48 protein-coding genes are annotated in these 53,552 nt (G+C 43.9%); 4 read left to right on the top strand and 44 right to left on the bottom strand.

The annotated features are described in order from the left end of the window. Positions 1 to 406: 406 nt before the first annotated feature. From ADH92_RS07715 to yghU, 12 genes are all read right to left on the bottom strand, one after another. The gene (locus ADH92_RS07715) at positions 407 to 1,087 is read right to left on the bottom strand and encodes a YoaK family protein (RefSeq protein ID WP_049498023.1); all 681 of its coding nucleotides are present in this window, start codon (positions 1,085 to 1,087) and stop codon (positions 407 to 409) included. Positions 1,088 to 1,279: 192 nt separating this feature from the next. Further along, the gene (gene udk / locus ADH92_RS07710; RefSeq protein ID WP_003002524.1) at positions 1,280 to 1,918 is read right to left on the bottom strand and encodes a uridine kinase; all 639 of its coding nucleotides are present in this window, start codon (positions 1,916 to 1,918) and stop codon (positions 1,280 to 1,282) included. A gap of 141 nt (positions 1,919 to 2,059) precedes the next feature. Beyond that, complete coding sequence (locus ADH92_RS07705) at positions 2,060 to 3,151, bottom strand: DUF1720 domain-containing protein (protein ID WP_049498022.1); 1,092 nt, start codon at positions 3,149 to 3,151, stop codon at positions 2,060 to 2,062. Positions 3,152 to 3,263: 112 nt separating this feature from the next. After that, a complete protein-coding gene (locus ADH92_RS07700; RefSeq protein WP_049498021.1) occupies positions 3,264 to 4,343 on the bottom strand; it encodes a hypothetical protein in 1,080 nt (359 codons plus the stop codon). Between the two features lie 122 nt (positions 4,344 to 4,465). Beyond that, a complete protein-coding gene (gene rfbB, locus ADH92_RS07695) occupies positions 4,466 to 5,512 on the bottom strand; it encodes a dTDP-glucose 4,6-dehydratase (RefSeq protein ID WP_003002700.1) in 1,047 nt (348 codons plus the stop codon). A gap of 269 nt (positions 5,513 to 5,781) precedes the next feature. After that, a complete protein-coding gene (locus tag ADH92_RS07690) occupies positions 5,782 to 6,375 on the bottom strand; it encodes a dTDP-4-dehydrorhamnose 3,5-epimerase family protein (protein WP_023918495.1) in 594 nt (197 codons plus the stop codon). Further along, positions 6,375 to 7,244, bottom strand: coding sequence for a glucose-1-phosphate thymidylyltransferase RfbA (gene rfbA, locus ADH92_RS07685; protein ID WP_003002772.1), 870 nt, complete (start codon positions 7,242 to 7,244; stop codon positions 6,375 to 6,377). Before rfbA ends, ADH92_RS07690 begins: the two co-directional genes overlap by 1 nt. Before the next feature lie 92 nt (positions 7,245 to 7,336). Further along, positions 7,337 to 8,161, bottom strand: a complete 825-nt coding sequence (locus tag ADH92_RS07680; RefSeq protein WP_049498024.1) for a ZIP family metal transporter — start codon at positions 8,159 to 8,161, stop codon at positions 7,337 to 7,339. A 252-nt stretch (positions 8,162 to 8,413) separates the two neighbouring features. Continuing rightward, positions 8,414 to 9,505, bottom strand: coding sequence for an NAD(P)/FAD-dependent oxidoreductase (locus ADH92_RS07675; protein ID WP_049498020.1), 1,092 nt, complete (start codon positions 9,503 to 9,505; stop codon positions 8,414 to 8,416). Positions 9,506 to 9,511: 6 nt separating this feature from the next. Continuing rightward, the gene (locus ADH92_RS07670; protein ID WP_049498019.1) at positions 9,512 to 10,309 is read right to left on the bottom strand and encodes a Nif3-like dinuclear metal center hexameric protein; all 798 of its coding nucleotides are present in this window, start codon (positions 10,307 to 10,309) and stop codon (positions 9,512 to 9,514) included. Then, complete coding sequence (locus ADH92_RS07665) at positions 10,296 to 10,985, bottom strand: tRNA (adenine(22)-N(1))-methyltransferase (RefSeq protein ID WP_049498018.1); 690 nt, start codon at positions 10,983 to 10,985, stop codon at positions 10,296 to 10,298. Before ADH92_RS07665 ends, ADH92_RS07670 begins: the two co-directional genes overlap by 14 nt. Positions 10,986 to 11,307: 322 nt before the next feature. Continuing rightward, the gene (gene yghU / locus ADH92_RS07660; protein WP_049498017.1) at positions 11,308 to 12,096 is read right to left on the bottom strand and encodes a glutathione-dependent disulfide-bond oxidoreductase; all 789 of its coding nucleotides are present in this window, start codon (positions 12,094 to 12,096) and stop codon (positions 11,308 to 11,310) included. A gap of 136 nt (positions 12,097 to 12,232) precedes the next feature. On the opposite strand from yghU, the gene add reads away from it, so the two are divergent. After that, positions 12,233 to 13,252, top strand: a complete 1,020-nt coding sequence (add, locus tag ADH92_RS07655; protein ID WP_049498016.1) for an adenosine deaminase — start codon at positions 12,233 to 12,235, stop codon at positions 13,250 to 13,252. Positions 13,253 to 13,293: 41 nt separating this feature from the next. Here add and ADH92_RS07650 read toward each other — a convergent pair whose 3' ends face one another. The 6 genes from ADH92_RS07650 to recJ form a co-directional block, all read right to left on the bottom strand. Next, a complete protein-coding gene (locus ADH92_RS07650) occupies positions 13,294 to 14,481 on the bottom strand; it encodes a glycerophosphodiester phosphodiesterase family protein (RefSeq protein WP_049498015.1) in 1,188 nt (395 codons plus the stop codon). 18 nt (positions 14,482 to 14,499) lie between these two features. Continuing rightward, entirely contained in the window at positions 14,500 to 15,183 is a 684-nt protein-coding gene (locus ADH92_RS07645; RefSeq protein WP_049498014.1) for a DnaD domain-containing protein, read from the bottom strand. Positions 15,184 to 15,192: 9 nt separating this feature from the next. After that, positions 15,193 to 16,137, bottom strand: a complete 945-nt coding sequence (gene metA / locus ADH92_RS07640; RefSeq protein WP_049498013.1) for a homoserine O-acetyltransferase MetA — start codon at positions 16,135 to 16,137, stop codon at positions 15,193 to 15,195. A gap of 101 nt (positions 16,138 to 16,238) precedes the next feature. Continuing rightward, positions 16,239 to 16,751 carry an adenine phosphoribosyltransferase gene (locus ADH92_RS07635; protein WP_003002788.1) on the bottom strand — a complete coding sequence of 171 codons (513 nt, stop codon included), beginning with the start codon at positions 16,749 to 16,751 and terminating at the stop codon, positions 16,239 to 16,241. Between the two features lie 159 nt (positions 16,752 to 16,910). Beyond that, positions 16,911 to 17,504: a TipC family immunity protein gene (locus tag ADH92_RS07630; RefSeq protein WP_049498012.1), complete on the bottom strand. Its 594-nt coding sequence runs from the start codon at positions 17,502 to 17,504 to the stop codon at positions 16,911 to 16,913. Beyond that, positions 17,501 to 19,726 carry a single-stranded-DNA-specific exonuclease RecJ gene (gene recJ / locus ADH92_RS07625; protein WP_049498011.1) on the bottom strand — a complete coding sequence of 742 codons (2,226 nt, stop codon included), beginning with the start codon at positions 19,724 to 19,726 and terminating at the stop codon, positions 17,501 to 17,503. Before recJ ends, ADH92_RS07630 begins: the two co-directional genes overlap by 4 nt. A gap of 194 nt (positions 19,727 to 19,920) precedes the next feature. Here recJ and ADH92_RS07620 point away from each other — a divergent pair, with 194 nt between their 5' ends. After that, a complete protein-coding gene (locus ADH92_RS07620) occupies positions 19,921 to 22,716 on the top strand; it encodes a Spy0128 family protein (protein WP_049498010.1) in 2,796 nt (931 codons plus the stop codon). Positions 22,717 to 22,767: 51 nt separating this feature from the next. Here the strand turns inward: ADH92_RS07620 and ADH92_RS07615 are convergent, their stop codons facing one another. From ADH92_RS07615 to miaA, 7 genes are read right to left on the bottom strand one after another with little or no spacing between them, the layout of a single operon-like run. Continuing rightward, positions 22,768 to 23,172, bottom strand: coding sequence for a GNAT family N-acetyltransferase (locus tag ADH92_RS07615; RefSeq protein ID WP_049498009.1), 405 nt, complete (start codon positions 23,170 to 23,172; stop codon positions 22,768 to 22,770). Between the two features lies 1 nt (position 23,173). Then, the gene (locus tag ADH92_RS07610; RefSeq protein WP_049498008.1) at positions 23,174 to 23,884 is read right to left on the bottom strand and encodes a class I SAM-dependent methyltransferase; all 711 of its coding nucleotides are present in this window, start codon (positions 23,882 to 23,884) and stop codon (positions 23,174 to 23,176) included. Between the two features lie 10 nt (positions 23,885 to 23,894). After that, complete coding sequence (locus tag ADH92_RS07605) at positions 23,895 to 24,650, bottom strand: SDR family NAD(P)-dependent oxidoreductase (protein WP_049498007.1); 756 nt, start codon at positions 24,648 to 24,650, stop codon at positions 23,895 to 23,897. Position 24,651: 1 nt separating this feature from the next. Beyond that, positions 24,652 to 25,581: a ribonuclease Z gene (gene rnz, locus ADH92_RS07600; RefSeq protein WP_014713571.1), complete on the bottom strand. Its 930-nt coding sequence runs from the start codon at positions 25,579 to 25,581 to the stop codon at positions 24,652 to 24,654. Between the two features lie 3 nt (positions 25,582 to 25,584). After that, entirely contained in the window at positions 25,585 to 26,214 is a 630-nt protein-coding gene (locus ADH92_RS07595) for a cystathionine beta-lyase (RefSeq protein ID WP_049498006.1), read from the bottom strand. Continuing rightward, positions 26,198 to 27,445, bottom strand: a complete 1,248-nt coding sequence (gene hflX, locus ADH92_RS07590; protein WP_049498005.1) for a GTPase HflX — start codon at positions 27,443 to 27,445, stop codon at positions 26,198 to 26,200. Before hflX ends, ADH92_RS07595 begins: the two co-directional genes overlap by 17 nt. After that, the gene (gene miaA / locus ADH92_RS07585) at positions 27,438 to 28,325 is read right to left on the bottom strand and encodes a tRNA (adenosine(37)-N6)-dimethylallyltransferase MiaA (RefSeq protein WP_049498004.1); all 888 of its coding nucleotides are present in this window, start codon (positions 28,323 to 28,325) and stop codon (positions 27,438 to 27,440) included. Before miaA ends, hflX begins: the two co-directional genes overlap by 8 nt. An 83-nt stretch (positions 28,326 to 28,408) precedes the next feature. Between miaA and ADH92_RS10395 the strand changes: the two genes are divergently transcribed. Then, positions 28,409 to 28,579 (top strand): DUF3042 family protein, encoded by a 171-nt coding sequence (locus ADH92_RS10395; RefSeq protein ID WP_003014881.1) that lies wholly within the window; start codon positions 28,409 to 28,411, stop codon positions 28,577 to 28,579. 339 nt (positions 28,580 to 28,918) lie between these two features. Here the strand turns inward: ADH92_RS10395 and ADH92_RS07580 are convergent, their stop codons facing one another. Genes ADH92_RS07580 through rexB form a run of 3 tightly spaced genes read right to left on the bottom strand, consistent with a single transcriptional unit; the run spans position 28,919 to position 36,168 of the window. After that, on the bottom strand, positions 28,919 to 29,236 hold the full coding sequence (locus tag ADH92_RS07580; protein ID WP_049498003.1) for a DUF4298 domain-containing protein: 318 nt from the start codon (positions 29,234 to 29,236) through the stop codon (positions 28,919 to 28,921). Positions 29,237 to 29,239: 3 nt separating this feature from the next. Next, positions 29,240 to 32,905, bottom strand: a complete 3,666-nt coding sequence (gene addA / locus ADH92_RS07575) for a helicase-exonuclease AddAB subunit AddA (protein WP_049498002.1) — start codon at positions 32,903 to 32,905, stop codon at positions 29,240 to 29,242. Beyond that, a complete protein-coding gene (rexB, locus tag ADH92_RS07570; protein ID WP_049498001.1) occupies positions 32,902 to 36,168 on the bottom strand; it encodes an ATP-dependent nuclease subunit B in 3,267 nt (1,088 codons plus the stop codon). The genes addA and rexB overlap by 4 nt, the downstream gene beginning before the upstream one ends. A 159-nt stretch (positions 36,169 to 36,327) precedes the next feature. Between rexB and ADH92_RS07565 the strand changes: the two genes are divergently transcribed. Continuing rightward, complete coding sequence (locus tag ADH92_RS07565; RefSeq protein ID WP_049498000.1) at positions 36,328 to 36,810, top strand: glutathione peroxidase; 483 nt, start codon at positions 36,328 to 36,330, stop codon at positions 36,808 to 36,810. 272 nt (positions 36,811 to 37,082) lie between these two features. On the opposite strand, the gene ADH92_RS07560 is transcribed toward ADH92_RS07565, so the two are convergent. From ADH92_RS07560 to ADH92_RS07480, 16 genes are all read right to left on the bottom strand, one after another. After that, entirely contained in the window at positions 37,083 to 38,951 is a 1,869-nt protein-coding gene (locus ADH92_RS07560; protein ID WP_049497999.1) for an ABC transporter ATP-binding protein, read from the bottom strand. Beyond that, positions 38,941 to 40,686, bottom strand: coding sequence for an ABC transporter ATP-binding protein (locus ADH92_RS07555; RefSeq protein ID WP_049472343.1), 1,746 nt, complete (start codon positions 40,684 to 40,686; stop codon positions 38,941 to 38,943). Before ADH92_RS07555 ends, ADH92_RS07560 begins: the two co-directional genes overlap by 11 nt. 395 nt (positions 40,687 to 41,081) lie before the next feature. Continuing rightward, entirely contained in the window at positions 41,082 to 42,845 is a 1,764-nt protein-coding gene (locus tag ADH92_RS07545; protein ID WP_049497998.1) for a glycerophosphoryl diester phosphodiesterase membrane domain-containing protein, read from the bottom strand. A gap of 102 nt (positions 42,846 to 42,947) precedes the next feature. Continuing rightward, positions 42,948 to 44,093 (bottom strand): FtsX-like permease family protein, encoded by a 1,146-nt coding sequence (locus ADH92_RS07540; RefSeq protein WP_049497997.1) that lies wholly within the window; start codon positions 44,091 to 44,093, stop codon positions 42,948 to 42,950. Positions 44,094 to 44,096: 3 nt separating this feature from the next. Beyond that, a complete protein-coding gene (locus tag ADH92_RS07535; RefSeq protein WP_049497996.1) occupies positions 44,097 to 44,777 on the bottom strand; it encodes an ABC transporter ATP-binding protein in 681 nt (226 codons plus the stop codon). Next, positions 44,774 to 45,349 (bottom strand): TetR/AcrR family transcriptional regulator, encoded by a 576-nt coding sequence (locus tag ADH92_RS07530; RefSeq protein WP_049497995.1) that lies wholly within the window; start codon positions 45,347 to 45,349, stop codon positions 44,774 to 44,776. The genes ADH92_RS07535 and ADH92_RS07530 overlap by 4 nt, the downstream gene beginning before the upstream one ends. 149 nt (positions 45,350 to 45,498) lie before the next feature. Further along, positions 45,499 to 46,422 carry an aldo/keto reductase gene (locus tag ADH92_RS07525; RefSeq protein ID WP_049497994.1) on the bottom strand — a complete coding sequence of 308 codons (924 nt, stop codon included), beginning with the start codon at positions 46,420 to 46,422 and terminating at the stop codon, positions 45,499 to 45,501. Positions 46,423 to 46,533: 111 nt separating this feature from the next. Continuing rightward, the gene (locus tag ADH92_RS07520) at positions 46,534 to 47,145 is read right to left on the bottom strand and encodes a hypothetical protein (protein ID WP_049497993.1); all 612 of its coding nucleotides are present in this window, start codon (positions 47,143 to 47,145) and stop codon (positions 46,534 to 46,536) included. Further along, positions 47,142 to 47,774: a hypothetical protein gene (locus ADH92_RS07515; RefSeq protein ID WP_049497992.1), complete on the bottom strand. Its 633-nt coding sequence runs from the start codon at positions 47,772 to 47,774 to the stop codon at positions 47,142 to 47,144. The genes ADH92_RS07520 and ADH92_RS07515 overlap by 4 nt, the downstream gene beginning before the upstream one ends. Next, on the bottom strand, positions 47,771 to 48,397 hold the full coding sequence (locus ADH92_RS07510) for a hypothetical protein (RefSeq protein WP_049497991.1): 627 nt from the start codon (positions 48,395 to 48,397) through the stop codon (positions 47,771 to 47,773). The genes ADH92_RS07515 and ADH92_RS07510 overlap by 4 nt, the downstream gene beginning before the upstream one ends. Before the next feature lie 9 nt (positions 48,398 to 48,406). Next, entirely contained in the window at positions 48,407 to 50,038 is a 1,632-nt protein-coding gene (locus tag ADH92_RS07505) for a virulence protein (RefSeq protein ID WP_049497990.1), read from the bottom strand. Then, positions 50,029 to 50,376: a hypothetical protein gene (locus tag ADH92_RS07500; protein WP_049497989.1), complete on the bottom strand. Its 348-nt coding sequence runs from the start codon at positions 50,374 to 50,376 to the stop codon at positions 50,029 to 50,031. The genes ADH92_RS07505 and ADH92_RS07500 overlap by 10 nt, the downstream gene beginning before the upstream one ends. A 2-nt stretch (positions 50,377 to 50,378) precedes the next feature. Beyond that, entirely contained in the window at positions 50,379 to 50,657 is a 279-nt protein-coding gene (locus ADH92_RS07495; protein WP_049497988.1) for a hypothetical protein, read from the bottom strand. A gap of 150 nt (positions 50,658 to 50,807) precedes the next feature. Further along, complete coding sequence (locus tag ADH92_RS07490) at positions 50,808 to 52,022, bottom strand: ABC transporter permease (RefSeq protein WP_049497987.1); 1,215 nt, start codon at positions 52,020 to 52,022, stop codon at positions 50,808 to 50,810. Next, the gene (locus ADH92_RS07485) at positions 52,019 to 52,912 is read right to left on the bottom strand and encodes an ABC transporter ATP-binding protein (protein WP_021153540.1); all 894 of its coding nucleotides are present in this window, start codon (positions 52,910 to 52,912) and stop codon (positions 52,019 to 52,021) included. The genes ADH92_RS07490 and ADH92_RS07485 overlap by 4 nt, the downstream gene beginning before the upstream one ends. 11 nt (positions 52,913 to 52,923) lie before the next feature. Then, the coding region (locus ADH92_RS07480; RefSeq protein WP_049497986.1) for a DUF3169 family protein at positions 52,924 to 53,552 on the bottom strand (629 nt) is incomplete at its 5' end.

The raw sequence follows: 53,552 nt of genomic DNA, 5'->3' as shown, positions 1-53,552 counted from the left end.
GTAATTCGTTAGAATTCGATTTCGTCGTCCCACCTCCGCACAGTTGAGTAGGACTGTAAAAGCTGATGAAATCAGCGTAGTAGAGCCCACTCAACCACTGCGTCTTGCTCGACAATCCAAAAACAATTGAGAGGCTAGGACTTTTGTCCCAGCCTCTGGAATATAGATAAAGTTATCTTAGAAACTTTCCTTAGGTGAGGACGGACGTCAGCGAACTTCAAAGAAGTTCCATGACTAATTATTGAGCCTAAGGTCTCAATAATTCCGAGTGCTAGAAACAATTTTGTTTCTAGCACTTTTCTCACGGCGGAAAGTTTCAATATATTCTTGATTCATTTTAAAAATGAAATCTCAGTTTTATTTCTTTGCAGAATCATTTAACTCATTCTTCTAAAAATTATTTTATCTATTCATGTCGCCGATTGAAGTGAAAGACTTCAAAATACTGAATGGCACGATAGATTAAAAAGATAGTCAAGATAATGGATACCAGCCAGATGGTCTCTAATCCATAAAACTGGATCAAGTAGGTTGAAAAAATGGCCCCAAAGACAAAGCTCCCGATCAAACAGGTCATAAAGATGGCTTCCCAAAGGAATTTCTTCTGCTTTTCTCTGGCAAAATTCCCATAAGCCACCATGGTTTTCTTGAGATTTCCCGTCATGAAGGAATGATTATATGCGTAGCCATCCACTTCTCCAAAAGAGGTCGCTACGATTCCTAAACTCAAGCCAAAAAAAGGCACGATGAAGACATTTTTTACCGATGCTGGCAAAAATCCCGTCACCAAGGTCGTGAGGATAAAGGGCACCAAGGTACTGAGGCGCCAGACTGAATTGTCAATCAAACGCCGCAAAACCGTCATCAAAAAGATTCCCAGCATAAAAGACAGCATGGTTGCCAACTTTACTTCTACATCCGAGATCTGATGGCCAATCAAGCCGACCGATAGAAAGACCACATTCCCCGTCTGGCCTGCCGCCAAGGTCCCACCCCGACAGATAAAGGTATAAGCGTCTGAAAAACCAGCACACATGGTCAATAAACAAGCGAACGCCTTGGTCCGCGAATGAAACTCCCTTTTCATTTCCACTCTCCCTAGGAAAAAGAGGGAGTGGTACAGAACGTTACATAACGTTTCCCGTACCACCCCCGCAAAGTTGATTGAGAACTCTTTCGAGTCTTTTAGCGAATGAAGAGTCTCACCAACTACTGCGACATTCAATTATTCAATTAATGTGAAAGGATTGGAGAGCGATTGCCCTCTTGCTCCCTATCTTTATTTTCCTTCACGCGCTTCGTTGAGGATTTTTTCAATCTTGGTTGTGATCAAGTCAATCGCAACTGTGTTGGTCACGCCCTCAGGAATGATCACGTCCGCATAACGCTTGGTTGGCTCGATGAACTGGTGGTACATCGGTTTTACTACACCAAGGTATTGCTCAATGACACTATCCAGACTCCGGCCACGCTCTTCCATATCTCGCTTGATCCGGCGAATGATCCGCACATCATCATCCGTATCAACGAAAATCTTGATGTCCATCAAGTCCCGAAGACGCTTGTCTTCAAGAACTAAGATTCCTTCCACGATGAAAACATCTTGTGGTTCCTGACGATAGGTCTTGCTGCTGCGCGTATGTTCAGCATAGTCATAAGTTGGAATATCTACCGGACGACCCTCCAAGAGTTCATTGATCTGCGCAATCATCAAGTCCGTATCAAAGGCAAAAGGATGGTCATAGTTAGTCTTGATCCGCTCCTCAAAGGTCAAATGACTTTGGTCCTTGTAATAAGAATCATGCTCAATCATGGCAATCTTTTCATTCGGAAAATTGGCCAAAATGGCACGAGACACACTGGTTTTTCCACCACCAGAGCCACCAGTAACACCAATAATAATAGGTCTATTTTGCATTTTCTACTCCATTACCTGTAGTCGTCTGAGAAACAATAGACATCTCAGACACATCTTATCCATTTTACCATATTTTTGCCTAGACATGAATAGTTTTTCAGTAAGAAGTTTTGAAACAAAAAGGACCTTGCGGTCCTTTCATTATTTCACTTTTTCTAATTTTGCGGCAAATTCATTCCCACCACGTAAGACGAGTATATTTTTTCCACCGTTGACAGGTACGAAACAATAATTTGAATTAGCTTGTATATAGACTTCCTTAGCGCTCTTCACTTGATAGCCTTCTGATTTCACCGCTTCTTGAATTACGTCAAATGTGTGTTCAATCTCTTCTTTAGAAGTCGTGTCTCCATCATACTTTTCTTGATCAGCTAGAGAATAGAATGCGTAAGCCTTGTTATCGTAATACTTATCACTTATAATTCCATGATCTGAAATCTGAACAGTTGTATTATCTCCTTCTGTCACATTCTTCCATTTTCCAACCATGGCCTTTGGTGTTTCAACCTTGTGATAGACCAAATTATCTTCAAAGTTTCCTTTGTATGACTTATAAGTTTTCAAGTCGAATAAATCATTTCTTAAAATAATATTGCTTCCGTCTTTTTGGAGCAAGTTATAGCGTGTGTTCCCACCAGACTTAATAACAACAATTTCTGTCGTCTTCAGGTTAAATTTCTTATCGACATCCGCAAGTGAATGCAAGTCTGTTGCATTTAACAAAGAAAGTGCTGTATTAAATTCTTTTTTCGCTTCATTCCCCTTGAGAACCTTTTTGATGGTCTCACCACCATTGACTTTTTGTTTCTTTCCACTTAGTTCATAAGTAACCGGACTAGAATCCGTATTTCTCAACCAAACCCCATCTAGACTTGGTCCACCTGAAAAGAAAAAGAACCAAGCAAGAGCAATCACTGCGACAAGTCCCGCAACTGCGACCCCAATCTTTGTTTGTTTATTGAAAGAAAATGTCAATTTTTTCGGTCTTGGCACAGGTTGCAAGGTTTTCGCAGATGGTTGTGGTTGGACAAAACCCGTCTGCTCTTGTGAAAGAGGCGCACTAGGTGCAACAGGTGCTTCCTGAGAAGGAGCCTGCGCTTCAGTTGATGGAGCTGGTGCTTCTTTTCGCTCTACGACAAACTCCCCTTTTTCACGCGCTTCTTGAAATTCTTGCATACTTGGCTTGCGACCATTAACCGCTTCAAAGTATTCAACCCAATCTTTTTGATTCATCATATCCCCCTTATTGATTCATTATAAAAACTAACCATATTATACCACAAATCCATGGTTTATTTTGTGATTTTCAGAAAATAAATGAAAAGGACCTTTCGGCCCTTCTGATTTATTTCACTTTTTCCAATTTTTCAACTAAATGATAGTCTTCTGTGAAAACAAGGACTGTCTTCCCTCCATTTACAGGGACATAATAAAAATCAGATCCTAGTTGCTTGTACACGTCTTTCATACTAGTTAGCTGGTAATCTTGAGAATCGACCGCATCTTGAAGATCTTCATAGGCCTCTTTCACTTTGTCAGCTGTCTTTTCTTGATCAAACTTAGTTGAAGGCATCTTTTGGAGCTCTTCTAGGCTATAAAAAGCCGTTCCTTCGCTACTATCAAATTCGCTATAAGTAAGAATACCACGAGCATTTAATTCAAGATAATTGGTTTCATCATCATAAGAACGCTCAATTTTCCATTTCCCAACTAGCACTTTGGGAATTTCTGTCTTGTGAAAAATAGCATTCTTCTTAAAGCTCTCTGAATGATCACTATAGGTAACCAAATCCATCAAGTCATTGGCTAAAATCACATTGCTCCCATTGCTTTGGAGTAGATTATAAACAAGCCCATGCTCGTCTTTAATGATGATAACTTCCCTTGTGTGGAGGTCAAATTTTCTATCAACATCTGCTAAGGTTTTCAGCTTGTAGTAGTTTAACTGGTTCAAAGCCTTCTGAAACTCTTGTTTTGCTTCATTTCCTTTATAAACTTTCTCAATCTTATACTTACCATACGATCGTGGCTCTTCTTGATTTAACTCATAAACTACTGCTGTTGAATCAGCAGGCCCAACCCAAATTCCTTCCAAACTTGGAGTCGGTTGGAAGAAAAAGAAGTAAGCCAGTACAAAGATAGCTAGTATTCCCATACCTGATAAAGCCCATTTTGTCTGCTTATTCCATTTCACACTAAAGCGTTTGATAGCTGGAGTCTCAGGCCTTGACTCCACTTGTGACGGCATTTGAGCCTGCTCACTTTTCTCTCGTAAGGCTACCGCTGATGGAACTGGTGCTTCAGGAACGGTCTCTTTTCGTTCCACTACAAACTCACCATTCGCTCGTGCATTTTGAAACTCTTGCAGACTCGGCTTCCGGTTATGGAGTGCTTCAAAATAGTCAACCCAATCTTTTTGATTCATCTATTCCTCCTAATCGATGATTGTTTTCAAACTGATCCTATTATACCATACATGAAAGGGCAATCACTGTTTTTCAGAAAAAAAGAAAAAGTCCAAGCGATGTTCCACTTGGACCTTCTTCATTATTTCAAAACTTTTTGTGTTTTCGCGTAGTTGGCTTCTACAGCTTCTTTTTCAGCCTTCCACCAGTCTTGGTGGTCTGTGTACCACTTGATGGTATCTTCCAAACCTGCTTCGAAGTTTGTGAATTGTGGTTCCCAACCCAATTCTTCACGCAATTTGGTTGAATCGATGGCGTAACGCAAATCGTGACCAGCACGGTCTGTTACACGGTCGTAGGCGTCTTTTGGTTGACCCATTTTTTCAAGGATGAGCTCAAGCACTTCCTTGTTGTTCTTTTCACCATCGGCACCGATCAAGTAAGTTTCACCGATACGGCCTTTGGTGAGGATAGCCCAAACACCAGTTGAGTGGTCGTTGGTGTGGATCCAGTCACGGACGTTCTTCCCTTCACCATAAAGTTTTGGCTTGATGCCAGACAAGATATTGGTGATTTGACGTGGGATGAATTTTTCGATGTGTTGGTATGGCCCGTAGTTGTTTGAACAGTTAGAAATCGTTGCTTTAACACCAAAGGAACGAACCCAAGCCTTCACGATCAAGTCTGAAGCAGCCTTGGTTGATGAATAAGGTGATGATGGGTTGTATTTGGTTTCAGCAGTGAATTTTTCACCAGGACCTTCTCCATGTCCAGGAAGATCTTCGCGCAATGGAAGGTCTCCATAGACTTCGTCTGTTGACACGTGGTGGAAACGAATGTCGTATTTACGAGCTGCTTCCAAGAGTGTGTAAGTTCCAACAAAGTTTGTATAGATAAATGGAGATGGGTCTTTGAGGGAGTTGTCATTGTGGCTTTCAGCCGCATAGTGAACAATAGCATCAGCCTTGGCAGCCAATTTGTCAACTAATTCAGCATCAGCGATGTCTCCCACCACCAACTCAACACGATCTCCAAGGATTTCTTCGATGTTGGCACGGTTACCAGCATAAGTAAGTTTGTCCAAGACTGTCACATGGACATCTGGATGGTTGTTGTAGACATAGTGTACGAAGTTTGAACCGATGAAACCAGCTCCACCAGTTACGATGATATGTTTGTATTCTGACATTTTTTCTCCAAATAGTTTTTAGTTTTGATTGTTCCTTAAATCAATCTTTTTTTAGCTTTCCTTAGGTGAGTACGGACGTCAGCGAACTTCTTCGAAGTTCCATGACTAAGTTTTGAGCCTAGTGTCTCAAAACTTCCGAGCACCTGAAACAAAAGTGGTTCAGTTGCTTTTCTCACGGCGGAAAGCTAAGTACATAGCTCGCTTCGCTCGTTTATAGCAAAGCTAAAAACTATATAATGATGTTCTTGATTGTTTTAAGAGCTTCATTCTTACAAATCTTCTGCTTTTAGGGGTTTGACGTCTTTGAGCAATGGGTGGTTCTTGTCTGCTTCTGAGACTTCAGCTTCCTCCAAATTTTCCCATTGGATGTCTAGGCTTGGGTCTGCGTAGTTGACAAAAGCATATTTTGGTTTGAGTTCCAATGCCCAGTAGTCATTGACTAAGTAAGTATATGCAACTTTGTCTGTCAAAACTTGGAACCCATTGGCAACACCACGAGGAACAAAGATGCCTTTTGAAGCATCGATCACGGTTTGGTAGGTATTCCCAAAGCTATCGCCTTCACGAAGGTCTACCCAAGTTCCAAGAACCTTTCCTTCATCTGCTACAGAGATGTACTTGTCCCAAGGCTCTGCATGCAGACCACGTAAGACATTCTTACGAGAGAATGAAATATTGTTTTGCAACTTACCTTCTGCAAAGAAGCTTTCAGGGAATCCAAGGGGAAGCATTTTCTCTTTTTGGAAGTTTTCTTTAAACCAACCACGGTTATCCCCGCGCACTGGAATATCAAACTCCATCAAGCCTGGGATGGCTTCAATTTTGCGGGCTGCTAATTCTTTATCAAAAAATTGTTCCGTCATTATGCTTCTCCAATCAAACGGAGCAAGTATTGTCCGTATTCGTTTTTCTTCAATGATTGCGCTAATTCATGGACTTGTTCTTTGGTGATATAACCCATGCGATAGGCAATTTCCTCAAGGTTAGCCACTTGGACATTTTGCAAGCGTTGAACAGTTTCGATATATTGAGATGCTTGCAAGAGGCTTTCGTGAGTTCCCGTATCCAACCAGGCAAAACCACGGCCCATGAGCTCAACAGAGAGATCTCCACGCTCCAAATAAGCCTTGTTGACATCGGTGATTTCAAGCTCGCCACGAGGACTTGGTTTGATGTTTTTGGCAATTTCTACCACATCATTGTCATAGAAGTAAAGTCCTGTCACTGCAAAGTTCGATTTTGGATGTTCTGGTTTTTCTTCGATAGAGATAGCATTCATATCCGCGTCAAACTCTACCACACCAAAGCGTTCCGGATCTTTGACTTGGTAACCAAAGACAGTCGCTCCTTTTTCTTTCGCTTCTGCCCGTTGCAACATCTTGGTTAAGCCGTTTCCGTGGAAGATATTGTCCCCAAGGATGAGGGCAACATGATCGTCACCGATAAAGTCTTCTCCGATGATGAAGGCTTGCGCCAAGCCATCTGGACTTGGTTGCTCTGCATAAGAGAGAGAAATTCCTAGCTCAGAGCCATCTCCAAGAAGCTCTTCAAAACGAGGAAGGTCTTGAGGAGTCGAGATGATCAGGATATCTTTGATCCCAGCCAACATAAGGGTTGACAGCGGATAGTAGATCATTGGTTTGTCATAAATGGGCATCAACTGCTTAGAAGCCGCACGTGTCAATGGATACAAGCGAGTTCCTGAGCCCCCTGCTAAAATAATACCTTTCATAATGTTAGGCCTTTCTACGTAGTCATTACCCTTATTTTATCATGTTTATATAAAAAAGTCACCTTGCATTTGTGTTACAAGGTGATGACAGGTTATCCCAAAGCGACATCTAGGATCATCATAATGACAAAGCCAACCATGAGGCCCAGGGTCGCAACATCTGTGTTGCCATTGGTCTGGGAGTCTGGGATCAACTCTTCAACCACCACGAAGATCATCGCACCTGCCGCAAAAGAGAGGGCGTAAGGCAAGATAGCCGTCATGGATAAGACCGCTACTGCCCCTAGCAGAGCTCCGATGGGCTCAACGATGGCTGACATGGATCCCCAATAAAAGGCATTGAGACGAGATTTTCCATCCGTCCGGATTGGGATCGAAAGTGCAGCCCCTTCTGGGATATTTTGCAAACCAATCCCGATAGCCAAACCAACCGCCCCGATAAAGGCTTCTGGACTTGGATTGCTAGCCAGAGCTCCAAAGGCCACACCGACTGCTAAGCCTTCTGGGAAATTGTGGATGGTAATGGCGAGAAAGAGGAGGGTTGTCTTAGACAACTTCTTCTCCCTCGGCGTATGGATACTCTCAGCCTCTTCAATCTCCTTCGTCATATGAAGGTGAGGGACGATGGCGTCAATCAAGCGGAGGAAAAATTCTCCAGCTAGAAAACCAATGGCCGCCGGCAACCAAGCCAGGCTCCCATAGGAGGTTTCCGCATACTCAATCGAGGGTTGCAAGAGGGACCAAAATGACGCCGCAATCATGACTCCTGCCGCAAAGCCCATCATGATGTCCAGTAATTTGCGACTAATATGCTTGAAGAAAAAGACGATGGCGGACCCGACAATGGTACAGCCCCATGTAAACAATCCTGCGAGAAAGGCCTGTAAGACCACGGATTGCGATTGAAACCAATTCATAACAATTCCCATTTTCTTGATGATTCACTTCTTCTATTCTACTATTTTTGGCCAAATTACGGAAGGTCTTTCGAAAAAAAGAGAGTGGGACAGAAATCGGTAATTCGTTAGAATTCGATTTCGTCGTCCCACGTCCGCACAGTTGAGTAAGGCTGTAAAAGCTGATGAATTCAGCGTAGTAGAGCCCACTCAACCACTGCGTCTTGCTCGACAATCCAAAGAAAATTGAGAGGCTAGGACTTTTGTCCCAGCCTACTTCTTCACATATTGTTCAACTGAATAATCTGCTGGATCTAAGCGCAGGTTTCCTCCTACCACGAGTTGGGCTAGGTGCCACCCAATGAGGGGACCAGTTGTGAGGCCAGACGAACCAAGTCCACTGGCGACATAGAGGCCTGCTTGATCAGGAACAGCTCCCCAAAATGGTGAAAAGTCACTGGTGTAGGCACGGGTTCCCACGCGCTCCCCGATAACTTCGGCTTGAGCGAGTTCTGGATAGTAAGACATGGCTTCTGTTTCCATCTGATTAAGCAGAACTTGATCCACTGTCAGGTCAAAGCCCATCTCATTTTCATGGGTAGCTCCCATACTGATCTTGCCCTGCTGAAATGGAATGATATCCAGCTCTCCTTCAGGCATGACCACAGGATAATCAGCAGTATCTAGGTCTAGCTGATAATCCCGCAGTTGCCCCTTTTGCGGACGGACATCAACTTGGTAGCCAAGTGGCTCAAGGATTTGCCCCAACCAGGCTCCTGTTGCTAGGATAACTTGGTCATAGCTTTCTCCTGCAATCTGATAGCCATCATCTGAGACTGAGAGAGCAACCTCTTTCTTGATCACTCTTGCCCCACTGGCTTTAAGAAGCGTTTCCGTTAGAAGGGCTCCCTCCACATGAGCACCACCTGATGCATAGACCAGCTTCTCAAAACCTTGCAGCCCTGGGAATTGCTGGGCCACTTCTACCTTGATCAAGATCGCCAAGTCTCCAATCAAGGGAGATTCTTCCCTACGACTCAGCGCCAACTGATAGAGTTCGTCTAATTTTTCTTCCTTTTTCTTGAGGAGATAGACGCCGGTCTGCTGGTAAAAATCTGTTTTAATTCCGTCCTTGGCCAGATCTTCTACCAATTCTTGGTAAAAATCTGCTCCCAGACGAGCCAGGCGATACCAAGCCTTATTCCGCCGTTTAGAAAACCAAGGGCTAATAATGCCTGCTGCCGCCTTAGTCGCTTGGCCGACTCCATGGTCATAGACGGTCACATCCACTTGTGCTTCTTTGGATAAATAATAGGCTGCAGTGGACCCTACGATCCCTGCACCGATAATGGCAACTTTCATCATGCCCCCTTAGATATGGTAAAAAGGATTGGTGCTGGCTTGACTGCCAATCACTTCAATCTCCCAGGCTTCCTCAGACTTCCACTGATTGAGCTTTTCTACTAATTTTGACACAAAGAGAACCTCGATATGGTGACCTGGATCCAAGGCCAAGAGCCCATCGCTCAGCATGTCCTGAGCCGTGTGGTAGTAGATATCTCCGGTGATATAGACCTCTGCTCCTTTGGCGAGAGCATCCTTGTAAAAGGACTGGCCACTTCCTCCACAGATGGCGACATGCTTGATAACCCGATCCAAATCCGCCTGATCATAACAGACCAAGCGCAAAGCATCCAAGCCAAATGTTTCTTTGACCTTGTCAGCCAACTGACCAAAGGTTTGAGTAGCTACCCGACCGATCCGGCCGATTCCCAGTCCTTCCCCTGTCATACTGAGGGGCTCTGTATCTTCAATGTCCAAGAGCTGGCAGAACCAATCGTTGAGACCATCTGGGACAATGTCAATATTAGTATGGCTGACGTAGACTGCGATATCATGCTTGATCAAATCGATATAAATCTGATTTTGGGCCCGATCAGCTACCAAATCCTTGATGGGACGGAAAATAGGCGCGTGCTTGACGATGATCAAGTCCACCCCATGAGCGATTGCTTCTGCCACCGTCTGCTCCCGAATATCTAGGGCTACCATGACCTTCTTGATGTCTTTTTGTAGCGTGCCGACTTGTAGGCCACGGACATCTCCCTCCATAGACAATTCCTGAGGACAATAGGATTCATAGCGTTTGATGACTTCACTTGCTAACATGTAGAACCTCCTTGATGTGAGCGATGCGCTCTTCTAACGATTCTCTGGCAGATTGATTCTCAACTGGGACCTGCTCCAAGGCGAAGGCTAATTTCTCCACTTCCTTGGACCACTTTTGGACAAAGGCTGGAGCTTGTTCCCGCATCAAATGGGGACCAAAGCGTAGTTCCTTGGCTGTCAACTCTTGAGAACCGTGTTCCACCACAAGGATCTCATAAAACTTCTCATTTTCTTCCAAGATAGCTTCATCAATAATGTGGAAATCGTGGTCGACTAACCAAGCCCGCAGTTCATCCTCTCGATTATTGGACTGCAGAACCAAGCGAGAGACATTGGCTAATTTCTCAAGACCTGCCGCTAAGATATCTGCAATCAAGCGTCCGCCCATGCCAGCAATGGTGATACAGGAAATGCCGTCTGCTGGTTCAAAGGCAGCCAAGCCATTGGCCAGACGGACTTCAATCTTGTCCTCTAAGCCATTATCGGCGACATTTTGCAGGGCAGACTGATAGGGTCCCTCTACCACTTCACCAGCAATAGCGGCCTCAATCTTACCTTCTTGTAAGAGGGCGATTGGCAGATAAGCATGGTCACTTCCCACGTCCAACAGACGCGCTCCAGCTGGGACGAAGCTAGCCACCAAGTCCAAGCGATTTGATAATTTTGTAAATTCCATGTGCTACTTTCTAAACTTTTATTCCACCCTTTAGTATACCATGTTTGCACCATTAAAAAAAGGCGCGACGGCGCCTTATCAAATTGTTGCTAAATTGTTCTAGCTAGCTATATAAGTCGAGAAATCTCTTATTTTTGGAGCCAAAAAAATACGTATTGAGTTTTCTGCAGTGAGAAAAGTGCATGAAACTTTTTGTTTCATGCACTCGGGAGTTTTGAAACCTTAGGTTCAAAACTAAGTCATGGAACTTCTACGAAGTTCGCTGACGTCCGAACTCACCTAAAGAAAATCTCAATACAATTGAATTATCTATACTTAGACTTTAGTCAATTTCCTTATAGTCTACTTCCAAGCCACGTTTCACAGCTGGGCGATTGGCGATTTTCTCTGTCCAAGCCTGCAGATGCTTGTATTCCTTCACATTTAGGAATATCCCTGCACGGTCCCAGATCTTGTCTTGGGCTAGACGGCCATACCAAGACCAGATGGCAATATCTGCAATGGTGTAGTCATCCCCTGCGATATAAGGTTTAGTGGCAAGCTCCTTATCCAATAAGTCCAATTGACGTTTGGCTTCCATGGCAAAGCGGTTGATGGCATACTCGATTTTCTCCGGCGCATAGTGGAAGAAATGACCAAAACCTCCCCCTAAGAAAGGTGCAGCACCCGTCTGCCAGAAGAGCCAGTTGAGCACTTCTGTCCGTTTAGCCGGATCAATCGGGATTAATTTGCCAAATTTCTCTGCTAGATACAGGAGGATATTGGCCGATTCAAAGACACGAATGGCTTGATCGCCTGATTGATCCAACATAGCTGGAATTTTCGAGTTTGGATTGATGGCTACAAAGTCACTACCAAACTGATCTCCCTCGCCAATCTTGATCCGATAAGCGTCATAGCCTGCATCCACTCCCAGCTCTTTCAGTTCTTCAAGCATAATGGTAGCCTTGATCCCATTGGGTGTTGGAAGGGTATAGAGTTGGAAAGGCTGGTCGCCTTTTGGAAGGGTCTGCTCAAAGCGGGCACCTGCTGTTGGTTGGTTCAAGCCACCCCAGGCTCCTCCCATTTGGCTCGGTGCTTCCCATACTTCTGGTAATTGATAGTCTGACATCTTTCTTCTCCTTTATTTCGCTACTCCTAGCATATCAAATATTGGGCTCCCTTTCAAAGATCTGCTACGCGAAGGCTACTTGACTTTTTTTGTCAAAATGATAGTATAGAAAAAATACAATTTTAAGGAGAAAACCATGTCCACGATCGATTTTCATAGTTTGGCAAAGACAGAACTTCACTGTCACTTAGACGGTTCCTTGTCGCTTCCAATCATTCGCCAGCTGGCAGCCATGGCCAATATTGACCTACCTGCTAGCGATGAGGAACTCAAGCACCATGTCATCGCACCTACCCACTGTGAGAATCTTTTGGACTATTTGGAGGCCTTTGACTACATTCGACCTCTTCTTCAGACCAAGGAAGCTTTGACCCTTGCTGCTTACGATGTGGCCAAGCAAGCTGCTCTCGAAAATGTCGTCTACATCGAGGTCCGCTTTGCACCAGAATTGTCCATGGACCAAGGCCTCACCGTCCCAGAAACCATCGATGCTGTCTGCGATGGTCTACGCCAAGCCCAGGAGGAATTTGGCATTGTTGCAAAAGCCTTGGTCTGTGGCATGCGCCAGTCCGATCAAGAAGTCACCTCTCGCATTCTTGCAGAAGCCAACCAAGTTAGTGATCAAGATTTTGTTGGTTTTGACTTTGCCGGGGATGAGCACAACTACTCTCCAGAAGATATTCGACCTTTAATCGAGCAAGTCAAGAGTTACCATCGGCCCATGACGCTTCACGCAGGTGAGTGTCATTGCCCACACTTTGTAGCCCAATCGATTGCTTTTGGCATCAAACGCAATGGCCACGTGACAGCTCTATCTCATGAACCAGCCTTACTCCAGTCTTTTGTTGAAAATGAAGTCACCGGTGAACTCTGCTTGACCAGCAACCTACAAACAAAAGCAGCACCGACTATAGAAGATTTTCCTTATTTGAAGATGAAGGCAGCCGGAGCTCGGATCAGTATCAATACCGATAACCGGACTGTATCTGATACCGACCTCACCAAGGAATATGCCCTCTACCATCAGCACTTCCAAACCAAGGAAACTGACTTTTACCAACACAATGTCGATGCCATCCAGGCTTCCTTTGCTAGCGATGAGGAAAAACAAGCACTCCTTACCAAACTAGAAAAAGCCTACGCGGACTATCTATAAATGAAAAAACTAGCGCCTGATGAAAGGGCTAGTTTTCTGTTTTATTTCGGTACGGATTCATACACGGCCATATCCTGTGGAGTCAATAAGCCAGTGTAAAAGCCATCAACATTGATCGCAGCATACTTAGTTAGGCTCTCATAGGTTTGAATGGTATGAACATAGACCCGTTTTCCAAGTTTATGTACCTGTTCGATAAACTTAGGAGTTAAGCGAGAATCGTCGATAGGGACGGTCACCGCCTCGATTTCCTTGTGCTTGGCGATAAAATCCAGCACTTCTTCTCCACTATCTGGTGAGGCGTAGAGCGTATAGATCACGTGCTTGAAAGGATAAATAGATTCGATTTCTCCGAACATCTCTTGATGATAAATTTGTGGAATCACACGATCCAATAGTTCTTTGTCTCGCTTGTTTGCTTCTGAAACAAGTTCTTTAAATTGTGTAATCCTATCTTCCTTAGGGATTTCCATCGATTTGGTATCTGTCACCAACACCATATCTCGATTAATTATCATTTGATCAAACACATCCCCTATTAACATGGTCGTAAAGCGACTTGGTGTTTCTGGGGAACCATAACCCTGAAATTTCTTCCATTCCTTAGAAGAAGGTGCGACATCATCTTTGTTTCCAAAATGGTGCCAATCATGAACTGCAGCTAATTTCTTGTCACTAGTCAAATTAAAATCCATTTCAAACAAGCGATGGCAGAGATTGTAATTTTGCCGTAAAGCCTCTAAGGAATTGGTATACTTCGTATTGTACTCCTTCTCCCGGACCGTCCCTCCAGCGTGGGCTATTAGTCTTGGAGAAACCCTTAGCCAATCTTTCTTATTAACCTTGGTGTACTGCACGAAACCATATTGGTTAGACAGCTGGCCATTGGTCAAACGTTCAAGTGTTTCCTTATCCACATAGGTTTTCTTCCAGAAAGTTGTCTCTTGATGGGCTTTAAAGCGATAATGATTTTTATCAAATACCTTTGTTTTTGCGTTCCACTGGATGTCAATGATTACATTGGCATCTTTTTTACGAAATCCTGTCTTCGTTTTGGTATAGCCAGCCTCTAGTAGAGTCTCTTCTACTGGGTACAGGCCCGAAGTTAATAGGTTGGTCCGTACGTAGTAAAAGCTGATCATGCCAAACAATAAAAACAATCCGACCACTAACATAGTCGGATAGAGCCATCTAAATCGTCTGCGTCTGTTTTTATCTCCCCATTTCAATTGATCAATCGTCTCCTCTTAATCCTTCCACAAATCCATGGCCTTCAAGAAATCGTCTGAAACCGTCACATTGCGTGGGTTGGCTTGCTCGCGTTCTTGTAGCTTCGCCTCTACTTGGGCCAGGCTGTTGATGCCTTCACTGCGCCAGTTGCGTAAAATGGCTTGGATATATTTCCAGTGAGGCTTGCCGTTAAAGACAGCTTCTCGTAATGCTGCCTTGATCACATCTGGATCTGTCTGATCTTCGCGCACGGTCTTGGTCAAATCTTCAATCTCAAAAGGTGTCAAGAGTCGTCCCAGTTCTTGTTGGAAGGTTTCCACCAAGTCCTTGATGACATTTCCCTTCGCAGGCGCGCTTTGTGCCTTCCCTTGTGTTTGGGCTTCTAAAATCTCATCCAAGCGCTCCAGGGCAATAGTCGCATCAAAGATAGCTTCAATCTCGCCATTAAGCTCAATGGTCCGGTATTGAAGGAGTCCCTTGGTAGTCAAATTGGACATAATCCGATTGACCTCTGTCACCGTTTTTCCCAGATGACTAGCAATCTGATTGGGAGTTAAGGCATCTTGGCCAGTCGTATTTTGAAGGAAGAAAAACTGCCAAACCAAGTAGTCATCTGCTTGGTCAAACAACTCATGATAATGAAAAAGCAAGGCACTCGGAAGAACCAAGTTGCCATACTTAAATGCTTGTGAATATGTCATAATTCCTCTTTATAGGTAACCATAAAATGAAATATCTTTTTCCAATTCTTCCAAGCGGTAAGGTGTTTCTTGATAAACCGCATAGTTGATCCAATTACTAAAGAAGGTCGTTGCAGCTAGATTCCAACGAATGCGAGGCTCTGTATTAGCGTCATCCCCATCAAAATAATTCTTGGGAACATCCGGATCCAAGCCTGCCTTGACATCTCGGTGATATTCTTTTGCCAGCGTATCGCGATCATATTCCAGATGGCCAAAGCTATACACCTCACGCATATCTGGACTAGCAATGATGGAAAGCCCAACTTCATTTCCTTGCGCGATCACTTGAAGATTGCTCTTTTCAAGGACTTCCTTCAAAGGAATATCTGTATAGCGGGAATGAGGGGCAAGGAAGCGATCGTCAAAGCCTCTCATGAGCAGACTATCGGGACGCACCACTGCTTGGTCATAGATACCCGATAGCTTGTCACAGAGCTCTACTTTTTGAATCCCGTAACGGTGGTACAGTCCAGCCTGGGCTCCCCAACAAAGGTGCAAGGTAGAAAAGACATGCCGCTTGGACCATTCAAAGACCTGGGTTAATTCTTCCCAGTAGTCCACTTCCTCAAAGTCCATCTTTTCGACAGGAGCCCCGGTCACAATCAAGCCATCATAGTAATTCTCCTTGATATCCTCAAAGGTCTTGTAGAAGCTCTCCAAATGCTCTGCCGCTGTATTCTTGGATTCATGGCTCGCCATGTAGAGGAAATCTACATTGATCTGCAAGGGCGTGTTGGCAAGGAGCCGTAAGAGCTGGGTTTCTGTCGCAACCTTGGTCGGCATCAGATTAAGAATGAGAACATTCATCGGCCGAATATCTTGGTGAGTCGCCCGAACATCATCCATGACAAAAATATTTTCTGAACGAAGGATATCGACTGCTGGTAATTTTTTATCTAGAGTAATTGGCATAAAAAGCTCCCATCTTACAAGTTCTTAACTAACATTATATGATAGGAGCTTATAGTTTTCAATTATGGTTTTTCTGTAGCCAGTTATAGTATTAGACTATATTAGTAATGCATCAAGACTTTGTAGTCGTAATCGCCGATCGCTTCGCGACCTTTCAAGTCGTCCAACTCGATCAAGAAGGCACAACCTGCAACAACTCCACCGAGTTTTTCGATCATTTCGATGGTTGCTTTCACCGTACCGCCAGTCGCCAAAAGGTCATCAACGATGAGGACACGTTGACCTGGTTTGATAGCATCAGCGTGCATGGTCAAGGTATCAACACCATATTCTTTTTCGTAGTCAGCAGAGATGACTTCACGTGGCAATTTTCCAGGTTTACGAACAGGCGCAAATCCAATTCCCAACTCAAAAGCGACCGGACATCCAACGATGAAACCACGCGCTTCAGGACCAACGATCATGTCGATTTTCTTATCCGTTGCGTATTGAACGATTTCACGAATCGCATAACTATAAGCATTGCCATCTGCCATCAAAGGGCTGATATCACGGAAGGTAATTCCTTCTTGCGGATAGTTTTCAATGCTTGCAATGTAATCTTTTAAATTCATAGTTAACTTTCTTTCATAAAAAATTTTTTACATTCCATTATATCATGAATTCCACTAACTTGCATCATTTTTTGCCAAATCATTTTCCCAAGCTCCCGCGTCAAAAGCAAAAATCCCACATCCGAAAAATGATGTGGGATTGAGTTCCAAAAAAACTTACTATTCTTCTATCAATTTATTGTACTCGATTTTCATATCTCCCAAGTTTTTCAGGGAATATCGGGAGCTTCCATTTTTGAACCAGGTACCAAGGATGTATTGTTCAGCGACTTTCTTACTTTGGTCTCGAAGCCAAGCACGGTCTTTGCCATAGGTGGCAAGTTTCTCAAGGAGTTGCTGGCCCTCGTAGGTAGTATCTTCTTTAGAAAGGTAGACCTCTTTCTGGAAAAACAGCTTTTTTGACGAATCGTATTTAAATATAAATCCGAGTGTCACACCTTTTTCCAATTTAAAATCATACATATAGGTCCAGTTGGAAGTTCCCCTAAACATCATGACGGATAGGTCTTCCTGACCACCAACGATTTTATCTGAATAGGGATACATTTGAAATCCTTCATCTTCCTTCCAGATGTGATCACTTCCGATCGTTTCTGTATAGGGCTTAAACATCACATAGCGCATCCATCCACCATTTTCGGCATAGTTGATTTCTTCCATGGGATTCTTGAGACTCAGGTAGAGTCCCAACCAATAAAGAGCAAAAAGTAGGAAGGGGCTGAGCCATAGAAAATATTTTAGCTGTCTTTTCATGAGGCCTGACCTGTCAGATAGTCATAGATTTCACGAACTGTTCCAAGGGCCATCAACTCCTGCTCTTTCACGGTTTGTTTGAGGTTTTGGTAGATGCTGCTTTCTGCGATTTCGCGTTTTTCTGCTTCTTTATTAACCTTCATGATGCCATTTTCAATGGTCACGAAGCCCAACTCTTGGAAGATCTGGATCATTTTGACCAAGAGGATCTGCTGGATCTTGAGATAGGCCGCTAGGTCTTTGAGTTTGTAGCGGACATCAAATTCCGGGTACTGGTAGATGGTCTTATAGAGCTTGGCATACTGGTCCCTGCTGCCGTATCCTGTCAGATAGTAGGCTTTGGCGATCTCATTTTTGAAATAAACGGCCTGGAAATCATGCTCTTGGAAGATTTGCCGTAGTTGCTCTAAATCCTCAGGGATATTTCCAACTACCACAGCGTGTGCCCCTGTTAGATCTGGCAGTTCTTGGGTAAAATCAAGAATGGGAACACCTGCGGGGAGGCTAGCATTTTTAGAGCGGATATTAAAGAGCTGCACACCATCCACACGCGCATCAACCAGCATGAGCTGGAGGGTCGTTTGACCATTCCATTGGTTGACCGACAACTGCACAGCTAGCTCTAGGTCTTGCGCTTGCGCAAACTCTGACTCTAAGCTTCCCAAGCCAAAGGCAACCACCTCAAAGGTCGCATCTTCTTGAGAAATTTTGAGTTTCAAGTGGATATTGCCAGCTCCCATCGAGCGTGCCCCTTCTACCTTAAAGTTACGGACTAGAAAGACTGGCTTTTTATTGTCCATGCCAAAAGGACTCAAGCGCTCAAAGCTTTTCAAGGTCTCAAGCGTCAGTTCTGTTAGATGCAATTCCTCGTCGATGGCTAAGCTAGACTTGCTGCTGAGATCAATATCTTGTTCTGCAATGTAATCCGTAAGAGCCTGTGACAAGGCAGGAAGTTGGTTCACATCTAAGGTCATCCCTGCTGCACCGGCATGCCCTCCAAAGGCGACAAAGAGCGACCGGTGGGGATCGAGGGCGTCAAAGATATTGACCGACTCAGGACTCCGAGCGCTTCCTTTAGCCCGTCCATCTTCGATACTTAAAACAACGACCGGCTGATGAAGCTCTTCCAACAAACGACCAGCGACAATACCAAGGACCCCTGGATTCCAGCCTTCTTTGGCCAAGACCTGGGCGGACAAGCTCGGATCGACCATGGTTTTAGCTTCGTCATAGATGCTTTGGACAATTTCTTTACGTTCTTCATTCTTCTGATGAATCATGAGGGCAATCTCATGCGCCTCTTCATCGTCAAATCCAGTCAGGAGTTCAATGGCTGGATTGGGATCATCGAGGCGGCCAAGAGCATTGAGACGAGGAGCAATCTGAAAACCAACCGTTTCTTCATTGACATCCTCCGGACGAATCCCTGCTATCTCCAAGAGTTCCTGCAAGCCCATGCGCTGGGTATGTTGGAGAACACCCAGACCGTATTTGACCAGGATCCGATTCTCATCTGTTAGGCTGACCATGTCAGCAATGGTCCCAATTGCTACCAGGTCTAAGAGATCGACTGGTACTTCCTCTAGGAGGGCACAGGCCAACTTAAAGGCCACACCACATCCTGCTAGATAATGGAAGGGATAATCCGCATCAGGATGCTCCGGATGAATGATCGCATATGCATCCGGTAAAACCTCTGGCATAGAGTGGTGGTCCGTCACGATGACATCGACTCCCATCGCTTGGGCAATGGCAATGGCTTGATTGCCCGCTACCCCATTGTCCACCGTGACAATCAGGGAAATGCCCTGCTGCTCAATAAAGTATTTGTAGACACTCTCATTGGGACCATAGCCGTCTGTGAAGCGGTTAGGTAGGTAGACTTGCACCTCTGCCCCCATCTGCTCCAAGGTTTCCTTCATAATAGAGGCCGAGGTCATCCCATCCGCATCATAGTCTCCGTAGATCAGGATCTGCTCATAATCTTCGATGGCCCGTCGGATGCGCTCCACTGCCTTGTCCATATCATGGAGCAAATAAGGGTCGTGTAGCTTCTCAAGCTTGGGCTCTAAAAAGTCTTCTAAATCCTCTTTGGTCTGAATGCCACGCTCATACAGCAAGGTTGCTACGGATGCTTCCAGGCCTGCTTTTTTGGCAAGGACTAAAAAGGCCTCATCTGCATTTGGCGAAGCTAACTGCCAATCGTATTTTGAAGTGATCATCTAGCTTTTGGTCTCCTCTTTTTCTTATCTGAATATTATATCATGAAAGCCGAAAATGGCGGGAAATAAACGATTTTTTTGGTATAAAATCATTATGACAAAACAGTATAATAAAATAGTGCTTTTTCTTTGACTTTATTACTATATATTAGTACAATGGACTTGTTTGGTAATACTAAAAATTAGGAGGAATTATGAAAAAACCAATTTTAGTTGTTTTTTCATTGCTAGCTGCTGTGCTTTTTCTGTTTGTAGCAGGAAGTAAAGTAACACAAGCAAAAGAATTAACAACCCAAGTAAAGATAACCCAAGCAAAATTGGACGGAGATCAAATCTCTTACCACTGGGAAATCGGAACTGGCGTAGAAATAGGTGATACCTTTAAAATTTCTATGCCAGAAGACGTCAAATTCGCTTCTTCTGCCTTCAATTCAATGAAGAATGAGAAGGGAGAAGAGATCGCAACTGGTAAAGTCTCAGACGACGGAAAGACCCTAACCATCACCTTTGTTAAAGGTGGAAATAAAGGGGCTGAAGGAAATGTCTCCTTCTATTACAAATGGGATAAAGACAATACGACCGGAAAAGATCAAGAACGAACGATTAAAATCGGTACCGAATCTGTTATCGTTAAACGTTCTGGACAAGGCCCAGTTCCATTATTGCTCCCAATTAAAAAGTACAATTCTGGTGCTACTGATAATACTAATTTACAACATGCACAGAAGATCTGGGGACCAACAGGAATTCCTGACTGGAGAGATACTTTAACAGTAACGGATGAACAAGCAGATGGTTTTTTAACTTGGCATATCTCAGTAAATAATGCTGTCGATAAACAAGCACCTGCATCAAGTATCGTCTTTACTGACCAAATGCCTAACCTTCCAGCACTTGATTTTAGTCGTATTAAATCTACTAAAGGACAAGATGTTGCTCAATACTTCAAGGGAGGAACTTACCTTCCTGCTTCATTTGACCTAAAGGTAAATGGAAAAACTTTTGTTGCCAATGGAATCCCAATGGCTGGCCTTGGGTTAGAACCATATATTGAGTGGACTGAACACGGATTTAAACTTGATCTAACTAAGATTAGTGACCAATTTAAAAATGCATCAACAGATGAAATTACTCTTTCTTACCAAACACTGTTGCAACATGCTGATCAAATTAAGAGTGTTACTAATGTAGCTAGCCTTAAAAGTGATCAACACCAAGAAAGTGTTTCAAAAGAAAACACTTGGGTGAATAAAGCCGCCTCAGCCGATGCTAAAGTTTTCAATAGCGAACCAACTATTAGCCCGGTTTCAGCAAATCTTGTTGTTAAAAAAGCTTTCGAAGTAGCTGGTGATCAGGAACATAAACAAGTTCCAATCACAGAAGGTCAATTTGAGTTTGTCTTGAAAGATGAAAATAATACGGTAGTTGAAACTGCTAAAAATAAAGCAGATGGCACTGTCAACTTCAAGTCTCTAACCTTCAATAAGGAAGGTAGCTATACATACACTATCACTGAAAACAAGGGTACGGATGCTACTATCAACTATAGTACACAAAGTATCACGGCTACTGTCGATGTGAAAAAAGAAAACGACAAACTCGTCGCTACTGTCACTTACTCAGGTGGAGATGCTGAGAAAGGTGATACGTTTACAAATACGAAAACACCTCCAACTCCTGTTCCTCCAACAGTGAAACCAACGTCAGCTCAATTCAAGGCTAAAAAAGTATTGGCGATCAATGGTTCGAGCGATCGTACATTGAAAGCAAATGAGTTTACTTTCCTTCTCAAGGATCAAGCTGGTACGCTCATTGATACCAAGACAAATGGTGAGAATGGGGATATTCTCTTCAATCCAGTAAGCTTTAATGAAGCTGGTACGTTCACGTACACAATTGTTGAACAAAAACCAGCTACACCAGAATCAGCTATTACTTATGATGAAACTGTTCACACTGTAACAGTAACTGTTACAAAAGACGAAAATGGACAATTGAATGCGGATGTGCAATACGACGGTAAAAAGGATACTCCTACTTTCACCAACACGTACACACCTCCGACACCTCCAACTCCAAGTGAAAAACAAATTACCACAAGCAAGATTTTAGAAGGTCGTGACCTTCAAGGTGGTGAATTTAGCTTTAACCTCTTGGACGAAAATGGAACTGTTCTTCAAACAAAACAAAATGCTGCAGATGGTACAGTGACATTTGATGCGATCGCCTACACGGAAGCGATGATTGGTACTCATAAATATACCATTAAAGAAGTCGTACCAGCTGATAAGGCAAACATCCAGTACGACGAAGGTCAAGTGGATGTCACAGTTACTGTCACAAAAGATGAAGCGTCAAATGCTATCCAAGCAGTCGTTGCTTATGGAGATAAGAAAACCTTTATCAACAAGGTGATTCCACCAACTCCACCAACAATTGATATTCCTGAACTGAAACTCTACACCCTTAAGGTTCGTAAAGTGGATGAAAAGGGTAATTACCTAGCCGGTGCAGTATTTGGACTCTTTGAAGCAGATGGTGTGACACCTGTTGCCAACCCATATGGACAAGGCCAAGCGCAAGCAATTTCTGGTCAAGATGGACTTGCAAGCTTTGTTGGATTTGAAGCTAAAGAGTATGTCATTAAAGAGCTCTCAGCTCCAAGTGGTTACCAACTTTCAAATGAAGTCATCAAGGTTTCTGCAAGCGACTTTGCTTCAGCTAGCAATCTTGAAGTTGATAAAGGAAACGTGGTGAATAAACTTCTTCCACCACCACCATCAACAGATAAACCGAAAACATCAACACCTCCATCATCCAATGGAGATAAGCCTAGTGAAAAACCTAAATCTAGTGACAAGCCTAAAGAAGGTAAACGATCTCTTCCGTCAACAGGAACTGCTGATCATTTAGGACTTCTTGCAACTGGTATGACATTAATCGCTACAGCTATTGCTTCTATGAAACTTAAGAAGAAAGAAGACTACTAAGAAACATGAAAGATCTAGTCAAACGTGACTAGATCTTTTTCTTGTATGATATTAATTTTTATAAATCATCCCTGTACAGGCTTGCTCGGAAAGTTCGACAAAGCCGAGAGACTGGTAAAAGGCTAGATTTTTCTCGCTACGTTCAGTAGCAAGGAGCCGTTGATAGACATTTGGGAAGGTCGCTAAAGCCTCTGTTAAGAGTTTCTTTCCAATGCCTTGGCGCTGGTGATCTGGTCTTACCAAAAGGTCCTGCACAAAAATAACCGAGTGGCCATCACCTACCAAGCGAATGTAGGCGACGAGCTCTTTCTCATCATAGACGGCCAACTGCCAGAGACTGGCTTTGACAGCTTCTTCCAGCATAGCTGGGTTGTTGGTATAATTGGTCCAGCCGACTGAGCTATAGAGTGCGAGTAAGTCTGCTAACGCTGGAATTTCTTGTTTGTAATGTACCATCTTAACTCCTTTTTAAGGTATAGTGCTGGAAGAAGGCGATATCCCGGTAAGGCGGCTCTTGGCAAACGGCTAGCTCCATCTTAAGCATAGACTCTCGCCAGCCTTCTTGACCCTTGAAGCGATTGTCCTGCAAGGCATAAAAGACTCGAATTCCTTGGTAGTCCTGAACTTCAAGGGCTAGATCTTCCACTGCTCTATCGAGATCATAGGCCTGAGCCAAGCCCATGGAGTGGGTTTCCAAGTCCTGACCTGCTAAGAGATCAAGCGCCTTCTGGGTATCATTTTCAAAGACGACGGTCTGTAGGACGCGGCCAACTTCATTGTGCTTGACGATAGAGAGCAGACCACCTGGTTTCAAGAGGCGGGTGAATTCCTTGAGAATCACCTTGCGATCCTCTACATACTCCAGGACATTGTGGCTGAGGATGACATCAAAGCTGGCATTTTCAAGGCTTGCTAACTGATCCAAACTTCCAACCAGTTGCTGATAGGGATGGTCCTGGGCCCGCAAGGCCACCATTTCCTCATTGGGTTCTACAGCAAGGACGTCATTGTCTTGCGCCAGGTGGTTGGCTACAAGGCCGAAGCCACTGCCAAAATCAAGCACGCACTTGCCTTTGATGTCTTTTAATTGGTCAAAAAGAATGTCATAATAGATCTGTCCCCAAGGTTGCTGGAGATTTTCTAAATAGACTTGAATATTTGCTGCCATCTAACTCCCCCTATTTGAAGTTAAACATCTTGCTGGCTAACGTGTCCGAAATACGTGGGAAAAGGGTATAGAGCTTGTGGGTCAGGTTCAAGAGCCAAGGCAGATTGAGCTCACGTTTTGCTTTTCCAAAGTTCTTCACGATCTTCTTAGCCACAAAGTCTGGTTCCAAAATATAGCGATCCACAGCTTTGACATAGCTTCCGTCTGGGTCTGCCTGATCAAAGAAAGTGGTCCGAATGGGGCCTGGATTGACCGTCGTCACATGGACACCAAAGGGCATGAGTTCTAGCCGCAGGGCATTGGAGAAGCCAATGGACGCAAACTTAGTAGCCGAATAAAGGCTGGATTTGGCAGTTGCAACGAGACCCGCCATGCTGACGATGTTGACGATGTGCCCCTTGCCTGCTTCCTTCATGTGCGCACCCATCAAACGTGAAAGCTGCATGAGGGCAAAGGTATTGACTTCAAACATCTCCCGCACCTGCTGGTCAGAAATGCGATCGAAGGCCTCAAAAATCCCATAGCCTGCATTGTTGACCAAGATATCGATCTGCCCGTAGCGCTGATAGAGCTCTTCTACCAAATCTTGGACGGCTGAGGAATCAGTGATATCGATCCCGATGCATTCAGCTTGAGGATGACTGGCATAGAGCTTTTCCAGTTTTTCTTGATTTCTGCCTAGGAGAATCAGCCGATCTTCAGGGAGGAGCTTGACCATTTCTTGGGCCAAACCTCCACTTGCTCCTGTTATGAGAATGGTTCGCATCTTAGATCTCCACTTCTTCCAAATCTTTGACCACATAGACATTTTCAAAAATGCTGGACGCATCCTTGCGCAATTGGCTGATATCTTTTGATAAGAAGCGAGCACTGATGTGGTTCAAAAGAAGGCGCTTGGCTCCAGCTTCACGCGCCACTTCTGCTGCCTGCATATTGGTCGAGTGACCGTGTTTCTTAGCAATCTTCTCATCGCCCTTACCATAGGTAGACTCATGGACGAGGACATCCGCATTGACCCCAAGGCGGACGCTGGCATCAGTCTTTCTGGTATCTCCAAGGATCGTGATAATCTTACCAGGCCGAGGGGCTGAAATATAATCCGCAGCAATGATCTTAGTCCCATCTTCCAGGGTGACATCTTGTCCATTTTTGACCTGGCCAAAGAGCGGACCAAATGGAACGCCCGCTGCCTTCAGCTTGTCAGCGTCGAGCGTCCCTTCCAAGTCCTTCTGCATGATCCGGTAACCCACACAGAAAATGGTGTGGTCCAAAGCCTCCGCATAAACCGTAAATTTATCGGTTTCTAAAATCTTACCTAGAGAATGTTCATCGAATTCATGAAAATGAATGCGGTAAGGCAGGCGAGATCCTGATACGCGAAGACTGGTCATGACAAAGGATTTGATGCCTGCTGGACCATAAATATCCAGATCCGTCTGCTCTTCATTGGCCTGAAAGGCCCGACTAGAGAGGAAACCTGGCAAACCAAAAATATGGTCTCCGTGTAAGTGAGTGATAAAGATCTTGCTAACCTTTCGCGGACGAATGGTCGTTTCTAAAATTTGATTCTGTGTCGCTTCGCCACAATCAAAGAGCCAGACTTCATTGATCTCGTCCAGCAATTTGAGCGCTAGGCTCGATACATTACGGGCTTTTGAGGGTTGCCCAGCTCCCGTTCCTAAAAATTGAATGTCCATTGTCTACTTTCTATCTATATAAATCATGGCCGTCCGGTTCTCTGAACGGAAAGAAAGGTTACCTGGGTAGGCTTGCGCTAGCTCGAGGAGCTCTTCTTGGTTATATCCTGACAGTTTCAAGCGTCCATCGTTCAAGGTCATCAAGTCAGTCAGGGCTGAAAGGGCTTCTGTTTTAGAGACCACTTCTGGTTCAGCCTCTTGCAAGCAGATCTTGCCATCTTTTTCAAAGACCAAGCAATGCGGAAAGATCTCTGCGATTTCAAATAAAATGGCGGGAGTGATAGCCTCTGCTGGATGTTCAGCAAAGACACAGGCTAGCTCTTCATTTACGTAAGCCAAGCCATAAGACTTACCTGATAAGTTGAGGCGGATAAAGGGCTTTCGTTCATCAAAGGTTTGCTGAACTGTGAATAAGTCAAATACCCGACTCAAGTCCAAGAAATAATCCATGGCCTCTTTGGGGCTCTTCTTTTGGTAGAGCTCGGCGAAATAGGCATTGATCACACTTGGGGGAGGCGTAATCACACGGAGACGCAATTCCTCAGGGATCGTGCTTAAAAGATTGGTCAGATAGACCCGATCGAGGCTGGTATAGCCTCCATATTTTATTGCTAAATTAACGTAATCCGTCATAAAATTCTTCCAACTTCCACTTATTTTTCTCTGCTATATGGCCTTGAATGACCTCGACATCCTCTTCAAATTCGCGCTGGTCAATGATCGCTACTGTTTCTAGATCATGTGTCCGATAAGATTTTGAAAAAGGAACGCGAATGGTAAAGGGAACAAAGAGTTCTCTCAATTTTTCTAGAAGCAAAGCCTGGAGATCTTCACGGGCTGTCTCAGAGCGCGCTGAAATCAAGCTAAAAGGTGTCTGGGTTGGTGTAAAGTCTGCTACTTTGTCTGCTTTGTTGTAAAGGGTCAAGCGAGGAATCTCCAGCATATCCAGGTCCTTCATGATCGAAAACACCGTCTTTTCATGCTCTTCATGATTGGGATCAGACGCATCTATGACATGGACCAGAAGGTCTACATTCTTACTTTCTTCCAAGGTCGACTTAAAGCTCGATACCAACTCTGTTGGTAGATCTTGGATAAAACCAACCGTATCGGTCAGCGTCACTTGCAGATTGCCTGTTAGATGGATGCTCTTAGTTGTTGCGTCCAAGGTCGCAAAGAGTTCATCAGCTTCATACTGGCTCTTACTGGTCAGCTGATTCATAATGGTCGACTTTCCTGCATTAGTATAGCCGATCAAACCAATCTTGAAGACAGGTGATTCCAAGCGTTTTTCACGAAGGGTTTCCCGGTTCTTTTCAACTGCCTTGAGCTGGCGCTCGATATCGGTGATTTGATTGCGAACGCTCCGGCGGTTCAACTCCAACTGACTTTCCCCTGGACCACGAGAACCAATTCCCCCAGCTTGACGGCTGAGCATGATCCCTTGACCGACAAGACGTGGCAAAAGGTATTTGAGCTGGGCCAAGTGCACCTGCAACTTTCCTTCATGACTCCTAGCCCGCATGGCAAAGATATCTAAAATCAACTGCATCCGGTCAATGACCTTGACCCCAAGGATTTCTTCTAAGTTGACATTTTGACGGGGGGTCAGGCGGTTATTGACCACTACGGTCGTAATCTCATCTGCTTCGACCATTTGAGCGATTTCTTCTAGTTTTCCTGAGCCGACAAAGGTCTTGGTATCGTATTTCTCCCGCTTTTGTGTATAAGAGCCCCGGACATCTCCACCGGCTGTTTTAGCCAGGCTTGCCAACTCCTCCATTGACATATCAAAATTGTCCATGCCTTGAAGTTCCACACCGACCAGAAGGATGCGTTCTTGTTTTTTTTCTGTTTCAATCATGCTGTAAAAACTCCTTTACATCTGCAAGAACCTGCTCCTTGAAGTGGGGGGCAGAAATGGCGTAGAAGGTCACTTCCATTCGATTTCGAAACCAGGTCAACTGCCGTTTGGCAAAGCGACGCGTATTGCGCTTGAGGATCTCACTGGCTTCCTCAAGGCTCTGCTCTCCCTTAAAGTAAGGAAAAAGTTCCTTGTAGCCAATGCCTTTAGCCGCCTGAACTTCCGGATGGTCATCATAGAGCCACCGTGCTTCATCCAGCAAGCCCTCCTCTAGCATGCGATCTACTCGGCGATTGATGCGATCATAGATCAAGGACCGTTCATCATCTAGACAGATGAGATAGGGGGCATAATCGGTCTCTTCGTTTGCGAGGTCCTGCCCAAAATGCGCAATTTCAAGAGCCCGCATGGCCCGACGGCGATTGAGCTGAGGAATCACAAGTCCTTGCTCCGCCACCCTTTGGTACAAGTCTTCGTCCGACAGCAAGTCCAATTGAGCACGATAGGCCAGAATCTCTTCATGAGGAACTTCACCACCTAGATGATAACCTTCGAGCAGACTTTGGATGTAAAGACCCGTCCCACCTGCAATGATAGGAAGCTTGCCTCGAGCTGTGATATCCTCAATCGCAGCCTTAGCTTCTCTTACAAAATCAAAAGCCGAGTAAGACTCGGTCACCTCCCGGACATCGATCAAATGATGGGGAGCTACAGCTTGCTCTTCTGGTGTCGCCTTTGCTGTTCCAATATCCAGCTTGCGATAGACTTGTTGACTATCGCCACTGATAATTTCACCATTGAGAGCTTGTGCTAAATCGATCGCAAGAGCTGTCTTTCCAACAGCAGTCGGTCCCACAATCACAATTATCTTGGTTTTCATCGTTTTTCCTTGCAAAATTCACGTTTTTTCGTTACCATATATTATAACATAAATATTTAAAGTTCAGAAAAGGAGAAATTCTCATGGCTAAAGGATTTGGTAAAGGTTTTGTTACTGGTGTTGCCGGTACAGTTGCTGCTGTCGCAGGTGCAGTTTATACATTCAAGAAAAAAGTAATCGAGCCAGAAGAAAAGAAAGCAGCTTTCATTGAAGAAAACCGCAAAAAAGCAGCACGTCGCCGTGTCTCACACTAATCATTCAAAAAGCTCCGGAAAACCGGAGCTTTTTTGTGTGGTTGTTAGTTGCTTTTACATTTTAATAAGTCAGTCGAAATATCCAATGAATTAGTCAAGTAATCCTACAATTCACTATGTCATCATTTATATATTTTTCTTTCCGCAGTGACAAAAGTACCTGAAACAGGAGCTGTTTCAGGTACTCGGAATTATTGAGAGTAAAACAGTTCGGGGAACTGTTTTAGCCTGAGCTAAGAATTTCAAGAACGAAGGGGCTCAATAATTAGCTATGGAACTTCGTAGAAGTTCGCTAGCGTCCGCCGTCACCTAAGGAAAGATAAAATATAAAAAATGATTTCACCGTTCTTTGATCATCTTCGTTGCGATCTCCAAGAGTTCCACTCCCATCTGAAAATGCTCGTCTAACAAATCATAGACGGCATCTTCGGACAAGACACCACAAGGAAGATCTGCTGGAAAGTCAGCTTGATTGGACAAGTCTAAATCATCAAAATAGACCTGACTACTATAATAATCGCGCAGTTGGATATAGCTTTCTTGATGCTCTTTTAGCTGATCCACTGCTTTTTTGGTTTCTTCCAAAGTCTTGGCATAGTCATTCAAATAACCTTCCATTCTTTGGATCCGTTCGATGTTTTCCTGTGCAATTGCCATGATTTACTCCACTTTCACCACTTCTAGATGGGGACCACCTAAAAGTACCAGGTATTTTTCAACTTGCTCTTGGCCATAGGAACGACGAAGAGCTTCTGCATAGAGATCGAGCTGATCCCGGTAGCGTTCAACCAATTGGCTAGAAACCTTGTAGTGATCCGTCTTATAATCAAAGAGCAAGATCCGGTCTTCTAGCACCACGTAACCATCCAAGATCCCCCGCACGACAAAGTCCTCTCCACTTGCTGGATCTTTCTTCAGCATGGCAAAAGGAGCTTCGCGGCGGACTCGAGAGGCTTCTTTTTGAAGCAAGGTCCCCAAAGGTGTCTCATAGAAAGCAAGGATGGCCTCTAGCTTGATGCGGGCTTTGACCGCTGGCTCTGCTTGAACTTGCTCCAAGGCTTGACGCAGCTTATCCAGCGTGATTTCTTCCTCAAGAGGCACGCGCTGCATGAGTTCATGGACAGCACTGCCGACTTGGGCTCCTGTCACAGCTTTTTCTTGACCAAAAGTTGGAAGCTCAAAGTCAGGCGTCACAGTCTTTGCATCCATGATCTGGACGCCATTGGCATCCATGACTGGCTCGTAGAATTTCTTGATCTGACTAGGAGTACGTACACTTGGTAAATGAATGGCCGGAGCATAGAGCTGATTGAGCCGATCAACATTTTCCAAGATATCCAAGGCCCGACGAATATCCTCGGACTGACGGACATCCTTGAGCTGATCCAGGCGGGAATCCTTCTCCTTCTCTAGCGGTTCCAGCTGATCTGGTGTCAGGTCTTCGTCTGTCACAAAACGCGTGTCATAGGCCAGGGTATTCTTGGTAAACACATCTTGAATAGCAAAGAGCCAGTCCTGATATGAGGTCCATTCTTTTCGTTTTTCCGGATCCAATTTGCCATTGCGACTGGTCCCCCAATCAGTATCTCGCAGTTTGTCCTCGCGGCCTTTTCCGACCAGATAGAGCTTGAGCTCAGCCCGTGTCATGGCGACATAAAGAAGACGCATCTGCTCCGAAATCGTGGCCAATTTTGTTTCTTCTACGTTCCGTTGGTAGCAAGGCGTTTCGATCTGCAGGCGAATGGTTTCTGGAGCAGCTGGATTTTCTGTCTCAACTGGCAGGTTTGCAACATATTTAAAGCCAATCCCTTTTTGACGACTGAGAATGATTGGCCCCGATTGATCCTTACGGTTAAAGACCTTGTCCATATTGAGGATAAAGACATACTTGAATTCCAGCCCCTTACTCTTATGGACGGTCATGAGCTGGACGGCATCTTTTGGCGCCGCAAGAGGGACGCTGGCCAAATCGTGTTCATTTTCGATCACCTTGTCAATCATGGCAATGAAGCGCGACAAGCCCTTAAAGCTGGCTTTTTCATAATCATTGGCCCGAAGCGTCAAGGCATAGAGGTTGGCCTGGCGCTGGGCGCCATTTGGAAGGGCGCCGACATAGTCATAGTAATAGCGATCCTCATAGATTTTCCACAGCAAATCATAGAGCGAACGGGTCTTGGCAGCAGCTCTCCAAGTAGATAAAACTTTGAGGAAGTTCTCGATTTTAGCTGAGAGCTTGGCATCAATCAGATTTGCATGCTCTGCAGTCTTTTCAAGGGCTAACTGGACCTTGTGGTAGAAGGCCATTTGCTTTTGTTCTGGAAGGGTCTGCAAGGAAATCCGTGCCAATTCATCCTCATCAAAGTCAAACATGGGGGATTTCATAAGGGCTACTAAGGGATAATCATGCAAGGGATTGTTAATGGTCCGCAAGGTATCCAACATGACCATCACTTCCAGTGACTCAAGATAATGCGCCTGTCCGCTATCTGCCACAATCGGAATATGGTACTGGTCAAAGGCTTCCAGAATCGCATCATTTCGCGTTCGAGTCGCCGTTAAGAGCGTGATCTCTTTAAAGGGCACTTTTTCTACCCGATGGAGACGTAAAATTTCTTTGATGACTAGGAGAATTTCTCCCTTGGAAATCGTCTCGACTCCAAGAGGAGCTTCCTCGTCTTCGGTCTTTTCTTCCTGATCTTGGGAGCCATCATAGAGCAAAAATTCTGCCCGATGTTGAGGCAAGGCCATCCGCTGCTTATCGCTACCTGCAACCAGATAGTGGGTTTGATTGTAGTCAATCTCGCCTACTTCTTCGTCCATCAAATGGCGAAAGACATCATTGGTCGCGTCCAATACTTCCACATGACTCCGGAAATTTTCCTTGAGGGGGATCAACCGCCCTTTCGCCCCTTCTTCTTGGTAGGCTTTAAATTTATCATTAAAAATCTGTGGATCTGCCTGACGGAAGCGATAAATCGATTGCTTGATATCCCCCACCATGAAGCGATTGTGGCCATTTGACAGCAAATCCAACATCCGCTCTTGGGTGTGGTTGGTATCCTGGTACTCATCGACCATGACCTCATGATAACGCTCTTGAAAGGCTTGTCTCACCTCTGGGAATTGCTCTAAAATTTGAATGGCAAAATGACTGATATCCCCAAATTCATAAGCTTTTTCTTGGATTTTTCGCTCCAGATAAGCGCGAGCAAAGTCTCTGATAAAGTCCCGAAGCAAGGAGAGCATGGGGCCTTCTTCTTGGTGGTAGGCTTGTTGAAATTCCAGCTGATAGAGCTGATTTTCCAAGTCTCTGAGGCGGTTGATATGTATGGTTTTATCCTGGTTATAAGCCGTGACTAACTCTTTCAACTCTTCTTTTCGGGCTCTGTTGGTCAAGGCTCCCCCATTTGAAGCCCGACTAATCGCCACGACCGCCTTTAGGACAGAGGTCACTTGCTCTTTATTGGTGCGACCTGTCAGGCTTCCAATCTGATCGAGCACCTCTTCTACAGCTTCCAAATATTTAGCCTTACCAAATGCTTGGCCTTCATTGGACAAATGAAAGGCAAAAAAGCTTTCTGCCTCATAAAGGGCTTGCTGGATGCTCTCCATCAGATCGCCTTCAACCTGCTCAAAATCGGTCTCCTCATAACCTTTTAGGAAATGATCCTCCAGCCATTTCTCCGGATCACTGGTTGACTGAAGAAAGTCATAGATCTGATAGACCTGTTCTTTAAACAAGGTCAAATTTTTGCGCTGCCCCGTGAAATTCTTGACCATCTGCACAAAGGCTTCTTGGTTTTCCCCCTGGTAATAGCGGTCAAAAACAGCTTGAAAGACTTCATTTTGTAAGAGGCGTTGCTCACTAGCGTTTTGCAAAATGCGAAACTGAGGCGCCAACCCAAGCAAATAGCCATAGCGCGTTAGGACCTTTTGGGTAAAGGAGTCCATGGTTCCGATATCGCTAGTAGCGACATCTGCGATTTGACGGGCCAGGTGTTGCTTGAGCTCTGAGTCATCACTTGCTTGCAGGGCTTTTCCAAGTTCACTTTCCAAACGCTCCTTGAGCTCTCCAGCTGCCTTGACCGTAAAGGTCGAGATAAAGAGCTCCTTAATCGAAATGCCACGCTGCATCTGATCCAAAATCCTTTGCACCATGACAAAGGTCTTTCCTGATCCAGCAGAGGCTGACACCAAGATATTGGTCCCCGAACTATAGATGGCATCGATCTGTTCTGGTGTTCGCTTTTGCTCTTTGGTAGAAGCTGCCTCTTGGGCCTGAAGGGCCTTGATTTCTTCTCTTGTCAAAAATGCTTGTTTGATCATTTGTTCAAGACCTCCTTCATCTTCTCGATCCAAGCGGCTTTCACTTTTTCACCGCGTATGCCTTTTTGGTCTAGTTTGGTCAAGAACCGTGCCTGACCTAGGTGACGATCGGCTTCAAATCCCGTGATGGATTTAAACTGCTCCACGAATGGTGCGATATTGCGCCCATTTTCACTATAGGGATTGATGGCAAATTGCCCCTTGAGAATCCCTTCTGCTGCTGTTTTATAGAGATAAGCGTTGTACAAGAGGAGCAAGTCCAGTTCTTCCTTACTCAGCATCATGGCCTTGTTTTTATCATAGGCCTCGCCCAGATAAGGCGCCTGATCTGCCATAAAGAGTCCCTTGTACTGTTGACTTTTCATGGTTTGGTTGATGGCATCCTCTACTGTCTTGGTCTTTTTCAGATCCACTACAGGATCTCCCATTTCCAAATACATGGCCCCGAAAATCCCCTGCTCCTCTTGGTATTCCTTCAAATCCTGAATCGCAGAAAGATAGGTCGGCAATTGAGAATTCAGTCCATTAAAGAACTTGTCATAGTGGAACTGCGTCAGACTGGACTTGTAGTCCACGACTCCGAGGGCCCCCTGATCCCTCAATTGATCAATGCGATCCACCTTGCCTCGTAGCTGCAGGAGACGGCCATCAGACAATGGATAAGAGGTATGGGCGCTTCCGCCAAAGAGGGTCTCCTCACCGATAGTCTCGATGCCATTTTGCTGGGCGAGGACCCGCCCTGTTGTTTTCGCAGTATCAAGAAGCAAGTTGCGAATAAACTCGGTCTCTCCATTTTCTCCATACAATTGCTGGAACTCTGCTTCTTGGCTGGTTTCTCGAATTGCCTCGTTTAAACGCTGATCAAACGCTTGATCGGAGCTATCTTTTAAGACTTTTTCAAAGATCCGGTGCAAGAAATTCCCATGACTGCGAGCGTCTGGCCGGATGGTTTCATCCTCTTGTAAGCCCAAGACATAGCGCAGATAAAAAGCATACTGGTGCTTGTAGTATTCATTCAAGGCAGATGCAGATAATGTCAAGGCTTTGCCCTCTGGATAGAGCGCTTGAAGCGTATCCGACTGAAGCTGACGGCTCTTTAATTCCGTTGAAATCTGAGGAATCTGAATGCCTTCAGCGGCTAATTTCTTGCGCAAGACCCGTACCGCCACACCCCAAAAGCTGGCTTCTTCAGGAGACAACTCACTCGTAATTTCTTCTTGATGGAGTTCGATCACGCGCGCTAAAAGTGCTCGGTAGGTACCAATATCATCACTCGAAGCTTGGGCTTGTTTGGTCGTCCATTCGATGGCAATAGGTTTCTTGGTCAATTCGACAAGGTAAGGCGAGACACTATCTTCCATTTCATTGACCAAGCTAGGGGCCGATAGGACCAGTTGGTTGGTCGCCGCATTGAGGAGCGAAACCGCCACAAAGCGATTTTTCTTGAGATTTTCACTAGTCACCACCTGGAGCTCTGTTCCTTCTTGGGTAGCCTCATTCAGCTGCTGGCGCTCTTCTTCACTGAGTAGAGAGGTGTTCTGAGCAATCTTTGGAAAACGCTCCTGGGTCAGCCCGATCGCGTAGACATAAGGCGCTGTCAAGGGTTCAATCAAGTCATAGGACTGAACCGTCACCACATCGACCGTAGCAGGAACTGTCCGGTATTGAGACAATTGCATCCCCGATAAGAGGAGGGCCAAAAAGTCATCCACTGTCAGCTCTTGGTCCTCAAAGACCAGGTTCAACTCCTCTAAGACATGGAGAAAGGCCTTCCAGACCTGGTCATAGCGCTCCTGCTCCTCCAAAACGAGATCCTTGATCAAAGCTTGTAGATTCTGAGAAAGTTGAGCCTCTTGCAGAAACTCTGTAAAGGCGGTTAAGAGATGGGTCACCTTTTGTTTGCGCTGTGAAAAGAAGGGAGCTAGAGGTTCTACGACGCGTTCCCGGAGAGTATTAAGCTCTTCCAAATTAAACTTGCCCTGACGATTGCTAGTAAAAGGCTTGTGAAATTTTGTAGCACCCTTTACTTCCGCAAAGCGAAGGTATTGCTCAAAAGCATCGACTTCTTCTTGCGTCAGATCACTATACAGACCCGTTTTTAACAGATTGATGACGTCTTCTGTCTGGTAATTGAACTGCTTGATCCGACCTAATGATTCAATGACCTGAATCAAGGGATGGTGGACCATAGATTCACTTCGTCCCAAGTAAAAGGGGATCTGATACTGGTCAAAAATGGTCTTGAGCTGCAGTTGATAAGCTTCTACATCGCCTAACAAGACTCGAATATCCCGATAGCGGGCCCCATCATGAAGACGCTGACGGATGGATTTAGCGACAAATTCCAACTCTTCTTTTTGCGTGTTGGTTTGCCAGAGTTGGACCGCTGTTCGATCGTGTTCCTTGAGCTCATTTTCCACTTGTGAAAAATCGTAGCGCGCTTCTAGCATGCGGGTAATGCGACTAAAGGAGTCTTCGATCGCTTGCCCACAATACTGGGGCTGTACCTCAAAATTCTTTGCCAGCTGAAGGAGAAAGTCAACACTGGCTTGGTAAAAATTGCCCTCTCTAAAGCTTGCCCGATAGGCTTTTTCACTGGCATAGACCCCGATGACAATCTCCACTCCTTTTCGATGAAGGAGACTGATCAAGGCCTCTTCTTCTGCAGAAAAACGCGTGAAGCCATCGACGACGATCGCCACATCCTGTAATTGCTCTTCCAGCTGCCCTTCTTCAACCTGATTGAGGAAAAAGGCAATCTTGGACTGGGATTCATACTGATGCTTGACCAGCATCTCAGAGACAGCTTCAAAAATCGCCAAGAGGTCCTCTCTTTTTTCAGCTTCCTCGAGCAACTCTAAATCGGTAAAATCCATCTGGGCCGTCTGCAATTCATGATAGAGCTGGACTAATTGCTGGATAAACTGAGGATCCTTGCGCAGGGCCCCGTAAACTTTGAGATCCTGCTCCTTCATCTGAGACAGAGCTTTAAAAAATAGCATACCTAGACCGATGTCATCCAAGGGTTGCTCCTCAAAGACCTGATTCAGGATGAAATAACGGGCCATTTGCGCAAAGCGCGTGACGGTAATGGCAAAAGAAGCCTGACCTTCTAAATAGGACAAGACCTTGGCTTCTTTTTCAAAAGAAAGAGAGTTGGGCGCAATGTAAAACACACGCTTGCCCTGTTCTACTAACCCTACGGCTTCTTGTGTCAGGACCTGGATCAAGGGGGTCCGAACATCCGTATAGAGTAATTTCATCCGATCCGTTCTCCTTTTGGCATTTTCTTGAGAGCTTGTTATCTTCTTATTATATCATTTTCACAGGAGGGACTAAAGCAAGAAGTCATGCTCCTCTTGGCCCAATATTAGGAGATTTATGCTACAATAAAAGTTGAAGAGACAGAAAGGATACCACCTATGACCAGCATTTATGATTTTTCTTTAGAAAACCAACAAGGAGAGGAGATTCCCCTTTCCCACTACCAAGGCAAGGTCCTCATCGTGGTCAATACAGCAACAGGCTGTGGCTTGACCCCGCAATACCAAGGACTGCAAGATCTCTACCTGCGCTACCAGGAAAAAGGGCTTGAAATCCTAGACATTCCCTGTAACCAATTCATGGGGCAGGCACCAGGAACTGCAGAAGAAATCAATAGCTTCTGCAGCCTCAACTACCAGACCACCTTCCCACGATTCGCCAAAGCCAAGGTCAATGGTAAAGAAGCCCTTCCTCTTTATGACTGGCTTAAAAGCCAAGCTGCCGGGCCACTAGGCAAACGCATCGAATGGAACTTCGCAAAATTTGTCATCGACCGACAAGGCCACGTCGCCCAACGCTTCTCCTCCAAAACAGAACCAGCTGCTATGGAAGACTTGATCCAAGAATTACTTGAGAAATAAGCAAAAAGCCTGAAAGTGAAGTCAGGCTTTTTGATGAATGACTATTTATTTTCGAGACTTTCCGCTGTGAGAAAAGTGCCTGAAACAATAACGTTTCAGGCACTCGGAATTATTGAGACCTTAGGCTCAATAATTAGTCATGGAACTTCCTGGATTGCTGAAATCATCCACTGGATAATTTCACCTGACGTCCGTACTCACCTAAGGAAAGTTTCTAAGAAGTCATTATCCATAAGCCAAAAAAGCCTGAGCCAACGCTCAAGCTTTTTTTATTAATCAATTTCAAGTCCACCGGTGTAGAGGCGGTAATAGGTTCCACGTTCTGCCATCAAGGAAGCATGGTTGCCTCGTTCGATAATACGTCCGTGGTCCATCACCATGATGACATCGGAATTGACAATTGTCGATAGACGGTGGGCGATGACAAAGACTGTCCGACCTTCCATCAGGCGATCCATCCCTTCTTGCACCATTTTCTCTGTCCGCGAGTCAATCGAAGACGTCGCTTCATCCAGAATCAAGACAGGCGCATTGGCAAGGGCTGCACGGGCAATGGCGATTAATTGTCGTTGACCATTTGATAGGCCAGCCCCATCATCCGTCAAGACTGTCTCATAGCCCTGATCCAAGTGCTTGACAAAGGAATCCACATTGGCAATCCGAGCTGCTTCAAGGATTTCTTCCCGTGTTGCATCAGCACGGCCATAAGCGATGTTTTCCGCTATCGTACCAGTAAATAAGTGGGTATCTTGAAGAACGATTCCGAGGGAACGACGAAGAGAATCTTTCTCAATCAATTTAATATCGATTCCATCATAAGTGATCATTCCGGATTGGATATCATAGAACCGGTTGATCAAGTTGGTGATAGTTGTCTTTCCTGCACCAGTCGCTCCGACAAAGGCCACTTTTTGTCCCTTATCCGCGTACAAGTTGATGCCATGAAGGATTTGTTTCTTCCCATCATAAGAGAAATCAACATCATCAAAGACCACATTTCCGACCATCTTCACAAGCTGGTAATCTCCATTCGGACGTGGGTGTTTCCAAGCCCATTTGTTGGTTTTCTGATCGGTTTCGACCATTTCTCCATCGACCAGTTCATAATTGACCAACGTCACTTTTCCTTGGTCGACTTCTTCTTCTTCGTCCAAAAGATCAAAGACACGATCTCCACCAGCCAAGGCCATGAGGACAAAGTTCAATTGTTGAGAGACCTGGGCAATCGGACCTGTGAAGGAACGGTTCAATTGCAGAAAGGCCATGAGACCACCAATGGTTAAACCACCGACACCGTTTAGCGCAAAGAGTCCACCGATCAAGGCTGTTAAAACAAAGGAAACATTTCCCAAGTTCCCAAGAATCGGCATGAGGACATTGGCATAGCGGTTAGCCTGGTAGGAAGACTCAAAGAGTTGGTCATTGATGCGGTCAAAATCCTCAATGCTTTCTCTTTCATGCACAAAGGCCTTGACCACTTTTTGACCAGACATCATTTCTTCAATAAAGCCGTTCTCAATCCCCAAGTTCTTTTGTTGTGCCCCGAAGTAACGACCTGACTTGCCAGAAACATCCTTGATGATAAAGACCATGACGATAACCATGAAGAGAACAATCAAGAACAAGAGTGGACTAACCGTCAGCATGGTAATCGTTACCCCAAGGATGGTAATCGCTGAGGATAAAAGTTGAGGAATGGATTGTTCAATCGCTTGGCGAAGAGCATCAATATCATTGGTATAGATAGACATGATGTCCCCGTGTTGGTGGGTATCAAAGTAACGAACGGGCAGTTTTTGCATGCGAGCAAACAACTGATTTCGAAGACTTCTAAGTGAGTCTTGTGAAACAGTCGCCATAATCAAGGTAAAGCCATAGTTGGCAAGGACCCCGATCAAACAGATCAAACCAACTCGTGTCAAGAAGGACAAGAGCGGTCCGAAATCATGGCTGTTGCTTGTCAGCATGGGCTCCACATAGACGTCGACCAAGGACTGAATCGAAGCTGTCACATTGACCGTCGCAAGAGACGATAGAACGATCAAGATAGAGGAGATGATCAAGGACAACTTGTAGTTTTTCCAAAGGAAGTCGAGCAGGCGAAGGATTGAGCCTAGATTTGCTTTTTTCTTAGTTTTCATCTGCTTCTCCTTTCCCTTGTGTTTGCATTTCATATACTTCTTGGTAGATGGCATTGGTCGCAAGCAATTCCTCGTGACGACCGATGGCATCAATCTGACCATCATTCATCACGATGATGCGATCCGCATCTTGAATAGAGGAAATCCGTTGACCAATGATGATTTTAGTAGTCTCTTTCAAGCTCCTTGCCAATCCTTGACGGATTAAACTGTCGGTCTTGGTATCGACCGCAGAAGTTGAATCATCCAAGATCAAGATCTTTGGATTCATGAGGAGAGCACGCGCGATACAGAGACGTTGACGTTGGCCACCGGACACATTGGATCCCCCACGCTCAATCATTGTGTCATAGCCCTCTTTGAAATCTTGAATAAATTCATCGGCTTGGGCAATCTTACAGGCTTCGATAATCTCTTCATCCGTCGCATCTTTATTCCCCCAGCGCATATTCTCTTTAATCGTACCAGAGAAAAGGACATTGGTTTGAAGAACCATCGCCACTTGCTTACGAAGGGAATCAAGGTCGTATTCTTTGACATCGTGACCTGCTACTGTCACTCGACCAGACTCAACATCATAGAGACGAGGAATCAACTGCACCAAGCTCGATTTCCCTGATCCTGTTCCTCCCAAGATGCCAATGACTTCCCCTGAACGAATGGAAAGATTAATGCCTTGCAAGACATGGGTCTTGTCCCCATTTTCATCGGTATAGGCAAAAGTCACATCCTCAAAGTTGATCGATCCATCTGCGACTTCTTTAATCCCATTTTCCGGAGAGACAATGGTCGCTTTGGTCGTCAAGACTTCATTGATCCGCTCGACTGAGGCCATGGAAATTGACAACATGACAAAAATCATCATAAACATCATGAGGGACATCAGAATGGTCATGGTGTAGCTAAACATAGAGGTCAAATTCCCAGTAGAGAGTTGGCCACCAACGATCAGATGTGCCCCAATCCAGGAGATCAAAAGGAAGGAAGCATACATGGAAAGCATCATAGCTGGGCTACTCAAGACAACGACACGAATAGCCTTCATAAACATATTATAAATCAAACGTGAAGCCTTCTTGAATTTAACCGTTTCATCTGCTTCCTTAACGTAGGACTTCACCACCCGCATATTAGTGATGTTTTCTTGAATGCTGTTGTTGAGATTGTCATAAGCTTCAAATACTTCTGTAAAGAGCGGATACACAATCTTCATGATGATACTTAAGACAGCCGCCAAAAAGATGGTTACATAAACAAAGATCATGGCCATTTCCGGATTGATCATGAAACAAGCTACAATGGCAAAGATCAAATTGAGCGGTGCCCGCACACAAATCCGGATCACCATTTGATAGGCATTTTGCACATTGGTCACATCCGTCATCATCCGAGTGACTAACCCACCTGATGAGAACTGATCAATATTTTCAAATGAGAAGGTTTGGACTTTTTTGAAAATGGCCCGACGAAGGTTTTTGGCAAAACCAGCGGAAGCATAGGCGCCATAACGGGCAGACTGCATTCCACAAAAGAGGGAGAGGAAGGCACAGACCAGCATGAGCCCACCATAAAACAAAATATTGTTCATGTTTCTTTGTTGAACACCCTGGTCCAATAAACTCGCCATGACAAAGGGAATCGAAATTTCAAACATGACTTCAAAGACCATGAACAAGGAAGCCAATATTGAGGGCTTCTTGAATTCCTTGATCTCGGAAATTAAGGATCGAATCATCATTACCTCCAAAGTTTTTCATACTTTTTTCTGCGGTAGAAGCAAAGCTTTTTCCCACCGAAAAATAGGTCAAAACACACAAAATTCCCTGAGGGAAAGACCCTAGGGATTACGCGTTTTTCATAATCTTCATTGTAACCTAAATTGCAAAAAAATGCAAGATTTTTAGACAGCATCCGTTTTTCTGTTGATCCAGTACAAAAGAGTCTGGGACAAAAGTCCTAGCCTCTCAATTGTCTTTGGATTGTCGAGCAAGACGCAGTAGTTGAGTGGGCCCTACTACGCTGATTTCATCAGCTTTTACAGCCCTACTCAACTGTGCGGAGGTGGGACGACGAAATCGAATTCTAACGAATGACCGATTTCTGTCCCACTCTCTCTATGCCTATCCTATCTTATTCTTCCTTAGACGTAGCAACAAGATTCAAGAAACGATCAAAGTAAGACTTGTTTTGTTTCAAATCCTTTTTCAGTCTTTGTGCCTCTATCAATTCATCCGTAATCAAGCCATCAATGGGTTGTTGCAAATACTTCGTCAACTTCTGCTTGTCATTGATGGTCCAAACATAGAGCTCTTTTTTCATCTCATGGGCCTGGGTCACCAATTCCTCCTGATAAGAAAAGTCTTCAATCGCAAAGAAGTCGACCGAATCATTCTCAAAGCGACCGAATTGAATGGGAATAACATAGCCAGTCTTGATCTCAGGAGCTTTTTTCTCGACCTTTTCCATGACCGACAGATCCAAAGACATGGCCGGATAGTCTTTTTCAACCCCCAGCTCCCTCATTTTCTGGACAAAGAGATCCACATAATTAGCAGGCTCTCCACCATGGGGCTTAAGCTCGACTAACAACTTCATGTTCAATTCTTTGGCCCGTTTAACATATTCTTCAAAAGAAGGGATATGACTCGTGTGACCATCCTGCTGAATCTTGAGGCCTTGCACCTCAGCTAGGGTCATATCTTTCACATCCTTGTCCACCCCAGCAAGGCGCTTGAGATTGTAGTCATGCATGACGACAAATTGATGGTCCTTGGTGAGAAGAATATCCATCTCTGCATAAGCCGCCTTTCCCTTGGCTGCTGCTTCTAGGGCTTCCAGGGAATTTTCTACCCCTTTAGAGACATCGCCACGATGGGCGATGAGCTTGATCTGATCATTGACTTTTAGTGTTGCCAGTTCAAAAGCTGAAATCCCCGATTGCAGCACGAGAAAGACCACTGTCAGAGCAAAGAGCCCCTTCATCTTTCGACTGCCTTTGGAGTGCATGACCGATCGGCTCGGTACTTCCCATGCAGAATCCAAGATGATGCCGAGCGATCCCACCTTTGTCAAGACTGTAAAAATAAACAGGAAGGTCCGAATCAAGACCAAAAAGATGGTCTCCACCCAGAAATACTGCCCCTCTTTATCGATCACCGTCAAGGTAAAGACCAGACCCAAGACCAGCAAAATCCCTAGAAAGGTTAAGAGAAACTCAAAGGACAGAATTCTCCATAAGAGACGAAAGCTTCCTCTTTTGGTCATGCTCCAGCTTTTTTTCAAGGCACGACCAAATGGCAGCTCCTCTACCACTAGGTTAGGAACCGTATAGATGAGGCGAAGATTGAGATAGATAAGGGTCAGCTGCACCACTAAGAGCCCGATGGAGCCCATCGTAGTCTTTTCAAACTCCCCTGTGATAAAGGTTGGAATAAAAAGCCCATCTGTCAGGGTCGATCCAATCAAAACCCCTGCGACAGGCAAGGTCAAAAGGAGATAGAGCAGAAAGTAAAGCAGGTTTCTCCCCGCTAGATCCTTCAAGCGACCAAATGATTGGCCTAACACCTTTTTAAAGGACAAGTGCCGATCGGTTCGCGACAGGTAAATAACCGAAATCAGGGTCCGCATTTCCAGCATAAACAAGAAAGCAAAGACCATGATAAAGACCAAAAGAGCCAGCAAGCTCAAGGGATGGCTCATCACAGAGACCAAGTTGTTCTTATCGATATTGGCCTGACCCGCAAGCAAGACTGCCAGTTGAAAGAGCCAACTCAAGGTCGCAGCCCCAATACCAACGACAAATTGTAGCAAAATCCCAATTGCGATAAAGGACCATTTGTTGCGCCAGATCAAGTAAAAGGCCCCCTTCAGGTCCTGCCAGTAAGTCCGTTTCATCTCAATCCCTTTCCTTTCTTTTATTCCCTTAGAATAGCGGAAAAGCCCTCCCTTGTCAATGACTTGCACAAGAAAAAGGCTGGGAAACCCAACCTTTTCTGATCATTCTGCTAAGAGCACTTCTTTGATGGTTTGTTTTTGGAGTTTTCTGTTGGATAGATAAAAGAGGCTTTCGTAAACCACAGCAAAACCGAGCAAGGTCCAGAAGCACACATTCCCATCAAAGTGATGCTCAATCTTTTCAGGTACCGTGTCTTTGATCACACCAATCAAGATTTCCATGATGCCATATTGATAAGCTGTCCCAAGGGCAAATCCTAGATAAGCCCAGAAACGATAAGGAGCGAGAATATGACTTTGGCATTCACGATCAGTGTAGCCAAATGCCTTCATAAGAGCCAAGGTTTCGCGACTTTCTGAGACCACAATTCCCAATGACAAAAAGAGGATCGAGAAAGAAAGAATCAAGCCAATCATGATCATCATGGTTTGGATGATGTCATCTGTGTAGTCCCTAAGGCCAAAAGACAATTGAACCATGGCCGCAAAACACATGGAGCCAAAGATCACAAAAAACAAGATCGATTTTCTCCCCCAAATCAGCGACGAAGACAGCTCTTTTAGGAAGGATTTCTCTTTCTTAGGGGCCCTCTTTCTCCTTTGGACCTTGATTGGACTTAGAGATTTTTTCAATAAGCGAAGTGCTGGCGTTTGGAGTTGTCTTCTAGCATAGCCAATCGCGAGAAGCATAAAGAAGCTCGTTGGCAGGATCACCAAGGCAAGCAAGAGCTGCCAGTGAAAATGAATGGTGATTTCTGGCAGGATCCCCTTCTCATTACGGAAGTCATAAAAATGTCCCATCATGAGAAAGGAAGCAAAATAACCAAGAAACGCTCCAGCCCCAAAACTGAGTCCAAAGGCCCAAAATCGTTTCGCCAACTGGCCATTGCTGTAGCCCAAAGCCTTTAAAATTCCTAATTGTTCCTTGTGGTCATCGACAAATTGTTTGATATAAAAACACATGAGAAGGACCGACGTCAAAGACAAGACGACTCCACTGACCATGGCCACCATCCAGGAAAGCGAAACCTGGGCATCATAGTAGGTCTGAATCATGGGATTAGTTTTCGAAATCTCCAACTGCTCGATATCCAGATAAAAATTCAAGAAGAGATTGGCCACAAAGACCGCACAGGCTCCAATGATACTAACGACAACTAATTTTCGAATATCTTTTACTGAAAACATAGCTTACCATCCAATCTCATAAGCAGTCTGAGGTTGATCATTGGTCACAACTTCGGTAATCTTGCCACTATTGACACGAATGATGGTTTTAGCCATATCCGCAATATTTTGGTTGTGCGTCACCATGATGAGGGTAAAGCCAAGCTTCTCCTTTAATTTCCAGATATAGTCGAGAATCTTGCGCCCTGTTTCTTCATCGAGAGCTCCCGTCGGCTCATCTAAGAAAAGAATCTCTGGCCTTTTGGCCAAGGCTCGGGCAATGGAGACTCTCTGCTGTTCCCCACCCGACAATTCACTCGGATACTTGTCCAGCTTATCGCCAAGTCCCAAATCCTCGATGATCTGCAAAAAATCATGATTGTCTGCCAGGTCAGCTCCCATCTTTACATTTTGTCTAACCGTTAGATTCGGCAATAGATAATACTGCTGGAAAATAAAGGCAATCTTCTCCCGTCTAAAGGCCGTCAATTGAGCATCCGTGAGTTGTGATAAATCTTGTCCTTGAATGAGGATATGCCCCTCGTCTACCTTTTCTAATCCTGATAACACATTTAAGAGAGTTGATTTCCCCGATCCAGAAGGACCGAGGATCACCACATCATCCTTGTCTTGAATCTGCAAATCAATCCCTTTTAAAACCTTAGTTTGGCCGTAACTTTTGTGCACATTTTCTAGTTGAATCATTTCTTTCCTACCATTTCTTTGATGAGAGATTGACAAACCTCTGTAAGTAATCCAATCACTTCTTCCATGCTGAACTGATAAATACCAGAAGCAACCATAGAGGCCATCCCGTGTGAGTAGATAAATAAATGCTGGTACAAGCGACTAGCCTCCTCTAGAGTCAAAGGATAGTCTGCGACAATCGAATCCAGAACCAATTGGTAACTATGATCCTTCATGGGAAGAAAATCTTGAAAGCGACGAATCGGATCTTTGCTAGGATTTTGGAAAAGCAATTGAAAGAGTTGGGGCTCTTTTGAGGCGAAAAGGATATAAGCAACCCCGACAGATCGAAAAGGCTTTTCATCTTCTAAGGCCTTGCGAATATACTCCACCACGACCATCTCCGCAGCACCAATAACCTCTGCCTGTAACTCAGACATATTAGCAAATTGTCCAAAAATCACTCTTGGTGTGGCTCCCAGTTGCTCCGCTAATGCTCTAGCCGTCAAACTAGCCATTCCCTCTTCTCTCACCAATTGTAAAGCTGTCCCAATGATAGCCTCTTTACTAAATTTAACCTTGGGTGGCATAAGACTCCTTTCACGCAACATTTGTTGCGCAACACTTGTTACCTATAAGGTTACCATAAAATAGAAAGATTTGTCAAGATAAATCTGAATACTACAAAACAAAAAACCAGCCCACCGATAAGAGTGGAATCTGGTTTACTAACAAGATTCTAAGGCAAATCATTTCCCGCCGCCAAGTAGATTTGGTACCATTCCTTGCGAGTTAGGGTGACTGTTGCTGCTTTTCCTGCTTCAAGGACATGCTGGGGTTTGGTCGTTCCGATGACCGCCTGCATCTTACCAGGATAGCGGAGGACCCAGGCAAGGGCGATAGCTGTCGGTGTGACCTGGTATTTTTTCGCCAAGTCAGTAAGGACGTGATTGAGGGCTGCAAACTCTTCCTTGCCGACAAAATTCCCCTTGAAATAGCCATGCTGGAGGACAGACCAAGCTTGAATCACCGTATCGGTTAAGCGACAATACTCAAAGACACTGCCATCTCGCACGGCTGCTTTTGGCCCTTCCATATTGACATGAAAACCAGCTTCAAAGCTCGGTGTAAAGGCTGCACTCAACTGCAACTGGTTGACCTTGAGAGGTTGTTTGACAGCCGTCTTAAGCAATTCCATCATCATAGGATTTTGATTGGACACCCCAAAATTACGGACCTTGCCCGCTTGCTCCAAGTGATCAAAAGCTGCCGCCACTTCTTCCGGCTCCATGAGGGCATCCGGTCGGTGAAGGAGAAGACTATCTAAGCGCTCAATCTGCAGACGCTCAAGAATACCGTCGACGGAGTCCAAAATATAGTCCTTAGAAAAATCGAAATAGGTAAAGCCGTCTTTGCGAATCCCACACTTGGACTGAATCCACATCTGGTCCCGAAGATCCGGACGACGCTTGAGAACCTTACCCAGCAGGACCTCACACTGGCCATCGCCATAGATATCCGCTAAGTCAAAAGTGTTGATCCCAATCGACAAAGCTGCCTCTACCAAGGCCTCCACCTCATCTTCACTCATCTGACTGATCCGCATCATCCCAAGGACAATCGTGGACAGACGCTCATTTTCAGCAAACTCAATATAGTTCATGTCCGCCTCCTTTTCTGTAGTTCTATTGTAGTGAAAAGGTTTGCAAAAGTCAATTTGCAAGCAAAAAGCCCTCAGCAATAACTGAGAGCTTACAGGTTAAAGTAGAATTTCTTATTCTTCCTCGTCATCCAATTCCACTTCACCATGGATTCGGATATACTCCTCACGCTTTCGATCCAATTCTTCCCAGAGTGGCTCATCAATGGCTTTCATTACTTCTATCTCTTCCAAGCTAATGTCAACCGCTTCATCGTAGGTCAAATGCAACAGATCTGCATGTTTCGTTTTAAATTCTTCAATGCTCAGCCATGTTTCCTTATCATCTTCGCTGATGTGACCACAAATAGCAGATGCTACCTCAATGACCATGATATAAAGAGCTCGCTTATCAACCGTTAGAATGTCCTTATGAGTCGTGATGATTCGTAGATAGTCTCCTTTTTCTCGTCCATCACTTTCATAGGAATCTTCAAAATTTAAATTTATATCTTCATACTTAAAAGTTGCCCAGGGATCATTGCCTACTCTAAAATCAGCCATTCCCCAACGCTCATCATTTGAAGAAAATTTATCCAAACTAACACTAAAATAGAAGTCATCATCACGTGCATAAGAAAAACCAACCTTCACTCCCTTACGTTCCTTGAACCACATTTTCCAAGGATATTCCATACAGGCTTGATAAATGCTAGTTTCATAGTTGCCTTTAAGATATAGTCTCACTCGTCATCCTCATCATCATAAACACGTTCACCATGGATTTTAATGTATTCCTCACGTTTTCTATCCAATTCTTCCCAGATAGGATCGTCAGCAACATCAATCGTCTGAATTTCCTCCAGACTCATTTCGTTTGCTTCCTCAAAGGTCAGAGATAAGATATCTTTATGTTTTTCCTTGAATTCCTCGATTGTTATCCATGTTTTCTTGTCATCTTCGCTAATTTGTCCATTAAAGACTGTAGCAATCTCAATAGCCATGATATAGAACGCTCTTTTATCAAGAGTGAGCAATTCAAGATGGGTAGAGGCCAAACGTAAACATTCTCCATTTTCGCGAAAATCTGTTACATAAGCATCTTCATAATCTAAATTCAAATATTCATCTATTTGTGAATAAAAACGATATTTTATCCCTTCTTGTATCGGGACATAAAACCAACGTTCGTCATAATCCTGTTTATCTAGTTTTAGATGAATGGCTATATCATTCCCATCTCTGATTTGAAGAAATCCAGAATAGGAGAGAGGGATCCCTTCACCTTGATAACTTTCATACCACATTCTCTTCGCTAGTTCTAAGTAATCGAACGGAATTTCTTTTGTGTAGTCACCTTTGATGTAAATTCTCACTCCTCTTCCTCATCGTCATATACACGTTCGCCATGGATTTTGATGTATTCCTCACGTTTTCGATCTAATTCTTCCCAGATGGGATCATCAATAGCATCAATCGTCTGAATTTCCTCCAGACTCATTTCATTTGCTTCATCAAAGGTCAGAGATAAGATATCTTGGTGCTTTTCCTTGAACTCCTCGATTCTTAGCCATGTTTTCTTATCATCTTCACTAATTTTCCCATCAATCGCAGTCGCAATTTCAAGTGCCATAATATACATAGCTCGTTTATCAACTGTTAATACATCTAGATAATTTGAAGCGATTCTTAGATAAGCACCCTTTTCTCTACCGTCGCTTTCATAACTTCCTTCATAATCCAAATCAATATTTTCATATTTTTGAGAATTGATTGCACTACCACCTTTTGCCTTAACATCTTTCCAACGAGAGCCACTTGCTCCCCACTTATCTAACCGTAAAGACAGATAGAAGTCATTTTGTAGCATCTCATCATCTCCGACATTTGAGAAACTTATTTCTTGACCATTTCTTTCTTTAAACCACATTTTCCATGCAAGTTCTCTGTATCCAAAAGGCACTTTTCTAGTATAGTCTCCTTTGATATATAGTCTCATACACTTCACCTAATTTCCGTAATAGTTTCGGTATCCTTTCCAGATTCTTTCTACAATTTCACTCTTCACACTTTTATCTAGATTCTTTATCTTTTTAGTTTTATTCACCCAATCCAATATATCTGTTTTGCTTGAAATACTATTAACATCTATAGCTTCGTTAAGAGAATAGCCCGACTTCCCACTTCCAGATTGAACCTGAAATAATCCATCACCATTAGGACCACTATGTGGCTCCCAATCTACACGAATGTTCTCTTTTCGATTTCCTACTCGGGCTTCAATTTGTGGACCGCCTTTACCAGAAATGGTCTTACTCGTCGGTTTATTTGACTTCCAGCTGTCGTAGTTGCTAGAATAATTGACTTGAATTTCAGAGTTTGCGCTACCTGTTTTACTAATAGCGGATCCTGTAGATACTACACCACTAAATATGAGTGCGTTTCCTGCATCTAAAGCAAGCTCTGCTGCAGTTGTTCCAGCAATAAAGCTTGCCCCACCTGTCTCAGGAGCCAAGGCTAAACCTCCAGTTTCTGCAGCTACACTAGTAAAGTCAAGTAGTAAACCTGATAACATCTGACTAACTCCACCCCAAAATTCAGCAGAATTAGCTTCAAAATTTTCTTGAAGAAGTTCTTGATATTTTTCATTGATCATTTTCGTAGAAGCACTATCATACTTCCCATTTTTTAGCACAGAAAAATTATCATTTTTTTGATAATGACGATCTTTATAAGCGCTATTATCAATAATTTCAATTAAATTCCCTTCATTGTCAATTTTTAGAGTATGGTTATAATCATCAATAATTTTTTTCCACTGTGACCGATCATGTCCTTTTAAGCGTTTTTTTAACTCTTCCCGATAATAGGTATCACCATCATCTGATAATAACATATCTCTCGACGCTTGATTTAAAGTTCTTGTTAAGGCATCCTGATAGTCTCTTTTAGCATAGGAAACAACTTTTGTTTGTTTCATTTTGTCAAACCAAGTCATGTCTACACTATCCGAATAGTAATTTCCGTTGCTATCGACTATAATTTGACTTAGTTGTCCAGCTCCTTCAATCGCTAAATTAAGAATTTCAAGACTGTCTGAAAAATACTGATTGACTTGCTCAACAAACCACACTAATTTTTCAATTTTTTCTTCAAGATCTTTGATTTGCATCCGTGTTTTATCAGCCAATTCATGAAGTACTCTATTTTCTGATAAATTTTGATCCAGATTTGCGGTAAGAAATGCTCCTACACGATTAAAAAAATCCTCATTCTTTCTGATTAGATCTTGATACTTTGAAAGCTGTTTTTCCCAACTCTGTTTTTGTGTCTTCAAATCATCTAAATCTAATTCTCCATATTTTGATACAACTGCATCCGCATTTTTGTATGAATTTAATTCAATCTGAATATCGTCGATCGCTTCTTGTAATTTTTTGATACATGGGATAATAATATTTCCAAATAAATTTTTCCCTGCCTCATATGCAGCACCTTGAAGTCTTCCTGCTTCGATTTCTGCAATTAAATGATCACTTCCACTAGTAAGTTTTTCTGTAATCTGAGTAGCAATTTGAATATTACTACTCATAGCTTCAATCAGAGCAGCAGATTCTGATGAACTGTATCTCACTCCCACGGCAAACTATTCCTTTCTCTTATCAATTTTTCTCTCTGAATGTCTAAGTTTTTTAAAACATTCCTAAACTCTTCACTAACACCATCCATCTGTCTAACTACATAATTTCTTGCAATTAAATCCATTTCATTCTTTTCTTGAAAAAATAAAATATTTTGAGATGAAATAGACATTTTTTCTTCTGCTTCTCGTGTGATCAACGAAAGATCTTCTAAAAATTCATCTAAACTTTGTTGATACTCACGACTTAAATTAAAAAAAAGATCTTCTTGTCGCTCTGTTTTCACAATTTCCTGGAATAGTTTATCTCGCTTATTTTTATTAACATCCTCCATCATGGTTAGCTTTCCCATCTTTGAGCCTGTTCTACATCACGTTTTTCAAGCACAGCAGCAATTTGAGGAAATTTATTAGCTTGAATCAGAACAGCTTCACTAAATTTACCCACAGCTTGAAGTAAGTGATTATTTACCTCTTTTCCTTTCTCCATACCTGCTATACCAGCAGAATAAGCAAACTCTATTTGTTTATTCTCATTTTGTGATACATCAACACCAGTTAACTCACCAATAGCTGCTTGCGCATCAATTGGGCTGGATTTTATTTGGAGTTTATCCATACATTCACCCTCAAATCTTATTATTCCCCTCCATCATATCATAATTTAATAAAAAATACATGTTAGCCTGAAGGAATATCGTTTTAAATAGCCCACGATAAATTTCAAGGCATGTTAAAAGCCCTCAGCTGTAACTGAGAGCTTATCTGATTAGCGATAGCTAAGAGCACGTTTAATGGTCTTCCATGGTCCGAGGTCATCGGTCTGAAGGATCAGGCTCGCATAGATACGGGCGATGAGAACTGTTCCCACGATGGTAAAGAGAACCGCAATTCCCAATGAAGCCCAAGATTCAAGACCAGTCGCATAGCCATTAATGGTACGGAAAGGCATGAAGAAGGTTGAAATGAATGGAATGTAGGAACCGATCTTCAATAAGAAGACATCACCGGCACTTCCCAAGGTGGTTACCCCAAAGAAGCTAAAGAGGACTAACATCATTAGTGGCGAAATCGCTTTTCCTGAATCTTCAGGTCGTGCTACTGTGGAGCCTAAGAAGGCAGAGAGCACCACATACATAAAGACCCCAAGGATAATGAAGAAGACGGTATTGAGCGAGATCGCTTCTGCTAGATGTTGGGTAATTGGAGAGTTTGGAGCGAGAAAATCCTTGACAACAGGGATATCTGCTCTAAAGATCCAAACAGCTACTAGCCCAACTACATAGACAAAAATATGGGTAAAAATCACTCCGAAGAGTCCGAGCATGCGTGCGAAGAAATAGTCGGTTGCTTTGATACTAGAGAAGACCACTTCCATGATCTTGGTTCCTTTTTCACTGGCCACTTCTTGGGCTGTGATACCAGAGTAGAACATCAAAATCATATAAAGCAACATTCCTAGAGCACCTGCAACCATGGTTTGCACCATTTTCAAGCCTTCTTTTTTCTCATCAATTTTTTCTTTGAGAGAAACCTGTTGAGACAAGGCTGTCAGTTGCTCTTTGCTTAGATTAGCATGCGCTAGATTGATTCCTTGTTGGACTTGGCTTAATTTCGCAGCGACAAGCGATTTCAAATCTGTTTTCATGGCTTGGTCGCCCACATAAGTGGCTTCTAGCTGGCCATCTTTTTCATCGACCGTTAGGTAAGCAGCTGCTTTCTCATCCTTGATGGCTTTTTTAGCTGCAGCTTCATCCTTGTAGTCCAAGGTCAAGCCATCAGTTCCTTTGAGACTTTCTTTGACAGCTGGAACTTCTGTCACCAAGGCCACCTGGTTTTTGGCATCTGTAGAAGAACCTGTCAGATAACCGATTCCAATGCTCAATCCTAAAAAGAGGAAGGGACCGAAGACCATGAAGAGGAAACTCCATGATTTCACTTGTCTGATATAGGTTTCTTTCATTACGACAAACATCTGTTTCATACTTCTACTCCTGATTCAAGTTTAAAGATCTCGTCAATAGTTGGGGCTTGGTGGTCAAAGGTCGCAAGGTAGTGGCCCTTGGTCAAGCGATCAAATAATTCTGGTCCAGCTGACGCATCATCCAAGATCAGCTTCCAAGTCCCTTGCTTGGTCATGCTGACCTTGGTCACGTGTGGCAGAGCTTCTAACTCTTCTTTGCTAAAGTCGTTTGAGACAAAGAGGCGAGTCTTGCCATAGCTATTCCGGACCTCTTGGACAGGCCCTGAAAGGACAACCGAACCATCACGGATCATTAGGATATCATCACACAACTCTTCGACATTGGTCATGACGTGGTCAGAAAAGATAATGGTTGCCCCACGCTCTTTTTCTTCAAAAATGACCTGCTTGAGCACTTCTGTATTGACCGGATCCAAGCCGCTAAAGGGTTCATCTAAAATGATCAATTTAGGCTCATGGATCAAGGTGATGATCAATTGAACCTTCTGTTGGTTCCCTTTTGAGAGACTCTTTATTTTATCGGTCAATTTTCCTTTTACTTGGAGTTTTTCCATCCAGGTCGGTAATTTTTCCTTGACCTCAGCAGTGCTCATTCCTTTTAAGGCAGCCAAATAGCGGACCTGCTCAAAAATCGTGAGTTTTGGCATAAGACTACGTTCTTCTGGCAAATAGCCAATTTCCTTGTAGGTTTCTTGGGTGATCGCTTTGCCACCTAGGCGAATCTCGCCACTGTAGTCCAAAAAGCGCAAGATACTGTGGAAAATAGTTGTTTTCCCGGCACCATTTTTCCCAACTAAGCCAAGGATATGCCCTTGTTGAGCTGTCAGATCTACTCCGAAGAGAACCTGCTTATTCCCAAAGCTTTTTTCTAAATTTCTAATTTCTAACATAGATGACTCCTCTACTCTTTATAATAACGTTTGGTAATCTTGTATTGTGAGACCAAGATATAGACATAAATCAGTGATACCACTACTAATGCTAACAAGATATCTGTATGGAAAGCAATGCCAACTAAGAATATCGCAATTAAGGAAATCGGTAAGATATAATTGCTTAACTTAATGATAATTTCATAGTTTTCCTCGTAGCTAATCTGCTTTTCTGCTTCATCCATCATACTCATCATAAATTCACGCACTTCCTTGGCATTGGCATTGCGGGGAATCGGTTTTCCATAAATCAGATGGAAGGTCTTGCGAAAGAAGATATCCGATAGGAAAAATAGGGCAATCAAGACAAGAAAGAGATAGAGCATGGTAAAGTCTCCAAAGATAAAAGCCATGTCCCCAGCGCCAGGTCTATCTAAGTAAACCAATTGACTATAAAAAATGACGAATAAAAAGTAGGGCAAGATCATGATGCCTTTAAAAATGGTCGCTAAGCCATATAGTTTTTTCTTCTGGATGTCATAGTGATAGGCTTCATCATCGTCTTCTATTTGGAGCATTTTTTGATGGACTTTTCTCGCGCACATCAGTAAGGTTATCGTGAGTATAAATGCGACTAAGAATAAAACTGCTGAGCCCA

Source organism: Streptococcus parasanguinis, assembly GCF_001073155.1.
Taxonomy (GTDB): Bacteria; Bacillota; Bacilli; order Lactobacillales; family Streptococcaceae; genus Streptococcus; species Streptococcus parasanguinis_D.
The sequence above is the reverse complement of the archived record's forward strand: the minus strand, read 5'-3'. Positions and strand labels throughout refer to the sequence as shown.

Bases quoted from the DNA above. Each gene is read 5' to 3' on its own strand.
- ADH92_RS07645 (WP_049498014.1), bottom strand. From the start codon at position 15,183: ATGACATATTCACAAGCATTTAAGTATGGCAACTTGGTTCTTCCGAGT.
- ADH92_RS07540 (WP_049497997.1), bottom strand. From the start codon at position 44,093: ATGTTTTCAGTAAAAGATATTCGAAAATTAGTTGTCGTTAGTATCATT.
- ADH92_RS07615 (WP_049498009.1), bottom strand. From the start codon at position 23,172: ATGGTACATTACAAACAAGAAATTCCAGCGTTAGCAGACTTACTCGCA.
- ADH92_RS07490 (WP_049497987.1), bottom strand. From the start codon at position 52,022: ATGAAACAGATGTTTGTCGTAATGAAAGAAACCTATATCAGACAAGTG.
- ADH92_RS07705 (WP_049498022.1), bottom strand. From the start codon at position 3,151: ATGAATCAAAAAGATTGGGTTGAATACTTTGAAGCGGTTAATGGTCGC.
- add (WP_049498016.1), top strand. From the start codon at position 12,233: ATGTCCACGATCGATTTTCATAGTTTGGCAAAGACAGAACTTCACTGT.
- rnz (WP_014713571.1), bottom strand. From the start codon at position 25,581: ATGGACATTCAATTTTTAGGAACGGGAGCTGGGCAACCCTCAAAAGCC.
- ADH92_RS07670 (WP_049498019.1), bottom strand. From the start codon at position 10,309: ATGTTAGCAAGTGAAGTCATCAAACGCTATGAATCCTATTGTCCTCAG.
- ADH92_RS07595 (WP_049498006.1), bottom strand. From the start codon at position 26,214: ATGACGGATTACGTTAATTTAGCAATAAAATATGGAGGCTATACCAGC.
- miaA (WP_049498004.1), bottom strand. From the start codon at position 28,325: ATGAAAACCAAGATAATTGTGATTGTGGGACCGACTGCTGTTGGAAAG.
- ADH92_RS07580 (WP_049498003.1), bottom strand. From the start codon at position 29,236: ATGGCAATTGCACAGGAAAACATCGAACGGATCCAAAGAATGGAAGGT.
- rexB (WP_049498001.1), bottom strand. From the start codon at position 36,168: ATGAAATTACTCTATACGGATGTTCGGACCCCCTTGATCCAGGTCCTG.
- ADH92_RS07565 (WP_049498000.1), top strand. From the start codon at position 36,328: ATGACCAGCATTTATGATTTTTCTTTAGAAAACCAACAAGGAGAGGAG.
- ADH92_RS07495 (WP_049497988.1), bottom strand. From the start codon at position 50,657: ATGGATAAACTCCAAATAAAATCCAGCCCAATTGATGCGCAAGCAGCT.
- ADH92_RS07690 (WP_023918495.1), bottom strand. From the start codon at position 6,375: ATGACGGAACAATTTTTTGATAAAGAATTAGCAGCCCGCAAAATTGAA.
- ADH92_RS07525 (WP_049497994.1), bottom strand. From the start codon at position 46,422: ATGAACTATATTGAGTTTGCTGAAAATGAGCGTCTGTCCACGATTGTC.
- yghU (WP_049498017.1), bottom strand. From the start codon at position 12,096: ATGTCAGACTATCAATTACCAGAAGTATGGGAAGCACCGAGCCAAATG.
- hflX (WP_049498005.1), bottom strand. From the start codon at position 27,445: ATGATTGAAACAGAAAAAAAACAAGAACGCATCCTTCTGGTCGGTGTG.
- ADH92_RS07675 (WP_049498020.1), bottom strand. From the start codon at position 9,505: ATGATGAAAGTTGCCATTATCGGTGCAGGGATCGTAGGGTCCACTGCA.
- ADH92_RS07530 (WP_049497995.1), bottom strand. From the start codon at position 45,349: ATGCCACCCAAGGTTAAATTTAGTAAAGAGGCTATCATTGGGACAGCT.
- recJ (WP_049498011.1), bottom strand. From the start codon at position 19,726: ATGATCACTTCAAAATACGATTGGCAGTTAGCTTCGCCAAATGCAGAT.
- ADH92_RS07680 (WP_049498024.1), bottom strand. From the start codon at position 8,161: ATGAATTGGTTTCAATCGCAATCCGTGGTCTTACAGGCCTTTCTCGCA.
- ADH92_RS07510 (WP_049497991.1), bottom strand. From the start codon at position 48,397: ATGAGACTATATATCAAAGGAGACTATACTAGAAAAGTGCCTTTTGGA.
- ADH92_RS07535 (WP_049497996.1), bottom strand. From the start codon at position 44,777: ATGATTCAACTAGAAAATGTGCACAAAAGTTACGGCCAAACTAAGGTT.
- metA (WP_049498013.1), bottom strand. From the start codon at position 16,137: ATGCCAATTACTCTAGATAAAAAATTACCAGCAGTCGATATCCTTCGT.
- ADH92_RS07545 (WP_049497998.1), bottom strand. From the start codon at position 42,845: ATGAAACGGACTTACTGGCAGGACCTGAAGGGGGCCTTTTACTTGATC.
- ADH92_RS07620 (WP_049498010.1), top strand. From the start codon at position 19,921: ATGAAAAAACCAATTTTAGTTGTTTTTTCATTGCTAGCTGCTGTGCTT.
- rfbB (WP_003002700.1), bottom strand. From the start codon at position 5,512: ATGTCAGAATACAAACATATCATCGTAACTGGTGGAGCTGGTTTCATC.
- ADH92_RS07715 (WP_049498023.1), bottom strand. From the start codon at position 1,087: ATGAAAAGGGAGTTTCATTCGCGGACCAAGGCGTTCGCTTGTTTATTG.
- ADH92_RS10395 (WP_003014881.1), top strand. From the start codon at position 28,409: ATGGCTAAAGGATTTGGTAAAGGTTTTGTTACTGGTGTTGCCGGTACA.
- addA (WP_049498002.1), bottom strand. From the start codon at position 32,905: ATGATCAAACAAGCATTTTTGACAAGAGAAGAAATCAAGGCCCTTCAG.
- ADH92_RS07610 (WP_049498008.1), bottom strand. From the start codon at position 23,884: ATGGCAGCAAATATTCAAGTCTATTTAGAAAATCTCCAGCAACCTTGG.
- udk (WP_003002524.1), bottom strand. From the start codon at position 1,918: ATGCAAAATAGACCTATTATTATTGGTGTTACTGGTGGCTCTGGTGGT.
- ADH92_RS07665 (WP_049498018.1), bottom strand. From the start codon at position 10,985: ATGGAATTTACAAAATTATCAAATCGCTTGGACTTGGTGGCTAGCTTC.
- ADH92_RS07700 (WP_049498021.1), bottom strand. From the start codon at position 4,343: ATGAATCAAAAAGATTGGGTTGACTATTTTGAAGCACTCCATAACCGG.
- rfbA (WP_003002772.1), bottom strand. From the start codon at position 7,244: ATGAAAGGTATTATTTTAGCAGGGGGCTCAGGAACTCGCTTGTATCCA.
- ADH92_RS07500 (WP_049497989.1), bottom strand. From the start codon at position 50,376: ATGATGGAGGATGTTAATAAAAATAAGCGAGATAAACTATTCCAGGAA.
- ADH92_RS07605 (WP_049498007.1), bottom strand. From the start codon at position 24,650: ATGCGAACCATTCTCATAACAGGAGCAAGTGGAGGTTTGGCCCAAGAA.
- ADH92_RS07630 (WP_049498012.1), bottom strand. From the start codon at position 17,504: ATGAAAAGACAGCTAAAATATTTTCTATGGCTCAGCCCCTTCCTACTT.
- ADH92_RS07560 (WP_049497999.1), bottom strand. From the start codon at position 38,951: ATGAAAACTAAGAAAAAAGCAAATCTAGGCTCAATCCTTCGCCTGCTC.
- ADH92_RS07635 (WP_003002788.1), bottom strand. From the start codon at position 16,751: ATGAATTTAAAAGATTACATTGCAAGCATTGAAAACTATCCGCAAGAA.
- ADH92_RS07485 (WP_021153540.1), bottom strand. From the start codon at position 52,912: ATGTTAGAAATTAGAAATTTAGAAAAAAGCTTTGGGAATAAGCAGGTT.
- ADH92_RS07555 (WP_049472343.1), bottom strand. From the start codon at position 40,686: ATGATTCGATCCTTAATTTCCGAGATCAAGGAATTCAAGAAGCCCTCA.